Source organism: uncultured Methanobrevibacter sp. (assembly GCF_902769175.1).
Lineage (GTDB): Archaea > Methanobacteriota > Methanobacteria > Methanobacteriales > Methanobacteriaceae > Methanobrevibacter.
Genome location: NZ_CACXNW010000018.1, coordinates 1 through 57671, shown reverse-complemented (window position 1 = coordinate 57671; position 57671 = coordinate 1). Strand labels below are relative to the sequence as shown.

55 protein-coding genes and 2 pseudogenes (1 of these 57 running past the window's edge) are annotated in these 57671 nt (G+C 31.0%); 18 read left to right on the top strand and 39 right to left on the bottom strand.

Annotation, left to right across the window (positions count from 1 at the left end):
- From QZV12_RS07680 to QZV12_RS07635, 10 genes are all read right to left on the bottom strand, one after another.
- Positions 1-1915: the 5' portion of a hypothetical protein gene (locus QZV12_RS07680; protein WP_295619735.1), read on the bottom strand. The gene continues 329 nt to the left of window position 1, outside the view; 1915 of the gene's 2244 nt are visible here — the first part of the coding sequence; it begins with the start codon at positions 1913-1915; the stop codon falls past the left edge of the window.
- Positions 1916-4408 (bottom strand): hypothetical protein, encoded by a 2493-nt coding sequence (locus QZV12_RS07675; protein ID WP_295619733.1) that lies wholly within the window; start codon positions 4406-4408, stop codon positions 1916-1918.
- 471 nt (positions 4409-4879) lie between these two features.
- Positions 4880-6286, bottom strand: coding sequence for an Ig-like domain-containing protein (locus tag QZV12_RS07670; RefSeq protein WP_295619731.1), 1407 nt, complete (start codon positions 6284-6286; stop codon positions 4880-4882).
- A 132-nt stretch (positions 6287-6418) separates the two neighbouring features.
- Positions 6419-6793: a hypothetical protein gene (locus QZV12_RS07665; protein ID WP_295619729.1), complete on the bottom strand. Its 375-nt coding sequence runs from the start codon at positions 6791-6793 to the stop codon at positions 6419-6421.
- Positions 6794-6871: 78 nt separating this feature from the next.
- On the bottom strand, positions 6872-7783 hold the full coding sequence (locus QZV12_RS07660) for an Ig-like domain-containing protein (RefSeq protein ID WP_295619727.1): 912 nt from the start codon (positions 7781-7783) through the stop codon (positions 6872-6874).
- 2 nt (positions 7784-7785) lie between these two features.
- Positions 7786-10272 (bottom strand): right-handed parallel beta-helix repeat-containing protein, encoded by a 2487-nt coding sequence (locus QZV12_RS07655; protein ID WP_295619726.1) that lies wholly within the window; start codon positions 10270-10272, stop codon positions 7786-7788.
- Between the two features lie 419 nt (positions 10273-10691).
- Positions 10692-11756, bottom strand: coding sequence for an NAD(P)-dependent alcohol dehydrogenase (locus QZV12_RS07650; protein ID WP_295619722.1), 1065 nt, complete (start codon positions 11754-11756; stop codon positions 10692-10694).
- 411 nt (positions 11757-12167) lie between these two features.
- The gene (locus QZV12_RS07645; RefSeq protein WP_295619719.1) at positions 12168-12398 is read right to left on the bottom strand and encodes an elongation factor 1-beta; all 231 of its coding nucleotides are present in this window, start codon (positions 12396-12398) and stop codon (positions 12168-12170) included.
- A gap of 85 nt (positions 12399-12483) precedes the next feature.
- The gene (locus QZV12_RS07640) at positions 12484-12645 is read right to left on the bottom strand and encodes a zinc finger domain-containing protein (RefSeq protein WP_295619716.1); all 162 of its coding nucleotides are present in this window, start codon (positions 12643-12645) and stop codon (positions 12484-12486) included.
- A gap of 279 nt (positions 12646-12924) precedes the next feature.
- Positions 12925-13587, bottom strand: coding sequence for a delta 1-pyrroline-5-carboxylate synthetase (locus QZV12_RS07635; protein ID WP_366925551.1), 663 nt, complete (start codon positions 13585-13587; stop codon positions 12925-12927).
- Positions 13588-13924: 337 nt separating this feature from the next.
- Here QZV12_RS07635 and QZV12_RS07630 point away from each other — a divergent pair, with 337 nt between their 5' ends.
- Complete coding sequence (locus QZV12_RS07630) at positions 13925-15961, top strand: SpoIIE family protein phosphatase (RefSeq protein ID WP_295619713.1); 2037 nt, start codon at positions 13925-13927, stop codon at positions 15959-15961.
- A 37-nt stretch (positions 15962-15998) separates the two neighbouring features.
- Here QZV12_RS07630 and QZV12_RS07625 read toward each other — a convergent pair whose 3' ends face one another.
- On the bottom strand, positions 15999-16259 hold the full coding sequence (locus QZV12_RS07625) for a hypothetical protein (protein ID WP_295619710.1): 261 nt from the start codon (positions 16257-16259) through the stop codon (positions 15999-16001).
- Between the two features lie 25 nt (positions 16260-16284).
- On the opposite strand from QZV12_RS07625, the gene QZV12_RS07620 reads away from it, so the two are divergent.
- The 4 genes from QZV12_RS07620 to QZV12_RS07605 all read left to right on the top strand — a co-directional run bounded on the left by QZV12_RS07620 (position 16285) and on the right by QZV12_RS07605 (position 21360).
- On the top strand, positions 16285-18324 hold the full coding sequence (locus QZV12_RS07620; RefSeq protein ID WP_295619707.1) for a SpoIIE family protein phosphatase: 2040 nt from the start codon (positions 16285-16287) through the stop codon (positions 18322-18324).
- A 79-nt stretch (positions 18325-18403) separates the two neighbouring features.
- Positions 18404-18703 carry an STAS domain-containing protein gene (locus QZV12_RS07615; protein ID WP_295619704.1) on the top strand — a complete coding sequence of 100 codons (300 nt, stop codon included), beginning with the start codon at positions 18404-18406 and terminating at the stop codon, positions 18701-18703.
- A gap of 99 nt (positions 18704-18802) precedes the next feature.
- Positions 18803-19435, top strand: coding sequence for a 4'-phosphopantetheinyl transferase superfamily protein (locus tag QZV12_RS07610; protein WP_295619701.1), 633 nt, complete (start codon positions 18803-18805; stop codon positions 19433-19435).
- An 86-nt stretch (positions 19436-19521) separates the two neighbouring features.
- On the top strand, positions 19522-21360 hold the full coding sequence (locus QZV12_RS07605) for a PP2C family protein-serine/threonine phosphatase (protein ID WP_295619697.1): 1839 nt from the start codon (positions 19522-19524) through the stop codon (positions 21358-21360).
- Positions 21361-21632: 272 nt separating this feature from the next.
- Here the strand turns inward: QZV12_RS07605 and QZV12_RS07600 are convergent, their stop codons facing one another.
- The 5 genes from QZV12_RS07600 to QZV12_RS07580 all read right to left on the bottom strand — a co-directional run bounded on the left by QZV12_RS07600 (position 21633) and on the right by QZV12_RS07580 (position 25640).
- Positions 21633-22139 carry a hypothetical protein gene (locus QZV12_RS07600; protein ID WP_295619694.1) on the bottom strand — a complete coding sequence of 169 codons (507 nt, stop codon included), beginning with the start codon at positions 22137-22139 and terminating at the stop codon, positions 21633-21635.
- A 20-nt stretch (positions 22140-22159) separates the two neighbouring features.
- Positions 22160-22855: a hypothetical protein gene (locus QZV12_RS07595; protein WP_295619691.1), complete on the bottom strand. Its 696-nt coding sequence runs from the start codon at positions 22853-22855 to the stop codon at positions 22160-22162.
- A gap of 192 nt (positions 22856-23047) precedes the next feature.
- Positions 23048-24931: a C1 family peptidase gene (locus tag QZV12_RS07590; protein ID WP_295619688.1), complete on the bottom strand. Its 1884-nt coding sequence runs from the start codon at positions 24929-24931 to the stop codon at positions 23048-23050.
- A 174-nt stretch (positions 24932-25105) separates the two neighbouring features.
- On the bottom strand, positions 25106-25312 hold the full coding sequence (locus tag QZV12_RS07585; RefSeq protein WP_295619685.1) for a hypothetical protein: 207 nt from the start codon (positions 25310-25312) through the stop codon (positions 25106-25108).
- Positions 25313-25334: 22 nt separating this feature from the next.
- Positions 25335-25640, bottom strand: coding sequence for a hypothetical protein (locus QZV12_RS07580; RefSeq protein WP_295619682.1), 306 nt, complete (start codon positions 25638-25640; stop codon positions 25335-25337).
- A 486-nt stretch (positions 25641-26126) separates the two neighbouring features.
- On the opposite strand from QZV12_RS07580, the pseudogene QZV12_RS07575 reads away from it, so the two are divergent.
- Positions 26127-27170: pseudogene (locus tag QZV12_RS07575) on the top strand (acyltransferase).
- A gap of 166 nt (positions 27171-27336) precedes the next feature.
- Here QZV12_RS07575 and QZV12_RS07565 read toward each other — a convergent pair.
- The gene (locus QZV12_RS07565) at positions 27337-28194 is read right to left on the bottom strand and encodes an alpha/beta hydrolase (RefSeq protein WP_295619673.1); all 858 of its coding nucleotides are present in this window, start codon (positions 28192-28194) and stop codon (positions 27337-27339) included.
- A gap of 476 nt (positions 28195-28670) precedes the next feature.
- On the opposite strand from QZV12_RS07565, the gene QZV12_RS07560 reads away from it, so the two are divergent.
- The 4 genes from QZV12_RS07560 (at position 28671) to QZV12_RS07545 (ending at position 30473) form a co-directional block, all read left to right on the top strand.
- Positions 28671-28850, top strand: a complete 180-nt coding sequence (locus QZV12_RS07560; protein WP_295619670.1) for a hypothetical protein — start codon at positions 28671-28673, stop codon at positions 28848-28850.
- The gene (locus QZV12_RS07555) at positions 28834-29469 is read left to right on the top strand and encodes a DUF4013 domain-containing protein (RefSeq protein ID WP_295619666.1); all 636 of its coding nucleotides are present in this window, start codon (positions 28834-28836) and stop codon (positions 29467-29469) included. The genes QZV12_RS07560 and QZV12_RS07555 overlap by 17 nt, the downstream gene beginning before the upstream one ends.
- Positions 29470-29694: 225 nt before the next feature.
- Positions 29695-30066: a hypothetical protein gene (locus QZV12_RS07550; protein ID WP_295619663.1), complete on the top strand. Its 372-nt coding sequence runs from the start codon at positions 29695-29697 to the stop codon at positions 30064-30066.
- Positions 30067-30083: 17 nt separating this feature from the next.
- Positions 30084-30473: a hypothetical protein gene (locus tag QZV12_RS07545; protein WP_295619660.1), complete on the top strand. Its 390-nt coding sequence runs from the start codon at positions 30084-30086 to the stop codon at positions 30471-30473.
- Between the two features lie 235 nt (positions 30474-30708).
- On the opposite strand, the gene pth2 is transcribed toward QZV12_RS07545, so the two are convergent.
- On the bottom strand, positions 30709-31047 hold the full coding sequence (gene pth2, locus QZV12_RS07540) for an aminoacyl-tRNA hydrolase (protein ID WP_295619657.1): 339 nt from the start codon (positions 31045-31047) through the stop codon (positions 30709-30711).
- Positions 31048-31414: 367 nt separating this feature from the next.
- Between pth2 and QZV12_RS07535 the strand changes: the two genes are divergently transcribed.
- Positions 31415-33190, top strand: coding sequence for a ribosome biogenesis/translation initiation ATPase RLI (locus QZV12_RS07535; RefSeq protein ID WP_295619654.1), 1776 nt, complete (start codon positions 31415-31417; stop codon positions 33188-33190).
- Between the two features lie 312 nt (positions 33191-33502).
- Here QZV12_RS07535 and QZV12_RS07530 read toward each other — a convergent pair whose 3' ends face one another.
- The 3 genes from QZV12_RS07530 to QZV12_RS07520 all read right to left on the bottom strand — a co-directional run bounded on the left by QZV12_RS07530 (position 33503) and on the right by QZV12_RS07520 (position 36563).
- Positions 33503-34663: a pyridoxal phosphate-dependent aminotransferase gene (locus QZV12_RS07530; RefSeq protein WP_295619651.1), complete on the bottom strand. Its 1161-nt coding sequence runs from the start codon at positions 34661-34663 to the stop codon at positions 33503-33505.
- A 239-nt stretch (positions 34664-34902) separates the two neighbouring features.
- Entirely contained in the window at positions 34903-35601 is a 699-nt protein-coding gene (gene radB, locus QZV12_RS07525) for a DNA repair and recombination protein RadB (RefSeq protein ID WP_295619648.1), read from the bottom strand.
- Between the two features lie 326 nt (positions 35602-35927).
- Complete coding sequence (locus tag QZV12_RS07520; protein ID WP_295619645.1) at positions 35928-36563, bottom strand: L-threonylcarbamoyladenylate synthase; 636 nt, start codon at positions 36561-36563, stop codon at positions 35928-35930.
- Between the two features lie 175 nt (positions 36564-36738).
- Between QZV12_RS07520 and pgsA the strand changes: the two genes are divergently transcribed.
- The 4 genes from pgsA (at position 36739) to QZV12_RS07500 (ending at position 39142) form a co-directional block, all read left to right on the top strand.
- On the top strand, positions 36739-37341 hold the full coding sequence (gene pgsA / locus QZV12_RS07515) for an archaetidylinositol phosphate synthase (RefSeq protein ID WP_295619642.1): 603 nt from the start codon (positions 36739-36741) through the stop codon (positions 37339-37341).
- Between the two features lie 190 nt (positions 37342-37531).
- Positions 37532-37774 (top strand): DUF357 domain-containing protein, encoded by a 243-nt coding sequence (locus tag QZV12_RS07510; RefSeq protein ID WP_295619639.1) that lies wholly within the window; start codon positions 37532-37534, stop codon positions 37772-37774.
- A gap of 370 nt (positions 37775-38144) precedes the next feature.
- Positions 38145-38333: a hypothetical protein gene (locus QZV12_RS07505; protein ID WP_295619636.1), complete on the top strand. Its 189-nt coding sequence runs from the start codon at positions 38145-38147 to the stop codon at positions 38331-38333.
- Between the two features lie 272 nt (positions 38334-38605).
- Positions 38606-39142: a GNAT family N-acetyltransferase gene (locus QZV12_RS07500; protein WP_295619633.1), complete on the top strand. Its 537-nt coding sequence runs from the start codon at positions 38606-38608 to the stop codon at positions 39140-39142.
- 108 nt (positions 39143-39250) lie between these two features.
- Here QZV12_RS07500 and QZV12_RS07495 read toward each other — a convergent pair whose 3' ends face one another.
- From QZV12_RS07495 to QZV12_RS07425, 15 genes are all read right to left on the bottom strand, one after another.
- Complete coding sequence (locus QZV12_RS07495) at positions 39251-39592, bottom strand: zinc ribbon domain-containing protein (RefSeq protein WP_295619630.1); 342 nt, start codon at positions 39590-39592, stop codon at positions 39251-39253.
- A gap of 80 nt (positions 39593-39672) precedes the next feature.
- On the bottom strand, positions 39673-40773 hold the full coding sequence (fbp, locus tag QZV12_RS07490) for a fructose-1,6-bisphosphate aldolase/phosphatase (protein ID WP_295619627.1): 1101 nt from the start codon (positions 40771-40773) through the stop codon (positions 39673-39675).
- 696 nt (positions 40774-41469) lie between these two features.
- On the bottom strand, positions 41470-42603 hold the full coding sequence (locus QZV12_RS07485; protein ID WP_295619624.1) for a TMEM175 family protein: 1134 nt from the start codon (positions 42601-42603) through the stop codon (positions 41470-41472).
- 246 nt (positions 42604-42849) lie between these two features.
- Complete coding sequence (locus tag QZV12_RS07480; RefSeq protein WP_295619621.1) at positions 42850-43443, bottom strand: DUF998 domain-containing protein; 594 nt, start codon at positions 43441-43443, stop codon at positions 42850-42852.
- 187 nt (positions 43444-43630) lie between these two features.
- Complete coding sequence (thiI, locus tag QZV12_RS07475; protein WP_295619618.1) at positions 43631-44779, bottom strand: tRNA uracil 4-sulfurtransferase ThiI; 1149 nt, start codon at positions 44777-44779, stop codon at positions 43631-43633.
- A gap of 304 nt (positions 44780-45083) precedes the next feature.
- Positions 45084-45737, bottom strand: coding sequence for a hypothetical protein (locus QZV12_RS07470; RefSeq protein WP_295619615.1), 654 nt, complete (start codon positions 45735-45737; stop codon positions 45084-45086).
- Positions 45709-46035 (bottom strand): hypothetical protein, encoded by a 327-nt coding sequence (locus tag QZV12_RS07465; protein WP_295619612.1) that lies wholly within the window; start codon positions 46033-46035, stop codon positions 45709-45711. Before QZV12_RS07465 ends, QZV12_RS07470 begins: the two co-directional genes overlap by 29 nt.
- 106 nt (positions 46036-46141) lie before the next feature.
- A complete protein-coding gene (locus QZV12_RS07460) occupies positions 46142-46642 on the bottom strand; it encodes a hypothetical protein (RefSeq protein ID WP_295619609.1) in 501 nt (166 codons plus the stop codon).
- 72 nt (positions 46643-46714) lie between these two features.
- Complete coding sequence (locus QZV12_RS07455) at positions 46715-47035, bottom strand: hypothetical protein (RefSeq protein WP_295619606.1); 321 nt, start codon at positions 47033-47035, stop codon at positions 46715-46717.
- 36 nt (positions 47036-47071) lie between these two features.
- Positions 47072-47218 carry a hypothetical protein gene (locus tag QZV12_RS07450; RefSeq protein WP_295619603.1) on the bottom strand — a complete coding sequence of 49 codons (147 nt, stop codon included), beginning with the start codon at positions 47216-47218 and terminating at the stop codon, positions 47072-47074.
- Between the two features lie 599 nt (positions 47219-47817).
- Entirely contained in the window at positions 47818-50541 is a 2724-nt protein-coding gene (gene alaS / locus QZV12_RS07445; RefSeq protein ID WP_295619599.1) for an alanine--tRNA ligase, read from the bottom strand.
- Between the two features lie 309 nt (positions 50542-50850).
- Positions 50851-51573 (bottom strand): alpha/beta hydrolase, encoded by a 723-nt coding sequence (locus QZV12_RS07440; RefSeq protein WP_295619596.1) that lies wholly within the window; start codon positions 51571-51573, stop codon positions 50851-50853.
- Between the two features lie 9 nt (positions 51574-51582).
- Complete coding sequence (locus tag QZV12_RS07435; RefSeq protein WP_295619593.1) at positions 51583-51948, bottom strand: zinc ribbon domain-containing protein; 366 nt, start codon at positions 51946-51948, stop codon at positions 51583-51585.
- Between the two features lie 182 nt (positions 51949-52130).
- Positions 52131-52820, bottom strand: a complete 690-nt coding sequence (locus tag QZV12_RS07430) for a zinc-ribbon domain-containing protein (RefSeq protein ID WP_295619589.1) — start codon at positions 52818-52820, stop codon at positions 52131-52133.
- Between the two features lie 18 nt (positions 52821-52838).
- Positions 52839-53546 carry a zinc ribbon domain-containing protein gene (locus QZV12_RS07425; protein ID WP_295619587.1) on the bottom strand — a complete coding sequence of 236 codons (708 nt, stop codon included), beginning with the start codon at positions 53544-53546 and terminating at the stop codon, positions 52839-52841.
- Between the two features lie 550 nt (positions 53547-54096).
- Between QZV12_RS07425 and QZV12_RS07420 the strand changes: the two genes are divergently transcribed.
- Positions 54097-55110, top strand: coding sequence for a hypothetical protein (locus tag QZV12_RS07420; RefSeq protein WP_295619584.1), 1014 nt, complete (start codon positions 54097-54099; stop codon positions 55108-55110).
- A 105-nt stretch (positions 55111-55215) separates the two neighbouring features.
- Positions 55216-55398 (top strand): annotated as a pseudogene (locus QZV12_RS13690) (hypothetical protein); the annotation flags it as partial.
- Here the strand turns inward: QZV12_RS13690 and QZV12_RS07415 are convergent.
- Positions 55372-55506: a hypothetical protein gene (locus QZV12_RS07415; RefSeq protein ID WP_295619579.1), complete on the bottom strand. Its 135-nt coding sequence runs from the start codon at positions 55504-55506 to the stop codon at positions 55372-55374. The pseudogene QZV12_RS13690 and the gene QZV12_RS07415 sit on opposite strands and share 27 nt — an antisense overlap.
- Before the next feature lie 39 nt (positions 55507-55545).
- Here QZV12_RS07415 and QZV12_RS07410 point away from each other — a divergent pair, with 39 nt between their 5' ends.
- Positions 55546-55752 carry a hypothetical protein gene (locus tag QZV12_RS07410; RefSeq protein WP_295619576.1) on the top strand — a complete coding sequence of 69 codons (207 nt, stop codon included), beginning with the start codon at positions 55546-55548 and terminating at the stop codon, positions 55750-55752.
- A gap of 587 nt (positions 55753-56339) precedes the next feature.
- On the opposite strand, the gene rpl12p is transcribed toward QZV12_RS07410, so the two are convergent.
- Together rpl12p and QZV12_RS07400 are read right to left on the bottom strand one after the other, a co-directional pair.
- Positions 56340-56645 carry a 50S ribosomal protein P1 gene (rpl12p, locus tag QZV12_RS07405; RefSeq protein ID WP_295619573.1) on the bottom strand — a complete coding sequence of 102 codons (306 nt, stop codon included), beginning with the start codon at positions 56643-56645 and terminating at the stop codon, positions 56340-56342.
- A 142-nt stretch (positions 56646-56787) separates the two neighbouring features.
- A partial coding sequence (locus tag QZV12_RS07400; protein WP_295619570.1) for a 50S ribosomal protein L10 occupies positions 56788-57671 on the bottom strand: 884 nt, incomplete at its 5' end.

Sequence of the window (57671 nt, the reverse complement as noted above, 5' to 3'; positions counted from 1 at the left end):
CTTTAGCCTTAATGGCTATGGAGACATGATCAGGGAAGTCTTCTGATACATCTGCAATGATAAATACCTCATTTAATGCAGGATTGACAGTAAATGTAACAATGTTGGCAACAGTATCATAATTAGGATTATCGAAGCTTGCAGTTGCATAATAAGTGCCTGCAGCACCTAATTCCAATTCAATGGACCCAGTATTATTTATCACTTCAACATCATATACTGTTCCATTTACATCAAGGGAATAGATTCCATCGATATCTGCAGTAATACCAATTAATGCTAAATTGCCGAAAGTCACATCATCTACTTGGACAATCACATTGTTTGGACTTTGGAGAACTTTGAAAGTATTGTAAGTGACTCCCATAAGTTCATAATTGGTATCGTCATATGATAAGGTCGCTTCATAGTCTCCTGCAGGCAGTGACATTGAAAGATTAGCCTTACCATTTTCAGGGATTAAAAAGTGATTGATCCTTCCACTAACGTTAAGAGTGTAGTATCCACCTTTAGCAACTAAAATTTCGAAAACGGTTCGGTTGCCATAATAAACGTCATGAACAAGGAAAGATGCCAAAATAACACCTGGCTTAATGTTTAATATAGCAGAGTCTTCGCTTTCAAAGTGATTTTCATTACCATTGTTTATCACTGTTAAGTTGTATTGGCCAACAGGCAATACAGGAATGTCAAACCATTGTTGAGGATAATTTAACTCTTCAAATACGACATTTCCATCCATATCATAAACAGTTATATTTAAGCTTGTAAAGTTTTGAGCTTCAACCCCCAATTCAAATGGATGAGGGTAATTCACTTCCCCAATTTCAGGAAGGCTTACAGTGGTATTTGCCTTTAATACTTTGAATAGCTTAGATTCCTTGCTTGGCTCAATTTCCATATTACCAACATTGAAAACGGTTATATTATAATAGCCACGGCTTAAAGGCAAATCACTAATCACTACATAATCATCATCAGTTAACTGATTTAAATAGACATTTCCATCCATATCAGTAATGTTAACTATGACCTCTTCTGTACGATTAACAATAGTGAAATAAATCCTATCTGGAATATTAGGATAATTGAATTCAGCCTTATCCTCCATATCAATACTTACAGAACTTGAATTTTGATATACTATAAAGTCTCCAGTTGTATTTATATAAGTGTAATATGCATCATCTGGATGGCATACATTAAATTTATACAATGGATGTTCTAAATCAGTCGGATTAAAGTATACCTTACCATCTTTATCAGTTACTAAAGTGACATTTTTAACAAGTTCCATACCAATATAGTCAATGACCTCTATATTGATACTTACACCAGGATTACTTATTTCAGGAATTTCATCATCAGTATTGACTATTGCACCATTCCAATATGTGACATTTTCAAAATGCACAACATTTGCTGTAACTGCATTGATATAGAGATTGTAACTACTAAATGTAATCTCAGCCCTATGATTCTCATAAGCCATTTCTAAATTGTATGAATCCCCCTTATTTTCAAGGAAAAGGCTGTCTTTAATCATTAGAATATTATAAGAGTATATTGCTGAACCAATAAATGCATAATTTCCAGTGAAATTGGAATCTCTTACAAGCAGGTACGCATTAGCACATATTGCACCACCATAAACTACTGCAGTATTATTGAAGAAATTGGAACCTTCAAGGACAGCATCATTTATCAAGTAGATTGCACCTCCATCATCAGCAGAGTTTCCAGTGAAATTACATGTTTCAATAGCACCGCCATTAAAGTAGACAGCACCACCTACAGTTGCATAATTGAAAGAGAAAATGCAGTCCTTCATTAAACCATCATTAATATAGACAGCACCGCCATCATCAGCAGAGTTTCCAGTGAAATTACATCCTTTCACAGAACCGCCATTCAATTAAATGGCACCGCCATCTTTAGCATTATTATCTGCAAAACTACAATTTTCAATCAAACCATAATTAAAGTAAACAGCACCGCCATTAACTGCAGCATTGTTATCGGAAAAATTGGAATTTATTAGAGTTCCTTCAGCAGCAAAATAGACTGCACCAGCTTCATTTGCAGAATTTCCAGTGAAGGTACAATTATCCACAATACCCTTTTTATTGAAAAATATGGCTCCACCTGCAGTTGAAGACTTACCATTAATGATATTTAGATTTCTTATTGTGACATTTTCAGCTGGAATCATAAATATCCTAGCAAGTTGAATTGCATCAATGCTATGTCCGTTTCCATCAAAGACAAAATTGTCACAGGATATTATAACCCCATCTACATAATCCCCATCATTTTCTGGAGAGAATAGATAGTCATGGTCCAAGACCAATTCGTTATCGGTTGCATGGATTATCTTGTTTTGAAGTGTTGTAAACTCATATACATTTTCAGGAGTGGATTTCTCCTTAACTTCAAAGGATATGAGAGCAGTGACCTTAGCGAAGAAATCAGTACCAGGATAATTTACAAGAGCATCATACTTTCTACAATCCCAAGCAGAAATATTTAAAGGTGCACATCCATAACCATTGGTGATATTTACAATAAAGGAACTTGGAATCAAACCATTGACAGTCACTTCACCGTTAATTCTTTCATCCAAAAATACTTCAAGCAACTCAATGTCCTCATCACCTTGGATTATATTATAACAGTGGATAGAGAGTTGAGGATCAATCCTATTAAAATCGAAAGATGAAGTAAATGGAACTCCATAGACTTTAAGAGTGACATTTATCCTGCCAAAGTCTGTAGTGACTACAGTTGCATTGATGTCATTATTCCTTATGAGCACATCCAATACATCCACTTTCTTATCAAAAGTATATGCAAGATCAGAAGGTGTTACGAAAAATTCATTTTGAGGAATTTCACCATTTTTTGTCCTGAATCCTGCAATAATATTAAAGTAATCGCCCATTGATTCTACATCAAAAAGATTGAAAACACAATAGTTATTATCTACATCTGAACGACGACGTGCCTCATTATAATTCACAAAAGCATTATTGAAATTAGGATTGTTGGTCCCATACCAGTTTTGATAAGCCCTTGTTGATAAAGCATTAGAATATGCTATATTTCCATAATCTCCTGCAGAGTTACCTATAAAAATATTATTGATTAACTCCAATTCAATATGATTACCTATATTTTGGTATATTGCACCTCCTTCATCATCAGCTTTATTTCCTATAAAGACACAGGAACTAATAGAGCGTGATGATTCGGTTATATAAAAAGAAATTGCTCCACCTTGATAAGTTAAAACTTCATTACCTATAAAAACCAAATTTTTAAGAGGATTAAGGAAATGGATTATGCACATTGCTCCCCCATGTTCATCAGCCATATTATCAAAGAAGTAACTGGGAGTGTCCTTATTATCTACATCAATGGCATAAACTGCACCTCCATCAGCATCTGCATAATTATTTCTAAAAGTACATCCATCAAGAGTTAATGGAGGAGCATCAACGTTAGAATAAACAGCACCTCCAAAAAAGTCTGCTTTATTAGATTGGAAAGTGGAATTAATGAGTGTTACCTTACCTGAAGAGCAAATAGCACCACCACTCTTATCATCAGCCTCATTTCCAATGAAAGTGGAATTTATTACAGTTAAAGTGCTGCCGGAACCCGCATATATGGCCCCACCATAATCATCCGCCCAACAGTTCTTAAAAGTAGAATTGATTATTGTGCAAGTTCCAGAACTTAAAAATGAAATTGCTCCACCATCACCTGTATCATCATTATATCCATTAATGAAATTAATATTCTTAAAGGTGACACTACCTGAAGAGACTTTAATGTAATTATCGTGGTCGTCGTTTCCTCCAAGATTAACAGTGTTGCCTTGTCCATCTATGGTAATATCCTTTCCATGTGTAAGACATATTACTATCTTTTGGTCAAGAGCCCTAACATCATAATGTAAAATGAGAGTGTTGCTGTGTTCCTTTGGAATTGCTTCCTGGTAAACATTTGACAGATATTCACGAATTACTTCTCCTTCTGGAGTGCCACTTAAATCCATCATGGCGATATATAAATTAAGATCTCCTAAATCAACAGCCATACACTTTACATCAGGAAGAGAATCGCCAAGTTTTCCATCTGAATTATCTTCAACACTAATTGCATTATCAACAGATTCATCCGCTGGAGAGGAAAGTGCAGATTTTCCACTGTCTTCATTTCCATCAGCAGGTTCATCTAAAATAAGTTTTTCATCATTTACACTACTAATATCATCAGTAGCTTCATTTTCCATCAAGTTTTCATTAAAATTAGTTTCGCCTTGATTTATTTCAAGATTCTCATTTTCTAGCATTAGTGGGTCTGAATCATCAATTTCAGCTGCACTTGCGCAACTGACCCCCACTAAAAGTAAAACTAGTAAAATAGAAAAAATAATAGTATATTTTTTCATCATTTTCCTCCTTTATTACACTAGTTAATATAGTTAATATTAAACGTTAATGTATTATATATTTTAATATTTATTTTTGATATAATTTTTTAATATTTTATTTTAAACAATCATATTAATTTTTATAAAAAAGTAGTTCATAAAAGATGAAAAATTCAAAAAAAATGAAAGTTAACAAAAAATAAAAAGAAAAAAAATGAAAAACTACTAAAAATAAAAAAATGGCTTTGTTGAAATCCTATAAATTTATATAAAAATTTTTAAAAATTAATGTTAAAAATATTTAAAATAAAATTTTAAAAAAGGTTTTCAACAGCACCCTAAAAAAATAAAAGAAAAGCAAATCAATAAAAAAAGGAAAAAAATTTAAAAAAACAATGAAAAAGAAAAAGTTGCAGATGTTTTAAACATCCACGATTTAACTTATTTTATTACCAAATTTGCAGTCTTGTTCACTGCTGCATAGGTACTGTCTCCAGCATACTTAGCTGTGACCTTGTAAGTTCCTGCCTTGCTAATGCTTAGATTGAGACTTGCAACACCCTTATCATTTGTTTTGGCATTATATGTTTTGCCGTTTACAGTAAATGAAATCCATTTTCCTGCAATGACTTTTCCAACAGCGGATTTAAAGCTTGCAGTCAAGGTCTTGGTTTTGGCGCTTGCTTTGTAAGACTTGTTAGGAACAGTCAAGCTAGGTTTTTGAACATCTACATGAATCTTTGCAACTGCAAATGATGCATTGTAGTTTTCATTTCCTAAGAAGCATATTGCAAATGTGTAGTCTCCTTTGTATCCAAGGTTTATTTGGAGTTTTGCAGTACCATTTTCATCTGTACAGATTCCATCCTTTTCATAGGTGTATACTACACCGTTGAATCCGATTTGCATAGGAGCGTTAGCAATTGCTTTTCCGTTTGCATCTTTCAATGTGAAGTAGAACCATTCGCCAGTTTTGCCTTCAACAGGTGCAACAGCTATTGTGTTCATATTCTCAAATTCAATCAATGTAGCGTTCTTGGCTACAACAAAGTAATTTGTGCCAATTGAAGAGGAATGAGTTGCGTTTCCTTGGAAGCTTGCTACAATAGGATAAGTGTCTGCACTTAAATTTTCAATCTCAAGTGAACCTACACCATCAGTTATATCTACCTCTTGGGCCTTATCTTCAACAGTCACATTAAGCTTTCCATTTAATTTGATACCCTCAGAATCAATGAATGTGAAGTTAATCACTGCCTTTTCTCCATAAGAGATATTATTTACAGTTACTGTAATGCTAGTATTCAAAACAGGACTCAAAGTGGATAAATAGAGGTAATCAGAACTTGTAAGATAGTTATTGTTTCCTTTAAATACTGCATAAGCAGCATGAGATCCTGTTGCCAAATTGCTGAGGTCACACTCATAAACTCCATTAGATGTGGTTATTTCCTGTTGATTATCATCAATGGTCAAGTAAACTGTTTCGTTGAGTTTTTCACCATTTATTCCATCGAGAGTGACAGTTAACTTGTCATCTGCATAAGCAAGAGCAAGATTTGAGTTTGCTTTTTCTACAAGCACTTTCACACCTTTTGTCTCGGAAATGTAATGAGTTTCAACGAAATCATCCAAGAAATGAGCATTAAAATCCCATACTCCTGCAACTGTAGCTTGAAGGTCCCTTGTACCTTTACCTCCTTGAACAGATACAATAAAAATCATAGGCTGCATACCATCGTTTATATCACAGACAAGGCTTCCAGTTAAATTGTTTCCTGCAGAGTCAGTTACATTTTCAACAGTTACAGTAAGAAAATCACCATATGTACCATTGGAAACAATCATATCAAAGTATGCTGAATTGAAGATAAAGGCAATTTTTTCTGTGTCATTTACAACAGCATTGTACTTATCATTGCCATCGAACCTTACAGTAATCGGATAAGTTCACGGTAATTCATTCATAATATCTCTCCTTCAATAATTTCCATCGAACCTTACAGTAATCGGATAAGTTCCGCCAGGCAAGTCAGGGATATCCATGTAATCTTCCCCATCAATTAATGTTTCATAGTAATATCTGCCATTTACCTCAACAAGGACATTAGCATCTATAGCTTCACCAGTAAAAGGATCAGTGAGCCTAATGCTAATGTAAGCAGTATCTCCAGGCATTAAATCATTTTTTCCAACCATAACCTCCAGTTTAGGACTTATTTTAGCATCAACCTCACATATATTTATATTAGCAGTTTTAGTCACGGATATGTGGTTTTCATCAGTGATTGTTGTTAATTCCAATGTGTGATTTCCAATAGCCAATATTGGGATTTCAATTGAAAAATCATCCACTTCTAATTCATTGCCATCAATCTTTGCAATAAGACCTACAGCACCTTCAGCCTTAGGAGTTATCTTGATTGAAGTTCCTTAAACTAAAGTTAAATCCCAAACACTTAAAGTTGAAATTGCCTTCTCTACAGTCAGCCTAGCAGTAGTGGAATTGGCAGAATAATTGCTGTCAGCAGAATATTCTGCAGTGATGCAATACTCGCCAGCAGCCAAACCTGTGAAAAGGGCTTTTGCTATGCCGTTCTCAACAGTGACATTCTTTGAACTTTCGTTAACAGAAATTGTTATCTTCTGGCCATTGATGGCTTCAGGTACCTCCACAACAACTTCAGCGGTTTCACCATAAGAAATAGTCATATCTTTGACTTTAATTGGAACATCCTTTGTGATGACGATAATTCCATTATTGATTGTTACATCATCCAGCCCCCAGTATGATGCAGAGACATTATATTCACCAGGATTGTCAAATAAATAGGTTGACCACCATTTGCCTTCACCACTATAGTTTGCAATAACACTAGTGCCATTAGGAAGTATAAACACTAATATACCACCTACAACATCGTTTCTTGTATTTGATTCGGCAGTGATGTTTACCGCCCCTGATTTACTTGTCATGGAGGTCACGTTTACATAAAATTGCATGTTTGTTATCATGCATTCAGTATAGGTATAATATGAATCCTCCTTATGTCGAGCAAGAACAAAATAATCTCCTTCAACATTCTCTAAAACAATTCGGCCATTATTATCTGTAACCCTATTACTGTCTATAACAACGACACCATTAACTAACAAGAATACAGAGACGTTTTGACCGGCTTCATACTCAGATCTGGCCATTGGAAAAGGACCAGTGTGTTCAATGCCTCTTGAACCCCAATAAGTCAAATTGGAATATCTTATATCACAATTAGAATAAATTGCATTGAAAAGATTATCACGACCAGTGAAAGAAATTACAATATCGCTTCCATTCTTGACCATTTCTAAAGGGTATGCATCTGCCGGTTATTTAAGAAAAGTGAATTTGAAACTGATATAGTGGCGGAAGAACGTATGAAGTAAAGTGCAGAACCTGCAAAAGCATTATTGAATGTGAAATCACAATTTGCCATAGTACTGGATGAACTATCCTCACCAAAGTAAATTGCACCACCTGAACTTAATGCAGAGTTATTAACAAAAGTAGAACCTGTTGCAGTACCTACCTTTTCAAAGGCAATAGCACCACCAAAGTAAGCAGAATTATCAGCAAAAGTACAATCTGTTACTATAGCCTCATCAAAAAAGAAAATTGCACCGCCTCTGTAAGAAGCAGAGTTACCCTCAAAATTACAATTTGTTACTGTGCCCCCAGCAGCCCTATCAAAGTTAAGAGCACCACCATCGCTTATTGCAGAGTTATTAACAAAAGTACAACCTGTTGCAGCACCTAGATTTTCAAAGTTAACAGCACCAGCATCGTTTATTGCAGAGTTATTAACAAAAGCACAATCTGTTATTATACCCTCATTAATAAAGAAAATTGCACCACCATCAGTTGCATGGTTAGCAGTGAAATTACAATTTGTTACAGTACCTCCAGCAGCCCCATCAAAGCTAAGAGCACCACCATCGCTTTTTGCAGAGTTATTAACAAAAGTACAAGCAGTTAGATTCCCAAAACCTTTAAATAAAATAGCTCCACCACCAAACACATTAGAAACAGCAGAGTTATCAATAAAATTACAACTGTTTACAACACAATCGCCATTAGAATAAACCGCTCCCCCATAAAAGGCAGAATTATAAGTGAAATTAGAATTTGATACATTAGCAAAACCATTAATCAAAACAGCCCCACCACCAATCTCATTAGAAAGGGCAGAGTTATTAATGAAATTACAACTGTTTACAACACAACCTCCATTAAATAAAATAGCCCCTGCACAATTTGCAGAATTATAAGTGAAATTACAATTTTCAATAGTGCCTGTATCATTTCCAAAGTAAATAGCACCACATTCATTTTTTGCAGAGTTATTAACAAAAATACAGCCTTTCACAGTAGATTTACCAAAGAAGAAAACAGCACCGCCACCATATGCACTTGTCTCTACAGAGTTATTGGTAAAATTACAATTTTCAATATTAGCTGTAATCGCATAAATAGCGCCACCACCATAATGGCTTGAAATTGCGGTGTTATTGATAAAATTACAGTTTATTGCAGTATGAGAAAAGGAATGATGGAAGAAAATTGCACCGCCTGAACCAGAACAATTGTTATTGGTAAAATTAGAATTTTCAACGATACCAACCCTAGAAAAGTAAGCTGCACCACCATCATAAGCGGTGTTGCGGGAAAAACTACAATTTAATACTTCACCATCACTGTAAAAGTAAACTGCACCACCATCATTTGATACATCGTTATTAATAAAATTACAGTTTATTGCTTTACCATTGCCATTAAAGTAAACTGCTCCACCATCATAAGCATAGTTACCAGTAAAATAACAATTTTCAACGGTACCTGTATTAATCCAAACTCCACCACCTTCAGTTTTTGCAGAGTTATTAACAAAAGTACAATCTTTTACAGAACCAGAATTACCAATGTAAACAACACCATTACCACTCCAGCCGGTTAGTTTGTTATTATCAAAATTACAATTTGTTACATTACCATTAGGTAGATAGACAATACCAACAGTACTTGCTTCGTTATTAGTAAAATTACAATTTTCTACTGTACCATAGACATTAAAATATAATGCAGAACCAGAACCAACATCGTAGCGAGCATTTTTAATGGTCAGATTTTTAAAGGTTACATTCGCATTTGCAATGAATGTACGAATATTTGATCCATCCATATCAATAATCGCACCTTTACCATCAATAACACCAGCATTCTGGATAACAATGGAATTTCCGTAATCATAAGTATAATATGCATGCTGCAATTCTACATCTCCACCATAACCAATCTCTCTAGATAGTTCTGAATATGTGCTTGTATCCACAGCTAGTACATCCAAATCATTTGATTGTCCTGTTACTGTAATGACATCTGCCATATCCATTTCAGGAATAGCGTCAATTTCATTTAAAAAAAGTTCATCAGCAGTACTGCCCAATTCATTGGCAGATTCATCATGGGAATTTCCAATATCTGTTTCACCAAGATTCTCTTGATTATCATTCCCTAAAATTTCATAGTCATAACTTATATCTGTTTCACCAAGATTCTCTTGATTATCATTCCCTAAAATTTCATTGTCATACCTTAAGTCAATATCATATCCTTGACTTGATCTTAAATTTTCATTTTCATTGCTGAAGTCAATATCATATCCTTGACTTAAACCTAAATCCTCATTTTCTAGCAAGAGGGAATCTTGATTGCCCATATCTGCTGCACTGACAAAATTAGCCCCCAATAATATTAAAACTAGTAAAAATGAAAAAATGATAGCAGAATTTTTCATTGTTTTCCTCCTTACAACTAGTTCCAAAAAACATCTAAACTTATGTATATTTTAATATTTATAATATTTAAATTTTAGAAAAAAAATTTTAAATGATTTAAGTCATAAAAAATAAGAAAAGACAAATGAAATAAAAAAAAAAAAAAAGAAAAATAGAAAATTCTAAAAGATTTAAGTCATAAAAAATAAGAAAAGACAAATGAAATAATAAAAAGAGAAAAATAGAAAATTCTAAATGATTTAAGTCATAAAAAATAAGAAAAGACAAATGAAATAATAAAAAGAGAAAAATAGGAATTCAATGAAACAAAGATAAAAAGAAAAAAAACAAAGAAAAAAACTAGTCAGGATAAAAACTCCTAACCAGTGAAAAAAGTTTTAATCAAACTTTTGCAAGCCAAAGGCAAGTAAAAGTTTAGTTAGTCATCTAAAATAACTGCTGGCTTAATTAAGTCACGTGGTTTGTCTCTCATTAAGATCATAGCTTCTTCGATGTCATCAAACTTATCGAATTTGTGAGTGATTAATTTAGATGAGTCGAAACGGCCATATTCAATAAGATTAGCTAATTTTTCCATTCTTGCACGTCCACCAGGACATACTCCTCCACAGATAGTCTTAACAGCAAGTCCTTGACCCCATGCAAGACCGTCAATAGGGATGGTTTCAATACCGTCATAGTGTAATACATTACCAATAATACCACCGACTTTAAGAACAGATAAAGCTTCAGAGAGGGTGTCTTTACCTCCTCCACCAATTACAACTTTGTCTACTCCTTTTCCATCAGTTAAGTCCATGATTTGGTCTACAGTACTACCATTGTGGTAATCTACAATATCATGTGCACCATATTCTTTAGCTACTTTAATAGCTGCTGTACGACTTCCTACAGCAATAAGATGGGAAGCACCCATAATTTGTGCACCAGCTAATGACATAAGACCTACAGGACCGATACCGAAACAAGCTACAGTATCACCAGGTTTAATATCTGCAAGTTCTGCAGCATAGAAACCTGTAGTCATCATGTCTGAAATCATTACAGCTTGTTCTAAACTTACATGTTCAGGCAAGTGTGCTAAGTTTGCATCAGCTTGGTTTACGTGGAATTGTTCTGCAAATACACCGTGCTTGAAGGTTACAAAACTCATACCTGTACCCATACCATAACAGTGTTGGGAAAATCCTTGTTCTGCTGGTACAGTTAACCAGTCAGGAGTAATAGCAGGTACTATTACACGGTCTCCAGGTTTGAAGTCTTTGACTTTGTCTCCTACTTTAACAACTTCAGCGGTTGCTTCGTGTCCTACTACACGGTTAGGTGCATCGCTCATGTATGCATGACCCCATACGATGTGTACATCTGAAGTACATGGTGCCATAGCGAGTGGTTTACAGATTGCGTCATAAGGTCCACATTCATCGAGTTCAATGTCAACCCAGCCAAGTACGTCTTGTTCGATTCTTGCCAATCCTCTCATTTTATATTCTCCTAAATAATTATTTAAGAGTTGATCAAATTCTGGAATAATCTGGAAAATAATCATCTCTAATAATTAATTTAGTTAATAGATTATTTAAATCTTTATACTTGAATTGAATACTTTTCAGTCAAATTATATTAAACCTGGTTAAATATATAAATAATAATATTTATATTTAAAGAATATTTAGATAAAGATAAAAAATATTATCATTTGTTTAAATATAACTTTGAAAATATTACAAAGAATATAAATAAAATTTTTTATTGAACAAGTAAACAAAACCATTAATAAAAAAATATTAAAAAAAGAATAGTAAAAAAAGAATAGTAAAAATCAGATAAAAAAATTTAAAAATAAGATAAATAAAAAAAATAGAAAAATAAGTTAAATTCAAAAGAATTAAACTTACATTAATCTTCTAGAATCAGTAATTTCTGCACTAGCCACATTAGCTAAAGCAGTGACAGCGTCTTCAGTAGGTCCAGTTCCACCTTCACCGTCTTCTACGATGAATACAACATTTAAAGCTACTAAACCGAATGCAATAGGTTCATCAGTGATTGCTGCTTTTAATGCTTCTAAATCTACTTCTGGGCTTTCAGGCATTACTTTTAAAGTGTTTACAACTTCTCCCATAATCATTCCTCCAAGGGTTAATACTATTCTAAAATATGTTTAAAATTATTTCAATAATAATTATTCTCTAAAACAACCATTAATCTTATGGTCCTTCAAATCCGCATTCGCATTTGTAAGAGTGACCGAAAGTACGGCAACTTTCACATCTTGCGATAGGTTTACCACATTCTGGACAGTTGAATTGAACATAAGGTTCAATTAATGGTATTTCTTGTTTACAAGATTGACAGTATACTTTTTCCATATATATCACCATATATTATTAACATTTCAATTTATTAATTTATAAACTTAATGATTAACCTAATCTAATCTATTAATCTAATCCAATCGATTAACCTAAATACGATTTAACTAATCTATTAATCTAATCCAATCGATTAACCTAAATACGATTTAACTAATCTATTAATCTAATCTAATCGATTAACCTAATCGAATCATGACCTTATCTAATCTAAGCCATGAAAAACTTAAATCCGCTTAAGTTCACCTATGCATTAATAAAAAAGACAGTTAATTTTCATTCATTATGTATAAATGTGTATTCAAAATAATTATCCTTAATTTCACCATCACTTTGGATTATGGATAAAACTCTTTCTGGAAACTCTCCATTTACAACATAACAATCCAATCCATACTCAATCAACAAAGTAGGCAACATCAAATCAATTGATGATTCGTCAAAAGTCAGTAGTTTATTTACATCAATTTCATTAATCAGTTCTGCTCCACTTAAAGATGGATCTTTAGTATATATACCATTTACATTTGTTGCTATTAAAAGCTTTGCATCCAAAAGGCTTGCAATATATGCTGCAATTGAATCGCTTGTCACATCCCATGAATGTGCAAAAGGTTCATTTTCCTTTAGAATGTCTGAACAAATCATGATGGGTATCTTATTCAAATTAGATATGCTGATTGCTTCTTCAGCAGTATAGCTAATTTCTGTAAATGCTAATTTATCATTCAGCAATTTTGCTAAAATATCCATAGAATCAATAGCTGTTTCATGAGTTACATCTTCTGAAAATCCTATTAAAGAATCATATTTTCTAATAAGATTAGCAAATTCTCCTCCACCAATAACAAACAAACAGTTTTGGCCTTTTAATGCATTTGCCAATTCAATAGCTTTTTGTGGGAATAAACTTCCGCCAATCTTAATAACCCATTCAATAATAATATCACAACTGAATGATGAATAATTAAAAAATTTAAATTTTTATAAAATATAGAATATTCAAAATATAAAATACTTATAAAAATAGCATTTATTAACTATTTATTTTTTACCTTATATATAAGTTAGTATTTTTCAATGAAAAATTAATGAAATCCATAGCAAATCTCTAATAATCTACCCAATTTCAACCAACCCAATTTAAAAAACAAAAAAGAATATTTATTATATAAAAAAAATATATAAAAAAATAATTGAACAAAATTAAACCAGGCACATAATTACAGTAATTAAAAAACCCAATTTAGCCAAAGAAAAACCACTGAGAGATAATATGCTTGATAAACTATTTAATGATAAGAAGTTCCTTTTCCTATTCTCATTTCTTCTGGAATTTGGATCTTATTATTTGCTACAGGTAACAATTCCCAATGCTCCATCCTTTTCACCGGAGCTAGGATTGTACCCAATATTAGGTTTGATGTTCGGACCTATAGGGCCATTAGGTGCAAGCGTAGGGATTTTGACTATGAATCTTTATTTAGGCTATAATATAATAGCATCATTGATTGATTCAGGAATATGCTTTTTTATTGGCATAATGACATACAAATTATGGTATTCAAAAATTGGAAAGTTAAAACCAAATATCCCAAGGTTTAATTCGGCATTAAGCATTTTAAAATTATTAATAATAATGATTATCATCACAAATGTCTTTTTCATCCTGATATTCTATAGCGCCAGTTATATTGATGGATTCGATTTAGCATATACATTTACTGATCTAATCGATTTAAGAGATTATTCCCTAAGCATGCTTTATTTTTCATTGCTATTCGGTTTAATGTTTATAAGCATTTTCAATATATTAAAAATCCCATTGCAATTTCCTAAAAAATGGAGAAGCTTACTGAATATTGATAACAAGTACATTTTATATGGATTTTTAATAGCTTTAATTTATTCAATTCTTTCAGCAGTTTTATTCATTTACGGAATTAATATTGGGCGTTCATATGCCGCTTTGTTCATAATAGTTTCAATATTATGCACTATAAATAAAATGGACATGGATTTTGAAATAAAAAACGAAAATTATTTTATAATCGAATATATCATCATCACTTTTATATTGATATTAGTCATTGCATTTTTTGCCACTATTAATGACTTTAGAGCCATAACAGATCTCCTTTTCAATGATTCACCCCTTGAATTTAGAACACAGACCACATTAGCATATACCAGTGTTTTAATATTAATTCTCTCATTGGTACATATTCATTATATTGAAAAAACAATAACAAACCCAATGTATGACCTGATTGATGCATTAAACAAATCAAAAGTCGAAGATATGATAAACACCGAAAAGGTATTGGATTCTCGAATACAAGGTTATTTAGATAGAAACGATGATTTTTCAAGATTAGTGAACTCAATGCAAATGCTAAAAAACAATATTAGGTCTTATTTATCCCAAATTAAAGAGACAAAGGAAGAAAAAGAAAGAATGGAAACAGAATTTAATGTTTCAAGCAAAATCCAATCCAATATGATAAAAACCGATTTTGATGAATTCTCAAAGAATAGGGAATTTGAAATCTTTGGATTAATGAATCCTGCAAAGGAAGTAAGTGGAGACTTTTATGACTATTTTAATATAGATGAAGAGAATATAGGATTTGTAATTGGAGATGTGTGTGGAAAAGGAATTTCTGCAACATTGCTTATGGTTAAAACCATGTATCTGATTAGAAACCATAGCCAAATCAATGAAAATCCTGAAATAGCAATGTCAGAGGTAAATGATTTATCCTGCGAAAGAAATGATGAGAACCTATTTGTTACAGCATTTTACGGAAAATTAAATTTTAAAACTGGAAAACTAACATTTGTTAATGCAGGGCACAATCCCCCATTAATTAAAAGAAATAATCCCAATGATAAAGTTATGGATAATAAATCTCTTAAAACCAATGAAAAGGATAATGAAACTCTTAAAACTGATGAAAACAGTTTTGAAAAAAATGATGATGAAAATAATTTTGAATATTTAAAAATCAGACCAAATTTCGTTATTGGAGGAATGGAAGAAATTGAATATGAAAAGCAGGGAATAAACCTAAAACCTGGAGATATAATATTCATGTACTCAGATGGGATTACCGATACGAATAATGATCATAAAGGATTTTATGGAGATGAACGCTTAAGAAAAACCTTAAATCATCTTAAAGATAAAAGTTTAGAAGAGATAGTTGAAGGAATTAAAGAAGATGTGCATCTCTTCTGTGACGGCAAAGATCAGTTTGATGATGTGACTATGCTAATAATAAAATATATAGGTTGTGAAAACAATGAATAGAATTAGAAAGCTCTTCAAATCAAACCTATTTATATTATTATAAATTATGTACCCCCGTATTAAAATAAGAGGAAGTAAACTTCAAATCAAACCTATTTATATTATTATTCTTAATTATCATAAATGGCATAGCCATAGCAGCAGGAAGCCTGATGAATACACAATTTAATCTTATGATTTTATTTGTAATTCCGTTAAGCTTATTATGGGGCCCTATTGCATGCATAAGCATTTTGTTAGTGGCATTTGCATATTCGATTATAACCGGTACAATCAATCCATATACATTAATACTCATTATTCTCACTTTTCCCCTCAATTTAATGGTATGGAAACTATGGTACACAATATTGAATCGAAATGGCTATGAGATTCCCAATATGGGAAGTCTATACAACATAATTAAAATATTGGCAATCGTTTTAATCAATGGAATATTTATTTTAGCGATATTTGGAGGATATGTCAACAGCGTATTAAACCTCAATGTTTTTCTATTGCTACATTTAAACTTAATCGCCACAATATTCATGATATACTTTGTTACTCGATTTAAAATACCTGTATACACCCCTAAAATGCAGTTCAGAAACATTATGCCAAAAAAGGCATTTACAATTGTATTGCTAATGGGAACTGGCCTTTGCCTCATAAAACTCCTTTCGAAAGAAATGATTTTTCCAATGTTGAATACCGTTTTAATAATATTATCCATATTAATTTACTATCTTAAGCCATATGATGAAGAAGTATTTAAAATCAAAGAGAACTATGATTTAAATCTATTTACTAAAGGAACTATTTCCATATTTTTAGTATTGTTTGTTATTATAGTAATAATACAAGCCATAAATTATGTTCTTATTAGTGCAACAATGGAAATAACCCCTTTTGAAGCAATCATCAGCACTCTCAAATCTGCAAATATAACATTTATCTTTTTCATGGTACCGACACTGATTTATCTATACATATTGGAAAAAAATGTCACAAGCCCTATCAATAAAATATCCGAAACAATATCTAAAAAAATTGATGTCCGTGAAGACTATTATGAAATTGAAAAGAATTTGAAATCCTTAAAGATTAATAATGAAATTAAAATATTGGTTGACTCAATGCTTATACTAGAAGATAAATATTTAGAATATGAAGACAATCTAATGAAAGTGAATTCTGAAAAGGAAAAACTTGAAGTAGAGCTTAAATTAGCCCATGATATTCAAGAATCCATGATTCCAAAAGACTTTGAATCATTTAACAAAAAATTAGAAAATAAATTCGAACTTGATGCATATCTAAATGCAGCATATGAAATGGCAGGAAACTTTTATGACTATTTCCAAATTGATGATGAAAACATAGGATTTGTGATTGGAAATGTGGATGAAATAGGAATGCCTGCATCTTTAATAATGGTTAAAGCGATTACATTAATCCAAGATTATTTAAGATACTATAAAAATCCATCTAAAGTATTGTACAAAGTAAACAACATCCTTTATGAAGACAATGTAGATAATAATGGAATTAGTTGTTGGCTTGCAAAACTTAATATAAAGACTGGAAAATTATCTTTTGTTAATGCAGGACACGAGCAAGCATTTATTCGCAGGAATAATGGCAATTTTGAATCCATGACTAATGAAAGAGATGATAAATTGGCAATTATGAAAAACATCTCATTTAAAATTCATGAAATGAAGCTGAAAAAGGATGATGTTATATTCCTATGCACAAATGGCGTGACAGAAGCAGAAAACAAGGCCCATGAACAATATGGTGAAGAAAGGTTAATGGAAAACTTAAATAAACATGGGAACAATGATTTAAGCCTCATTATAGACAATATAAAAGATGACCTTGACAATCTCTGCAATGACAATCAGCAAAATGAGGATAAAACAATGTTCCTCATTAGAATAAACAAGGACACTTATGATAAGCCAAATGAAATGGAAAAACAATACGAAAGAAATGTGAATGATAAAGTCAAATCAATCAGATTAATCCCTGAATTGTCTAACTTGGATACACTTAACGAATTTATCCATGATACTCTAGAAAGCTTTGAGGTGGATTTGATTGTTGAAGAGACATTCGTAAATATTGTAAACTATTCTATCTGCGAATATATCGTTGTCAATGTGGAATATGAAAATGACCTAATGGCAATAGAGTTTATTGACAACGGCAAAATGTTCAATCCTCTTTCAAAAGAGGATCAGGAAAAGCCAAAAACAATTGAAGACGCGGAAATTGGAGGGCTTGGAATAATGCGGATAAAAGAAATGTCTGATGATTTGGAATATTATTATACAAATGGTGAAAATCACTTGAAAATATTTAAAAAAATTGAATAAACTTATAATAGATAAATTATTAATAGAAATTATTATAATATAAAAATATCGATAGGTGAAAGAATTCAAAGGTGATAATATGAATATAACAAAGAATTATGATGGAAAAGAATTGACAGTAACTGTTGAAGGTCGTGTTGAAACTACTTCTGCAAAAGAATTAGAAAATGCAATCAAAGAGGAAATAGGTAATTTTGACTCATTAATTCTTGATTTTGCTAATTTAGAATACATATCAAGTGCAGGCCTTAGAGTAATGCTCATCACTCAAAAGAAATTAAAAGGAACCAAAGCAGAATTAACTATAAAAAATGCCAATGAAAAAATTAAAAAAGTATTCAATGTTACTGGATTTGACAAAATCATAAATATCGAATAATAAAAAAACAATTAAAATAAAAAAAAAAAATAGCCAATAAAAAGAATCTGAAAAAAAAACAATTAAAATAAAAAATAGCCAATAAAGGAATCTGAAAAGATGATAAAAATAGCTTATTGCAATGTAGAAGACCTTGATTTGAAGAAAGCTTACCCCCTCGTTTCCAAAGAAAGGCAGGAAAAGATTGATTTTTATCGATTTGAAAAGGATAAGAAACTTTCTGCAGGAGCATATCTTCTTTTGAAAAAATTATTGGCTGAAGAAAATATTATCAATTTTGAATTTAAATTAGGCAAATATGAAAAGCCATACATACATGACAATGAAAATATTTATTTTAATTTAAGTCATTCGGGGAAAATGGTTTTATGTGCAATATCTGATAGGGAAGTTGGTGCAGACATTGAAATAAATGACCCTGAAATTGATTTAAAGATAGCTAAAAATTACTTCTACAATGAGGAGTATAAATCCATAATGAAATCAGACAATCCAAGTGATGAATTCTTCAAATATTGGGTATTGAAGGAAAGCTATATGAAATATACTGGACTTGGATTTAATTTAGACTTGGATAGTTTTGAAATTGTCATTGAAGATAAGATACATCTTAGGGAAGACAACGACAATCTTAAATTTAATCTATTTAATATTGAAGGATATAAAGTCGGAGTAGCAAGTGAATATGAAACGACTGAATTAATAGAAATTGATATTGAAGAATTATTTTAAAAAAGATCAATTAAAGATAAAAAAAAGATTAAAAAAAGTGGGATAATGAAAAAAAATTTAAAAAGGTCATAACATCATTCATATTAATGGCATTATTTTATTTAGCTAATGCAAATTTAAGCGTGCGTTGGGTTTATGGAATATTTGCCCCTCATGTTGGAGCATTATACTTTATCGGACTTCTCTTCGGACCCTACGGTGCCATAGGTGCAGTGATATGCAATGTATTATTTGATTATGCAGGAGGGTATACTCCCCTTGAAATAATATCCTCAGAGATTATAAGTTTTGGAGTTTTAATGCTGGCATATAAACTATGGTATTCACATTTAAGGGAGCAAAAAATTACTCAGCCAAAACTGGATAACATCTACCATTTAATATTATTCATCATAAGCATTTTAATATGTGGATTAATCTATTCTCAATCCCACAGTCTTTTAATAAACAGTTCCCAGGGAAGTGATAAAGGATTTGTCCTTGGAATAGATTACTTTATTAATTTCATTAATATAGCATTTGTTTTTGGAATGGTAAGCATTTGGCTGTCAAGAAAAATTGATTTTGTGGATCTCCCAAAAAAATCCAAGAGAAAAGCAAATAAAAAACTATACAGGACAATATTTATTTGTTTGATGCTTGCTACAATAATATCTATAATCAACCCTATTCATTCTCAAATGGTTTATATCATTGAAGTAATAATAATTGGAGTTCTATTGATTGGGTATATAACTAAGCCTAATGAATGTGATGTAGAATACGACAATAGAGTAACAATACTTGAAAAAATCATAACCGTTACCCTTTTAATAACCTTATTCATAGCCATTGTTGGCATAGTCATGTCCTTTGTAGGCTATCCAAATCAATTCTTAAATTTGAAAACCATTAGAAAGATTTTCCCTACAATGCCAGTGCTGATAATAACTGATATGATTATCGGCATATTCCTTATTCCATGCTTTACAATATTAAGATATGTGGAATATAAAGTAACCAATCCCCTAACATCATTTTCTGAAATCGAGGAATTCATCAGCGAAGATGAAAGAATCGAAGCTGAAGGTCTGCTGGAAATTTATTCTGAATATACTGGAGAAAATGATGAAATTGGAAAACTTGCACGGAGTTATACAAACCTAATAAAACATAATAATCATTATATTGATAATATTCGAGAAATTGAAGGTGAAAAAGAGCGTATTCAAACAGAACTGGAAATTGCTAAGAGAATTCAAGCATCAGACTTGCCAACTGCACCTATAGAAAATGAAGATTTTATTATCAATGGATATTCCCATCCTGCAAGGGAAGTAGGAGGAGACTTCTTTGATTACTACATGATCGATGAAGAAAATTTAGCATTGATTATTGGTGATGCATCTGGAAAAGGAATCCCTGCAGCAATTTTGGCAATGAAAACACAGGTTCTGATAAAGCAATTATTAAATCATGAAGAGGGCCCTTCAAAAGTGCTATGCTCACTTAACAATCAATTATGCGAACATAATTCCGAATCCATGTTCATTACATTATGGTTAGGAATATACAATAAAAACACAGCAAAATTAACTTTTTCAAATGCAGGGCACAATTACCCATTGATTAAAGAAAATAATGAATTCAAATACTTGAAGATTGATAATGGACTTATCCTTGGAGTCTTTGAAGATTACGAATTTTTGGATGAGGAAATTCAATTGACAGAAGAGATATTCATTTATACTGATGGAATAACTGATGCCCATAATAAAGATTACGAGATGTATGGCACAGAACGGCTTTTAAACTTCCTTAATGAATTTGAAGATGGAAAAGAGCCAATCACACCATTATTAAATAGCATCCATAATTTTACTGAAGGTCAAGAACAATTTGATGACATGACTATGATATATTTAAAAAATTTAAAAAATCAATAGGAATTGAGAAATCAATTAAATAAAAAAACACAAGAACCAGAATTTTAAAAAATCAATAGAAATTAAGAAATCATTAAAATAAAAACACAACCCCCACAGAAAATGAAAAATCCTTTTAATAAAAATACAAAATTAGAATAAAAAGGCTTTGTTGAAATCCTATAAATTTGTATAAAAATTTTTAAAAAATAACTGTAAAAATTTAAAAAAACTTTTAAAAAAGGTTTTCAACAGACCTCATAAAAAAAATAGAAAAGTTATAGAATACATCTCTAACGTTTAACTTTAACTTTTGTTTTTATAATGTCTTTAAGGTAAATAATGCTTACAGTATATTGTTTGCCTTGTTTTAGCTTTCTGGTAACTTTTCTCTTAAGAGTGACCTTTGCAAGCCCTTTTAAATTGGTTTTCGCCTTGTAAGTTTTTCCCTTAAACTTAAAGCGTATAAGCTTATTTTTAAGAGCCTTTTTGCCATTCCTTAGACTTGCCTTCAAAACTAATTTTTTAGCATATTTTCTAACCCTTACAGTCTTTTTAGAGCTTAATACCTGTTTGACAATTACCTTATTCTTTACAGACAATCCAGCATATTTTGCCCATATGCTGTAGGTTCCTGGCTTAACTGTATAAGGTATCTTTAGGCTTGCGATTCCCTTAGAGTTTGACTTGACCTTATAATTTTTCTTGTTGATTCTGAATATGACAAGCTGTTTAGCCAATGCCCTGCCGTTTTTGCTTAAAACCTTTACCTTATATCTTGATCCATCATAATAATACATGTTAAGGTTTTTGTTTCCAACTATTCTTGATAGGACATTAATGGTGTTTTAACTCTTTGGCCTTTGTAGCTTGCAGTGATTGCATAAGTTCCAGGCTTTAGGGTTTTTGGTATTCTTAAGCTGGCAATGCCCTTATTATTGGTTTTTACCTTATAGGTCTTCTTATTGAGTTTAATCACTACAATCTGATTTGAGCCAACCGGTTTGGCATTGTCACCATAAACCTTTAGAGAGTATTTTGTGCCATTGTTGTAGTACATCCTAATGTTCTTGTTTCCTGAAAATCTTGAAACAACATTAATGACACTTTTGGACTGCTCCTTAGTTATTGGGTTTGTAACTGTAACAATCTGTTTAGCAGTTAGCTTAGCAAATGGGATTGTAATGTATCCATTGCTGTCACTAGAGTAGGTTTTTGCCTTTCCATTTACTGTAACAGCAACATTAGCATTCTTGATTGGACCACCACTGGAATTTAACAATCTAACCTTATAGTCATAATTGCTGTTGTATCCCCTTGATGCATCTGGTGCAACAATTGTGCTTTTAATCTCAATAGGATATACTGCCTTAGTTCCATTATAATCCACATCGATTGTATAGTTTCCAGGCTTTAAGTTGACTCCAATCTCAACAATTCCATTTTCATCTGCCTTTAATGTGGCTTTAACTCCATTTATTTCAAAGGTAATATCTGCATTTGGCTCAACTTTCAATGTAAATGGGGTTTGGTCAGTGTAATATTTTACTGAATGGTTTGCAATTACAGAGTTTGGAATGAAATAAGCCTTGATTGAAACAACATTGCCATCTATGCCAATGTCTTCAAAACCTTCGCCATAATCTACAAGACAAACGCCTTTTTGAAGAGGGAAATAGGAAAGACTGCTTACAGGAGCAAATTTCCCTTAAATTTCTATACGGAACTTGTCACCTTTATTTACTGCAATGGCCTTATTCAATTTAATTGTTTCATATCCTCTGACTGTTGATTTTCCGCTTTGAGAATAAACTTGAGCGCCATTTACAGAAATGACAATCTTATAGCTTGCATTTGCCTTATCGAAATATGTTCCTATAGCAGAAATCAAATCATTTCCAGTTGCAGTATAAACATTTGCATAAGCTTTAGCCTCTTCGGCAAAATCATAAACAAATTCATTAATTGCAAAATCGTATTGGTAGTTTTTAGTGTAAGGGCTGTTTCCGTCGATTACAAATCCTACAGGAGAGTTTAATGTGAAGATTGCATTATCATAATAGGACACATAGTAATATCCATTGTCTCCCCATTCCTTACCCCAACTGTTTTGCAGAATCCAAGCCCCGTCACCTGGAGGAGTCTTTATAAAGTTATTTTTAGAGAAATTGTCATCCCAACCGACTAAAACTACAAAATGATTAGATTCAGCCTCTTCAAAATCAGGCTCAGGATAGTAATATGCAGCATAAGTCTTTTCATTGTAATCATCTTTTATTACAGAATTAGGAGCATTCACTGTAACTGATAAGGCACCATACTTTACTAACGCTTCCTTATATATCTTTAAATTACGTGAAGAATCAATTATTGGAAATGCAACAATTCCTTGAAGATGGAATTTTTCCTGACTCTTAGGAACAATAGCTATTCTGCCTAATTCATCAAAGGCAACATCTTCATTTAAATTGCCTCCAAGCCAACTTAGGAAGTATGAATTCGCAGCAAAAGCATCTCCACCATCAGCACTTTCAGCATCTCCATAAATTGAAAAGCATTTTGGATAAAATACAATATTGTTAACAGAGAAATTTGCTTTAAGAGCACCTCCAGTTGCTTTTAATAATGCCATTTCAAGAGCGGTTGATGTGCCGAATGCCCAACAGTTTTCAGTATGCTTTTGATCTTTAACAGCGCTTTCAATGCCAAAATCCTTTAAATTAAAGTAGGAAGCGGAAGCGTAACTCTCATCTATGATTATTGGATTAAAATCAATATCTATGTTATTGCCTTCAATAACCCACTCATAGTCTTGCTGATGGTACTTTTGAGTTCCATCTGCAAAAGTGTTGTTTTTTGAAATAGATGAAGGCTTATCAAAAGTGGTGTAAATGTCTTGACCATTTCCTTTAAAGTAGGAATCCAAGATACTGTAAAAAGAGATTTCTGCAAAAACAGCGCTGGCATAGTCTGCCATGTTATCTGTAAAATTGCAATACCTGATTCTGAATCCATCACTGATACTAAAGCCATATACAGCAGTTCCCTTTAATTCACTGCTTAAATTCATTAAGGTGTTGTTTACAAAGTTTGAATAAAAGATGTTAGTGATGAAAGTTATATTGGAATAAATAGCTCCTCCTTGATATTTTGCAAGATTGTTTGTGAAATTTGAATGTTGAATCTTTAGTTCACCACCTAAATTAAGAATTGCACCACCAAAACCGGATGAACAGTTAGTGAACTGGGAATTGCTGACAAACAAGCCAGCTCCAGAATATGATGACAACATTTCAAAGTATATGGCTCCCCCATTTCTTGTTGAGGAAACATTTATGAAAGAACAGTTTTCAACAACATTTACATATTCCATTAAACTTGTTACTGCAATAGCTCCTCCAGTCATATTTGCAAATAGATTAATGAATTTGCAGTTTTTAAAAGTGTAATTAACATCATTACCAAAAAATGCTGGAGAATAGATTGAAGTGAGGTTTACAAAATTAGTGTTTAAAACACCCAAGTTAGATTCTTTCAAATAGAGCAACCCATAATAGAGCTCCTTATCACTTGAAAATGTTCCGTTATTCAAATTTAAAGCGGAATTCTCCTGAAGATAAATAGCTGCACCTTTTTCTGCATAGTTGTTAATGAATTTATCATTATTGCTGCTATAATCAGTATTGTATCCACAGACCGCAGCTCCTTCACTAGCAAAATTATCCTTAAAAACAAGATTGGATGTGATGATATCAGAGTAATTGGATCAAATTGCAGAGCCATTGGAATTGATAAATGTAAGGTTATTGATTGTAATTCCAACATCAAAAAGCTTAAGGATTTTCCCTTGGTGTGATCCATCAATTATGTGATTATTTCCATTAATCACCAAGTCCTTTTTGCTTATTGTAATTCCATTAATGAAATCCATATCAGTTTCAGCATTAAAAGCATAATCAGAACTAATTTCCAAAACATCTTTGGCAGAATTGATCTCAACATCTTAAATTTTTAAATGATAAAGGATTGCCTTCCCCTAAAGGGTTTTCATCAAGGGATTCTCTTATAACATCCTCTCCATCATCAAATGAATCCCTTAATAAGCTTTTTTCCTCTAAATTATTTTCCCCATTATCTGCAATTGATATGTCTTCAGCAATGATTGAATCTGAGCCAATAGAATAGCTATCCATTGCAGAACCCATACTTAAATCAGCCATGTCATCTGCACAAACAATGCCGATTGACAATAATACTGTAAAGATAGCAAATAATGCGAATACTATCTTTTTAATTTCCAAATTATCATCCTCATTTACATTATAAAAGATATTTGTTATATTTATAGATTATAATATATAAATGACTTATAAAAAATCTAACAGGAAATATGAAAAAATTAAAAAAAATAAAAAATGTTTAATTAATGATGAATTTATTTTAGATAATGATAGAAATGTTTAAAAAATTAAAAATTGTTCACTTTAAAATGTATTTAATCCTTCCATACCCTAATCAAAAACAGGGAAAATGAAATCATCAAAAAGCCAAAAAAATCCAAACACCACAAAAACAGGGAAAACGAAATCATCAAAATTTTCAAAAGGATTATAAAAATTAAATGAATTAAGTTAATAATCAAAAGAAACAAAATAATTATAAGAAAGAATTATTAATAAAAATTTATAAAATATTAAATGTAATTATAAATTATTATTAACTGCAAAACTATTAATTAGCAGAATAAAAAATTAATTTAAACAGAGTGATTTTTTTAGAGGAAGAATATGAGTAAAAATAGGATAGAATGGATTGACTATGTAAGGACATTAGCTATCTTAACAGTTTTATACATTCATGCAACTGACGGAATCTATATCATATCTTCCGATATGATAATGAATTATACATTATTTTCAAGAGTTTTCCAGTTTGCATCATTGTTTATAGGACGTATTGGTGTTCCATTCTTTTTAATGATTACAGGTTATCTCTTATTGGATAGAGTTTATGATGACGAAAAAGTACGTAAATTCTGGAACACAGGATGTAAAGGATTGATAATAGTTACGGTTATTTGGGTGGCAATATACTTTGTCACATTGCAATATGTAGCTGTTTTCGCCCCAGAAATTAATATGGCGGAAGCAGGAACTCTTTTCTTTAGCCATATGTGGTATATGCCAATGATTATTGGAATGTATCTCTCAATGCCATTTGTTTCCAGCGCTATAAATAATTTTAGGCCACAAACAATTTGGCAAGCCACAATAGTATTTACCCTATTGGCATTCATACTCCCGTTCATCACATTGGTATTGGATATAATGGGTGTTCAGAACATAAATATACAATATTGTCTTGGTTTCAGTGGAGGAGTGTATGGAATCTACATTATTTTAGGATGGCTAGTTAAAAAAGATTTCTTTAAAAAGTATTCTTCAAAACTATTTGGAGCAATTGCAATAGTTTCATTCCTAATTTGTTTAGGATTCCAGTATTTTGCATTTCAACAAGGATATGATTTCTACCTATGATATGAGTTCCCATTCATATTAACTGGATCATTTGCATTGTTTGAATTATGTTCCAGAAGACAACATATCAGAGGAATAAAAGGAATCGAATTCCTTTCCAAATACTCATTTGCAGTATTCTTAATACACAACATATTTAGAATTCCTTTATTGCCAATAGTGTGCATCTTGCCATTTACAGAGCCAGTGAAAGCTATAATACTTTGGATTTTATTAATAATCTTCAGTTATGCAGCTGCTGCACTGATATATAGAATTCCTAAATATGGTAAATTCATTTTATACATGAGATAATTCATTATCTCATATTTTTTTTATTTTTATTTAATTTTTATTTTCATTTTATTTTTTTAAGGATCAATGAAAAAATGCTTTTTTTAGTATATGGGCTGTTTTATTCAAAAATAGTGTTTTTTTAAGCAGTCGCATTATAAATAATAGAAATCATTTAAAGTATTAATTATTCAAACTCTTTTTTAAGTTCCTTAAAGGTATCCCTTGCTTCAGGAATAGGGAATAATGGATAAATATGAAACATTCCACTGCCAACAACCAAACGAGCATCGACATTATCTCTTTTAAGATTTTCATAATACTTTAAAATGTCTTTATAAAATATTTCATTATCTCCAACAAAAATAAGTGTCTTAGGCAAATTGGAATTGTCTCCAAATAATGGGCTGACTTTATAACCTTTTGTCTCTAATTCTCCTGCCCAGACTTTTCCTATTTCCCTTAGCCCCACTTCACCAAGAATTGGATCTGAATCATTGTCATAAGGAGTATTGCTAAGTGAAATGTCAACCCATGGAGAGTAAGTGATTATATTATCTGGCTGAGGCAGATTGATTTCATTTAGATATTGGCAAAAGGACAAGACAAATCCACCACCTGCAGAATATCCCATCAATGAAATATTGTCATGCTCTTGAATTAGGCTTTCATAAAAGCCTCTAATCAAGTCAAATGTTTCCATTGCACTATGAGCTGGAGCAAGTGGATAAACCGGCGCCAAGACATAAGCATCCAGTTTTCTTGAGAGCAATAAGCAGAACAGGTAATGTTGCCAGCTGATTTCACCTATAAAAACGCCTCCATGGACATATACAATCAAATTCTTAGCGCTTTTATCTCCAAATTCAAAGACTTGCAATCCATTGAAATCCCTGCTTTTAAAAATGCTTTTTACAGGCTTATCTTCAGATTGCTCTTGTGATAAAAGCTCTTTGACCTTTTCTTGAGAGCCCATATAATCAGGTTTTGTAAAAATTAGAATCTTCTCTTCTACCTTTGCAATAAATGATTTGTCTTTAGCCATAAAAATATACCATAATAAGCAAATATAAAATTAATTTTGTTCTTAAAACATATAATACTATTTGAAAAATATTAAAATAATAAATTGAAAAATTTAAAATTACGTTGATTTCCATAAGAAATATGAAAAAAATTAAAAAAATGAAAATTAAGTTAAATTCCATAAAAAAATTAAAAAAAAATTATTTAAATTATAAAAAAATATTAAAAAAATGAAAATTAAGTTAAATTCCATGAAAAAATTAAAAAAAATTATTTAAATTATAAAAAAATATTAAAAAAATGAAAAAATTAAAAAAAAATTATTTAAATTATAAAAAAATATTAAAAAAATGAAAAAATTAATAACTTCTCTGCTTTACAATCAAGAATAAATAACTAAAAGCATTAAAAAATATAGCAAAATAACTATTAATAATGACTGATAAATAATATAATATTAACCCAACTATTGAATCAAATTCAAAGGTGAAAAAAATGCCTTTAAAAAGACTAGATTATACATATAATTTTATCAAACCACATATCCTCAGTTTTATTCTGCTTTTATTCATTGTCTTAGTTTTAGATTTTATCAATGCAAATGAAGGAGCATTTCAAGGAAAAAAAAGAACTGTTAAGAGTTATACTGGGAATCCTATTGACAATCCTTGTTAATGGTTATGGCTTATGCATAACAAAAGAAGTAATGAACAATAGAAACAGTTTGCCAAAAATAGAATTTTTTAAATCCTTTGTATTTGGAATAAAAGCTTCAATTGTAATAATAATCTATACAGCAGTCCAATTTTTAGTATTGACATTTGTTTCTTTAGTATTTGACTTCCCATTTATTTCAATAAAAGAAGGAGAAATACTGCTTCTAAACGTTGGAAGCCTATTCACTGCTCATGGATCCTTGGAAACAATTTTATTTATAGTTTTCGTTATCATAACCTTCTATATAAGCACATTCTTTTTGGAAATAGCCCTTGCAAGACTTGCAGATAAAGGAAAAATAACTTCTGCATTAAATCTATATGCGATTAAAAGATGCCTCGGCACAATCGGTTGGGGATCTTATACCCTCGATTATACCAAGCTTATTCTTGCAATTGCAATTTTGGCATATATAAAATACGGAATTGATTTCGTTTTCATTGGAAATGAAGTGTTGGATATGCTTATAGGGGTTTTAATATTTATAACTGAATTCATTGGAATAGGAATGATTTATAAGGTTTATAAAGTTAAAACATCCCATTTGAGTAGACCTAGAAGAAGGAGAAACTTTTAAAAAAAAAAAAAATACAAAATTAAATACAGAAATAATACAAAAATAATCAAAAATAATCAAAAATAAATACAAAAAATATTAACTGGTGTTAAAGAGTATACAGAGATCTTATATTCAATAGTAGATATCCTATTAGCTATCATAATTTTCTATATTCTATGCCTCCTAGCAAGATTTAGTGCAAATAAACTTAAAAAACATATAAAAAAGATTTCAAAGAATAGGTTGTTTAATCCTGAAGAATATTTCCCTAAAGAGGAAATTGATACATTAAAGCAAGTTTATTACTTAATAATCCTGTTTTTATTATTCATATTCATATTATTCTCATTCTTAGGGAATGAAAACTCAAGATTCTTTGCACTTATAGAAGTCTTGTTTATGGTAAACATTGCCCTTGGATTAGAGTATAACACATGGAAAAATAAATTATTATTCTTCCTTATAATTCCTTATGAAGCATTATCCTTTTTAATAGTTGGAGATGTAGGATACACAATATTAAGCCTGATAAACTATATTCATGTTCCAATTCTGATTTATCTAATGTACTTAATTATAAGCACTTTAGGGAATACACTGAAACCAATAGTTTAGGAATAACCATTGTTTTATTGTTTTCAATAATTTTCATTAGCTTTGTATTTACAATGATTGTAGAAGGAGTAAGTCCTATAGACTCTATAGATATGGTATCCAATGCATTTACAAGTAACGGTTATGCGATTTTAGGAAGCACTACCCTTGGAAAAGTAAATAGCCTGCTTTTAGTTTGGAGCGGGTATATTTTATCTGGTGTAGGTACTGCCACATTGACAGTAGCTATCCTAACAAAACAATTCAATAAAAGGATTGAAAAAATAGAAGAGAAATATGAAAAATCAAATATTGAACTAAAAGAAATGCTAGAGGAAAGCAATAAGGAAATTAAAGAGATGATTAAACAAAATAAGGAAAATGATAAAAATAGTGAAAATATTGAGAATATAATAAATGTAAATTAGAATAAAAATAGATAAACAAATCTAAAAAATACAAATCAATAAAAAAAAGACAATTATCTAAATAGATAATTGATACAAATATAAAATAATCTAAAACTAAAATTAGATTATTTTATAATAACTTTAAATCACCAGTTATTTCACCAATTACATCATCTAAAACTTTAAATTAACTTATAATAACTTTAAATCACCAGTTATTTCACCAATTACATCATCTAAAACTTTAAATTAACTATAATAACTTTAAATCACCAGTTATTTCATCTATAACATCATCCTCATCAGGACCTAATCCTAAAACAGTGATTGTTGATTGAGGCAATTGGGTTCTGCCTGCATCAGTCACTAAGTAATAAGCAACTCCTTTTGCTCTTGCCCGTTCCCTTAACATGAAAAGATCATGAACTGAAGGAACTTTTAAAACTACTTTTGCATAAGCCTCATTTTCCCATTTTCTAATCTTTTCCTTGTCAGCTTGCTTATATGCACCTATTGCAGCGTGACAACATTGAGCAGCTATCTTACCTTTTCCCATCTTAATGTCTGTTCTTACAATCATTACCTGTTTCATTTAAATCACATAAAATTAATTAAAAAAAAGTTTAAATCAAATCTGATTTTTTCTGTTAATTATCATATATATTAAACTCAAAATTATTTAAATTTAACTTTAAAAAGAGAAACAATGAAATAAATTCTTATTTTGAAAAAAACAATGGAAAAGTAAGAATACACAAAATTATTATAAACCATTAAAAACAAAATGTATTTATTATAAACTATTTCATAAAACTTCAAACCATTGAAATTAGGATTTGAAGTTTTTAAAAAAATAAAACTTTCAAACATTAAAGTTTTAAACCAAAATAACTTAGCAAAACATCTAAGTTTTAAAAAATTAAACTTATTAGATTATTATTAAAGGATATGGAGATAAAATGAGCAGAATTTCTATTTTAGACAGGGACAAATGCCAACCTAAAAAATGTAACTTTGTATGTATGCACTATTGTCCTGGAGTACGTATGGAAGAAGATACAATTGTAATTGATGAAAAGACTAAAAAGCCACTTATTTCAGAAGAATTATGTTCTGGATGTGGTATTTGTACCAACAGATGCCCATTTGGTGCAGTCAGCGTTATTAACTTACCTGAAGCTCTTGATGATCCAATTCACAGATATGGACAAAACAGCTTTGAATTATTTGGACTTCCTACCTTAAAAGAGGGAAGCGTTCTTGGTTTGCTTGGTCAAAACGGTATCGGTAAATCCACAATCATGAGAATCCTATCAGGAGAATTGATACCAAACTTAGGAAATTATGAAGAGGAAGCGACCTGGGAAAATGTAATTGAATATTATAAGGGTTCAGCATTGCAAAACTACTTTAAATTATTGCAGGCTGGAGAAATCAAAACCATTCACAAGCCACAAATGGTGGACCAGCTTTCAAAGGTAGTTCAAGGAAATGTGAAAAGCTTGCTTTCCAATGTTGATGAAAGAAACAAGCTTGATGAAATAGTAGATGACTTAGATCTTAAAAATGTCCTTGAACGTGACATGCAAAACTTAAGTGGTGGGGAACTTCAAAGAGTAGCTATCGCTGCAACTGTTCTTCGTGAAGGTGATTTCTACTACTTCGACGAACCTACATCATGGTTGGATGTCCGCCAAAGATTAAATGCAGTAAAGGTAATTCGTTCCCTTGCTGAAGCAGACAAATCCGTACTTGTAATTGAGCACGACTTAGCTACTTTAGATGCTATGAGTGACAACGTTCACTTGTTATATGGTGAACCTGGTGGATACGGTGTAGTCTCAGGTAATAAAGGTGTAAGGGTTGGAATCAATGCATACATCAACGGATTCCTTCAAGAGGAAAATGTAAGAATCAGAAAACAGCCAATTGAATTCAGCATTCGTCCGCCAACACCAGAGGATGATGGAGAAGTCTTAAGTGAATACAGCGACCTTAGAAAAGAATACGATGGATTCACATTAGAAGCGGAAGCAGGTAAAATCTACCATGACGAGATTGTCACTGCATTCGGTTCAAACGGTATCGGTAAAACCACCTTTGCAAAAATATTGGCAGGAGTGGAAAAACCTACTGAAGGAGAAATTTTAGAAGAGGTGGAAATTGCATACAAACCTCAATACATTGAATCTGACTTTGATGGAACTGCACAGGAATACCTTTTCGCAAATGCACCTACATACGGTTCCAACATCTTCAACAGTGAAGTGGGAAGACCTCTTGCACTTGACAACCTCCTTGACAAAAAGGTCAAGAAATTAAGTGGTGGGGAACTTCAAAGACTTGCACTTGCAGTTACATTATCACAAGATGCAGACATTTATCTTTTCGACGAACCTACTGCATTCCTGGATGTAGAGCAAAGACTGATAGCTGCAAGAGTAATTAGAAAAATAATTGAAAGCAGAAATGCAGCTTCACTTATTGTAGATCACGATATCGTATTTATCGACTACATTTCAGACAGAGCAATGGTCTTTAGTGGAGAACTTGGACTCAATGGTATAGCTTCCAAGCCATCAGACCTTAGAACAAGCATGAACCAGTTCTTAGGAGACTTGGACATTACCTTTAGAAGAGATAAGGAAACCAAACGTCCTAGAGTAAATAAATTAGATTCTTACCTTGACAGAGAACAGAAAGAGCAAGGTGAATACTACTACTTAAAAGATTAGTGAAAAAATATTTTAATTTTTCACTATTAAAAAATACATTATAGTTTTTAGATTTTTTCTAAAAACTAATTTTACTTTTTTTAATATTTTTTAACAAATTTTCATTTCATAAAGATTGGAATTTTAATCATTCAAATAGTTTGACAATATACGAATTATATTTCATGAAATATACATATAACTAAAAAAAAAGCAAATTTAGAGATAAAAATTGAAAAATAAGCAAAATAAAGATGCCATTTTAAAAAATAATGAAAATTTAAAAAAAGAATAAATTAATAAAAAAAAGAAAAAATAAACTAAATAATAAAATTATTTAGTTCTTAAAGCTTCTACAGCAAGTACAAATTCACGAGCAAATACCTTGACCTTTTCTGGGTCGATTGAGTAACTTACCCTTAAGTAATTGTGACCGAATGTATTACTTGTATAGGAACCTTGTCTTGTAAATACCTTTTTGCCAATCAAATATTGTGACATGTCTTCAGGGTCGATTCCTGCACCTGATAAGTCAATTCCCATCATGTTTGCACTTGATGGATAAACAGGCAAGAAGACTCCTTCACATTGGTCCACTGCTTCCTTGATTATCTTTTGATTTTCAAAGGTGGTGTTTTTGACTCTGTCAATCCATTGAGGTTTGGTTTTCAAAGCAGCAATTGCACCTACTTGTGCAACCATATTTGTACCTACATCGTTAATGATAATGCTTTTTACAACATCAATGACTTCTTGGCTTGAAATGATAGCTCCTAACCTTAATCCCGCCATACCAAATATCTTAGAGAAACTGTAACAGGTGATTGTATTGTTTGGAGCATATTTTGCAGCAAGAGTATGCTTTTGAGCAAAGTCTCTGTAGGTTACATCATGCAAAAGGAACAAGTCATTTTCTATAGCAATCTCTGCAAATTCCTTAATCTCTTCTTCAGTGTAGGAGCTTCCAAGTGGGTTTAATGGATCAATTAAAAGAATGACTTTAGTGTTTTCATCCATATTTTCCCTAACTAATTTTGGAGTAAGCTTATAATTGTTCTCTTCACTGTAAATCTTCACTTGTCTTACTTCATTTGCAAACCTGCTTGCAAAATTGTCAATAATAAGATATCCTGGATCTGGAGTAATTACATTATCTTCAGGAGACAATACAGCATTCATGGCCAAGTATAATGATTCAGTTGCACCTGCATTGACATATATGCTTAAGCCTTCCAATTCTAAATCTTTTAAAATCAAAGATTGCAATTCTGTAAAACCTTCTGGAGGTGGGTACTTGCAGTATTCGTCACTTCCAATGCAATCAACCATTGCTTGCTTGACTTCTTCATTGTGACCAATATGCAATTCATTTGTATTTTGACCCATCCAAATCATTTCCTTATCCCTAAAAACAGCTTCAAAAAAGTGGTTTGCAGACTCATAACCGCCTGGAATAATCTTAGCTGCCTTTGCATATTTCTTCTTTTGGATCATCTTATCACAAATCCTATATTTAAATAAAAATAAATAATAAATTTAGTTAAGTAGTTAGATTTAAATTAGTTAAATTATGTTTAAATAAACATACAACATTATATTATATATCTAAAGTGCCTTATAAAATTATTTATAAAAAAATAGGAAAATGGATTAAATTATTTAAAATGATTAAAAATTAGTAAATTTTAGATGAAAAAGGAATAAAAAGTAAAAAAATAGTAAAAGGAATTGAATTATTCAATTCCATTATTGGTTATCAAGAAGTGAACAGCCAAACCTTCCCTTTTTGTCTTATGCCTTTTCAAGACAGCTATTCTTTGATTGGTTCCTTCTTCACGTTTAAGTTCAATAATAATCTTACTTCTATATTGAATGATGGTTCCGCCAACAGGAGAGAAATCCTCTTCGCTTTCCTCATCAAATGAAGCATAAATCTGATTTGTAACAATAACAGCAAGATCATGATTGATGGCAAGTGCAGAAAGCATTTGCATCTGTTTTCCTAAAAGGTGAGACTTTATGTTATCATCTTCCACCCTAAACAATGCAACAGCAGAATCCAATATAATAAGTTCAACTTCTGCACTATTAGATGATATCCATGATTCTATAAGGCCTAAATCCTCTTCCTGTTCCTTAAATGAAGTTGGCTCAAATACAATAATGTTCTTTGCAACTGCATCAAAGTCTTCACCGGAGATTTGCCTTATCCTATCTACAGATATGCCACCTTCAGTGTCAATGTAAACCACTTTCTTTCCACCTTTAGCAACATTAATAGCTATATTTAGACAAACATTTGTTTTACCTACACCTGGAGGACCATAAACTTGAGTTATAGTTCTTTTATCAATTCCTCCATCTAACAATTCATCTAAAGGAGAGTTAGTGGATATTTTCTCTTGATTTGCCATGTTTGATAATATTTTCATGTCTTTCCCTTCAATAATAAATAATAAAAATCTATAATTAATAATAAATCAATTAAATAATCATTCAATAATGAATAATAAAAATCTATAATTAATAATAAATCATAAATAATTACCAATTAACTAATAAAACAATATAAATAATCAAAATACTGTTTTTAATATTTCACAAAAAAATGGTTCTTGCCAAATTTTCTTTTTCTAAACATAGTATTTACTCGGATATATTTAAAGTTACTTTTTTTATCACATTCAATTTACGAATTCAGATAAATATTATAACAGAATTAAAGCAAATAACTGTTGAATTTGAATATTCCAATTTATTAGAAATTTAGCTTTTCCAAATCTCCCTTAATGGAATTCAAATCTTCACCATCAAATCCATTCCTAACTAAAGTAGGCTTAGATGAACTTAAATCAATGACTGTAGAGGGCTTTGCATTATTTAAATCACCTACATCAATTATCAAGTCTATATCAGTTCCAATCTGCTTTAAAATATCTTGAGGATTTGATAAAGCTTCCTCATCAGTAATGTTAGCACTTGTAGTGGTAATTGGAAATAGGCTTGCAAGAGCCCTTGCTATTTTATAATCAGGAATTCTCACTCCCACTTTAGTGCTTGCACTGACATAAGGAGAAACAGCATTTGTCTTTTTTAAAATAAAGGTAAATGGACCAGGAAGCCATTTATTGATGATTTCTCTTGAGCTTTTATTTAGATCTGCAATCAGCTCCAAACTTTCCATATTCTCAACCAAAACAGACAATGGCTTTGATTGGTCTCTTTTTTTGATTTCATAAATCTTTTCTACAGCATCAATATTGAAAATATTGGCCCCTAATCCATAAACAGTATCTGTAGGATAAAGGATGATTCCTCCATCAGCCATTATGTCAATAGCTTCACTTATCAAATCCATATCAGGATTTTCAGAACTCATTTTAAATATTTTCATAAATCATACACCAAATGATTGAATTTTAAAGATAATGCTGCTTAAATATCCAAACTTTACTTGGATTACTTAATTAAATATATATTAGTTAATTAATTAAATCTTTATTATTCACTCCACTGAAACTGACATAACTTAATTAAATATATATTAGTTAATTAATATAATTAAAATTATGCTTAATAGTTTACGACCATATCTTACAAAATTTTTAGAACCTTTAGCTAGTCGATTGAATGTAAATCCAAATATTGTAACTGTAATTTCTCCATTTTTGGCAATCCTATCTGCATACTTCTTTGCAAACGGAAATCTCCTTGGAGGAGCATTATTCATCTTGCTTAGCGGATTTTTAGATGTTGTAGATGGAGCTGTTGCAAGATACCATGATAGAGCAAGCCCATTTGGAGCATTCCTCGATTCCACTATGGATCGTTTTGCAGATGCAATCATATTCATTGGAACAATATTTGGAGGATATTGTAACTGGTTTGTTGGAGTTTTGGCAATTCACTCAGCAATTACAGTCAGTTATGTAAGGGCAAGAGCAGAATCCCAAGGAGTTGAATGCAATATAGGAATAGCTGAACGTGCAGTTAGAATGATAATTTTAATGTTAGGTGCAGTACTCGCAGCAATATTCCATTCAAATGTCATATTTACCTACTTCATTTACTTACTTGTAATTCTTTCCTACATTACAATTGGACAAAGAATACTCTATGTATGGAAAGTATTAAATGGGCCAAAATCCCAAAGGCAAAAAAGATTAAGATAAACTTAATTTTTAGCCCATCAGCAAACATTAAAAAATTACTAAAATATTAAAAGTTTAGAATATTGAAAATTTATAATATTAAAAATTTAAAATATTAAAAAAATATAAAAAATGAAATCAAAAATCAAGAAGAATAAAAAGATCATAACAATTTAAGATAAGAAACTAAAAATTGTTCGAGGACAATAAAATGAAAGATTTAGAAAGTGAAGAGAAAATTGCAATTGACATTGCAAAACTTGAAAGAAATTTGAAACAAGTTGAAGACATAAAATTCGAAGGTGAAGAAAAGGAAGTTTTTGATAGGGCAATCGATTATTGGAATGATTCAAAATATTACCTTGAGAAAAAAGACACAAGAACAGCTTTTGGTTGCATTGAATATAGCCACGGTTTACTCGATGCATTAAGAATGATTCATGGATTAATTTAATTGAATATTCGATTGATTAAATAATAGTTTTATATTGTAAACTATAGAATAATTAAACCCAATATTAAAAATAATCACACTTTTGTGATTATGAAAAATTTATCATATTTCTTATTAATTTTTGAAAAATTTTTAAAATTTCAAGTTAAAAAAAAAGTTAGAAATGAAAGATAAAAAATATTCTTATATATACAAACTATTTGATAGAATAAAAACTAAAAATTTAAATACTTTCATTAATAAATATTTATTCAACATAATAAGAACAATTTTAAATTTTAAAAAATTGTCTACTTAAAATAAAATTTTCAAAACGAAAAAAATATTAAAATCAAAAATATATTTGGATTAAAAATGGGAGATGACTATTATGGCAGATATAGATGTAACTGAATTAAGAATTGTTTTAGAAGATCTCAATGAAGAACAATTAATTAATATCTTGGAAAAAAATGGTTACACTAATAAAGGTAAAAAAAATGTATTGATTAGAGAAATCATGACTAAAATTTCTCATGACATTGTAATTGAAGAATTAGATGAACTTGGCGTTCTCTAATTACTTTTTAATTTACTTATTTTTATTAACTTTTTTTCTTAATTAAACTATTTTTAAATTTTTTCACTTCAAATAGCTTATTCTAACCACTTATGGCTTATTTTAACGTAAAAAACATATTTTTCAAAATCAAAATCTAAATAAATTACATAAATTTCAAGATTCAACAACCATTAATCAAAATCAAATTCCAAATAACTTACATAAATTTCAAATTCATCAACTATTTTTCAAAATTAAATTTAAATAATTAAATAAATAAAACTTTTAACATGATTTTAAAAACAGAAAGACTAATCCTAAGACCATGGAAAGAAAGTGATGCAGAATGCCTATACCATTTTGCAAAAAACCCAAATATTGGACTTATTGCAGGTTGGCCACCACATAAAAGCGTTGAAGAAAGCTTAAAAATTATAAAAACTGTTTTTTCCAAAAAGGAAACTTATGCCATTACAATCAAGGATAATGCAATAGGATGCATCGCATTATTGTTCTATCCAGAGACCAATCACTACTGGGGCGATGATGGAGTTGAATTAGGATATTGGATTGGAGAGGAATATTGGGGTCAAGGATTAGTTGCTGAAGCATCTGAAGAACTTATAAAACATGCTTTTGAAGATTTGAATATTAAAAAAATCCATGCATGCTGCAGATATGAAAACCACCAATCAAAAAGAGTTTTAGAAAAATTAGGATTCAAATATTACTGTGATATGAAAAATACAGATCTTTCTGGTAATGAAACACGAGAAATAGCAATGTTTTTAAAAAAAAAAAATAGAATACGAAAATGCAAAGAATAAAATATAAAATTTAAAAAAATAGAATAATAAAAATTTAAAGAATAAAATATAAAATTTAAAAAAATAGAATACTAAAATTTAAAGAATAGAAAAAAAACTAAACAAATTTTACCTGCTCAAAACTAAGAAAGAAATAGCCCATATAACTAAAGCAAGTCCAATCATTAACTTTCCATGTTTTTTAGCATCATCTTCAGGACGAGTGTATAAATAGACACCAAATATAATCCCAAATAAAGGTATTAAAATTGCACATAGATAACCTAAAACCTTAGCAATAGTATAAGTCTTTTCAGGTTGAACATTAGGAATAGGGTTTTGGTTTACTTGTGGATTAGAATTGAACTCTGTATTTCCTCCAGCACCAGCAGCTTCAAAATCATAACCGCAGTTATGACAGAATTTGCTTCCTTCTTTTTTCTCAGCTCCACAGCTTGGACAAAAAGTCATGATTATCCCTCACAAATAATTGTTCTAAAATAATAAAACTAAAAAATAATAAATAAAAAAAAGAAAAAGAGATAGATGATTTAGTCATCATCCATGTCTTCGAATCTAGGTTCTAATTTTTCCATTACACCAGGTAATGAAGTGTATTCCATTTCTTCAGATGGTAATCTGTGTGGTTCGAAAGGACCGTGTCTTCTGATGTAGGAAGCAATGTTTGCAGATTGTCTTCTGGTTTCATCAAATGCAGGGTCATCGAATAAGTCTACAGGTTCGATTAATTTAGCATCAGTTACTTGGAATCCTAAACCGATTACTCTAGGTGGTCCGTCGAATCTGATTGGGTTAGCTTCGTCTTCACTGGTTGGCATCATAGGACCATTGTGGGATCCTCTCATCCATCCACTTACCATGTGTGGGAATGCAAATGGTTCTACACATTCACCGTTTGCAGGGAAACCAGATTGTGCTCTTACAATAGCTACAGGGTCGTCTTTACCTACATATTCACCAGCTAACATGTTTAATTTATCAGTACTTACTGCAGCTGCAATTTCACCGTTTTTCTTGAATACTCTTTTAATTACGTATCTACCAGTGGAACCGATTAATGCAAGTAAGTCGTACATTTCTTCAGGACAGTCTAAAATAACTTTTTTGTGTTCCATTACATCAAATACTTCAAAACTGAAACCTTCGTGTAAGCTTGGGTCAATTACAAGACCAGCAGTGTTGAATGGGTCTGCAAAGATTCTGAAGATAGGTAAGTTGAATGCACCTGGTTCGGTTTTATCCATACAGTAAACGATTACAGGGTCACTGCCTCTTTCTTCAAATTCCATTTCTGCACAACCAGGACCCATACCTTTAACATTTCCAGAGAAAGTGTCAGTTAATAAGTCTTGACCTGCACCGTATAATTTTAAGTCTCTTGCAATTTCAGTTGCTTGCAAGAAAGCATCATATGCAGTTTTGTGAACTTCTTCGTTTAATTCACCATTTCTGTGAGTCATGATTAAGTCAATATCATCCCCACAACGGGTTATGTAGTAATCTTCAAGAATGCCAGTTTCTAATGCATCTTCTAATACTTCGTCACATTTTTCCATTAATGCTGGATGAGATACACAGTGTCCTGAAACACTTCCGATATCAGCTTTAATTACACTAACAGTAGTTTTCATCTTAAAACACCTCAGTTATTAATTACTATTGGGATATCACACAAGCCAATAGCAGTACATATTTAGTTTTAATTCATAAAATAAGAATAATAATTAACTATTATAGCAATTAACCATTAAAAAATAATTATATCATTAATAACCAATTGTTATAATAATTAATTACTTGAATTAATAGCTAATATAAAATAATTAAATTATTCATCAAACTAAATATTCTAAATAACCAGAACAAATAATTCTTAAGTTATTTAATATACATTATTATCTTTGATTAATAAAGTATATATAATTATGTTTTAATCCAGTTAAATTTTCCATCTAAATCATCACATGCCACTTTATTAAGCATATACCAAAGAGCAATTGAAAGTATTGGTGGAAAAGATTATTTGTTGATCTATATAAAATGAACGTAAATTTTAAAATTCCATTAGACATTTGAAAATGTACATTAATTTAAAAAATTATCCTTAAACATTTGAAAACGTACATAAAATTTAAAAAATTACACTTAGACATTTGAGAATGCAATAAAAGTTTTAAAAAAAGAAAAAAGAAAAATGATTCAGTTTTATGAATAAAAAAGACAATTAATGTCTAAAAAAAGAAAAATAATGAATTATTATGAATAAAAAAGACAATTAATGTCTAAAAAAAAGAAAAATAATGAATTATTATGAATAAAAAAGACAATTAATGTCTAAAAAAAGTAAATGCCCATGTGAAAAACAATGAAACTAGACATGCAACTACAATAATCAATGGATAGGTGAAATAAGCAATAATCATTCCAATAATAACACATATTATAGTTACAACAAATGGCTTATTGTCTGACAAAGCTACCTGCAATGCAATATTTGCTGGATCAGAGTTCTTTAATTCCCTTGCATTTCCAATAGCCAAAATAGCCATAATCATAAAATTCAAACCATATAAAAAGGATGGGAAGAATGAATCTGGATTCAATCCGACAAAGGTAGTCAAATATGGAATTAAAGATAAGAAGAACAATGCAACACCAATTGTCCAAATTACTCTATGGCTTATCTTATTTACAATATTAAATATGTTGTTGTTGAAATTCCAGAAGTTAAAGCATACCAGAAAACTTATAGCATAAACTATAAACTCAAATTTTATATCAAAAAAGGCATCCCAAGTTCCATTTGCAACCATTGGAATGTCAAGGACAATGATTGTTATTATGATTGCAATGATTGCATCAATGAAAGCTTCAAATCTATCAGTGTTACCATTATCTGGCCTTTTAAGCCTTGAGAATATAAGCCAAATGACTACTGAAATCAAAACGCAAACATAAATTCCTTGAGGAAATCCAGTATATGTGATTATGAATCCTAAAAGCATGATGGCTATTGGAATGTACTTGTAAAAGCTTTTAAAGTTATCATTGGACAAACCGCAATTGTAGGGATTAGCTCGATAGACAGAGTAAATGGACAGTATATATAAAATGTCTATTGCGAGAAAATCTATTCCAAACATTGTTTCAGCAGGAATGGAATCTACATTGAAAGCCAACCATGATGCAAAATATGGAAGAAGGCTGATTGCAAATATCTGAAGAGCATAAACTGCCAATACTCTGTTGTCAATCTCCTCTACAACCTGAAAGAGATTATGGTTGTCATACCAAATGATAAAGATCACCAAATAGCAGATTGCATAAGTTATGAATCTGGCATTCAAAGATAAGAATGCATCTAATGTTGGAGCGGCAGGCTGAGTTAACTTCAATGCCAAGACAGTAATGATAATCGCCAATATTGCATCAAAAAATGTTTCAAACCTATTTGTATTCATAATGTATTCTTTGTATTTTTTAATATATAATTTAATTTATAATAAAAAATTCAATTTAAAAAATAAAAATGAAAAGAATATCTAAAAGAAATAAAATAAAAAGAATATCTAAAAAAAATAAAATAAAAAGAATATCTAAAAAAAATAAAATAAAAAGAAAATTTAAGAAATATTAAGAAAATAATTAATAAAATAAATAAAAGGGATTTATAGTAATTAAACCCCAAATAAATAAAGAAAAAACAATTAAAACCTATCCGTGAACAAATAAACTCCAGTCATGAAATTCCAGATTATCAAAGTATAAACTGACAATCTTTCGAATACAGGCATGTAAATACCGCTCATATTTAAAAACATTACACCAAATGCAAACAGTCCAATGATTCCTAAAACTAAAGTGATTTTGTGATAAGCCTCAAATCTATCCATAGACAATGAAACGATTACAAGCAATATATTTCCTCCAAGAATTGCCATAATGGCACCTGCAGCATGATAAGTCAATGCCAATGGATTTCCTGCATGAACCAAACCGACAATTATAACTCCAAGAGTGCAAATCACTGTAAAGATATAATAGATGATCTTATATTTAATGATATAATCCTTGAATTTATAGAAGCTGGCAAAGAGCAAAGCCAAACCGATTAGAATAAATGCAGAATTCATCAAGAAGAAATATGGAGAGTTTAAATTCGGAATTCCCAATTCTGAAATGGTATGAATGAGATAAGTGTTGGCTAATGTGTCATTAAATGAAAATGCACAAATGGTCTCAGCTATCATATACCAAAGGCTTCCTATAATCAAAGCAATACCTGCTATTCTAGATTTCATGTTTTCACTCATTAATTATTTTAAAAAAACTTAAAAGATTTTGAGTTTCACTTTTTAAAATACAAATCTCAAAATAATGATTCTAGTTTCACATATTAAAATACAAAACTCAAAATATTATAATAATATAAAAAATTCATTTCATGAAATTACATAAAATGAAATGATTTATTAAAAATATTCCAAATTAAAATTCAATTGTTTTAAATGCCTTTTCAAGCTGTTCATCCTGATTTATATCTTCTTTAACCTGTTTGACAAATTCCAAGTCGACATTTGTTTCAGGATATTTTGGAACTGCCTTACATCCACCATCATCCCTTTTGGAAATTTCAAAGGTTCCGATCTTTTCAGCGATTCTGGTGATTTCCAATTTATCAAGACCTATAAGAGGAGACAATACAGGAACATCCAAGTCTTCACGGGTGGCAAGAATGTTTGGAAGTGTTTGGGAAGCCACTTGACCTAAACTGCTTCCATCAATTACCGCTTCAGCATGAAGTTTTTTAGCAAGCTTTCCAGCTAACTTATACATTCCAGACTTGCATAAGACACAAGTCATCTTGTCTGGAGCATCTGCCTTGCATGTGCTTAAATACTCACCATATTTAACAACTATTTTCTTGATTGGAGCACCGCTTGCATAAAGATTCAACTGATCTATCAAGTCTTCAAAGTTCTTAAGGGCTTCTGGACTGGTGTATGGATCATTATCACAGTATAATGCTATAACTTGACAGCCTCTTTTCATCATAAGGTAAGTGGCTACAGGAGAATCTATACCACTTGATACAAGAGCTACAACCTTTCCTTGAGTTCCAAGAGGCAATCCACCAGGACCTTGAATCTTTTCATGGAAAATATAAGCATCATTATCCCTTACTTCAAGATATATTGTAAGTTCAGGATTTGTCAAGTCAACAGGAGAGGAGTACTTTCTAACTACAACTGCACCTGCAAAAGCAGCCATCTCTTGAGATGAAAACTCATGGCCTCCCACTCTTCTGCAGCTTATTGCAAATTTAGTGTTTTCATCCAATAATCCTTCATCATGAAGCTTTTCAGCATATGCAGACACATCCCTTTCTATATCTTCAAAGGTGGCTTTAGATGAAACAGCAGGAGAATATGACACTATTCCAAATATTCTCTCTAACTTTTCTAATGCATCATCATAATCCTTTGGAAAAATATAGATTCTTGCTTGACTTATTTTAACTTCTGCATCAATTGTTGCTTTTATATTGTTTTTTAAACGATTTTCAAATCTTTTTCTAACTCTATTGCTCTTTAATCCTACTTCACCATAACGAGCTATAATCAAATCAGGTTTCATAAAATACCTCAATAAATATAATGTTTTTAAAGAATAATCAGAATAATTATCATAAAATGAGTGTTTTAGTAAATAAATTTTTTCTAATTATATCTTTATCTTTTTATATATTTAATTTATAGTTTATAAATATAACTATTGTTATAATTAAAAATGAAAATTCAAAAACCAATAGAAATAGTGAAAAAACGTTGCTATAATTAAAAAAGAGAATTCAAAAACCAATAGAAATAGTGAAAAGAAAAAAAATAAAATAAAATAAAAAAAGAAAATAGAAAAATAAAATAAAATGGAAGAAGAAGGATTAAGCATCCACTTTATCAGCAATCAAATTATTTGTAGGCAATAGCTTAGGACCGCCCATATCACCATTCAACAATGCTTGACAAGCGTCCTCTACAGTACCAACTTGAATATAACTGATATTATGTTCTTCCATATATGCTGCAGCATCATCTAAAGGCCAACCATAATCTGCATCGTGTGCCCTTGGAATATATCCGCGAATATCAGAAGAAGCACCAAATGGCTTAGTATACCATAATCCTAAGAAATGAGCTCCTTTATAGTTATAAACAACATCTCTACCAAGCTCACCAGCCATAGCTTCAATAACTCCTACATCAACTCCACTGAAACAGCAAAGCAATGAAGAATCATTTCCTTGACAGCCATAAGTATAAGCAACATTATGGATATTTGGTCCCATACCTACAATATATGCATCATAACCCATAGAATTTAATGTATCCCTTAAACTTTTTAGCATTTCAAAGCAAGGAACTTTATTCTCTTCAGTATTAGGGTACAAATAATCACTGGTTAAATAGAAAGTCAATTGATTGGAAGGAGCACGGTTTATGAAATCTATAGTACTCATTAGTGAATAAGTAGGCAATGCTTCCTTCCCATAATAATAATTCACTATCTTAGCAAATATTGAATGTGTATATATCAAATAGCACCTTATAAACTGAATAATTTATATAATCCTTATTTTTAAAGTTATAGCTTGAATCCAAAATAGTTTCAGCTATTTGAAGGAAATCCTTTTTGTATACAGTGTCAAAAATCTCTCCAGATGATGAATAATACTCAGGAACTGAAATTAAAACAACATCATCAGTATTGTTATTGCATATGTTCTTTAAGGCTCTAGCTGCCAAATATGAAAATTGAGTAATTGTAAAAACATGGTTGTTATACTCAACAGTGAAAGGCAATTCACGAGTTTTATTTACATACTCTGCTACCAATTTTGAAGCTCCAGCAATATTCTCAAACTTAACTTTAACAGCATTATATTTAATTCAGATTTTACTGAAGAAGGATTGTAGTTTATTCCACCAGCATATTTAAGCACTAACTTGTAGGACGGTTCTCCATTGAACTTAAAGCTAGCAACTCCTTTGGAATCGTTTTTACTTTAAAAACCTTATTTAAATCAGTGACATTAACAGTTATTGATTTATTTTTAACAGCATTGCCAAACTTATCCTTTAAGCTGATTTTCAAATTAGCATAATCAGTTGACTTGAAGTTAACTGAAGGTGCTGTAATTGAAGTAGGGATCTTTTTGAAAATCACTTTTGTGTCTAAAGAAGATCCATGGAACTTTTTATTTGCTTTAAAGTTAACTCTGCAATTGTAAGTTCCTACAGCTTTTTTAAACTTTAAGTTGGCTATTCCAAATCTATTGGTTGTTACTCTATAAGTCTTTCCAGATACTTTAACGTATACTCTCTTTTTAGCAAGTGCCTTACCATAAGCATTAGTCAATTTAACTTTTAATAAAGCTTTGCGAGTAGCATAAACGCTAACTTTAGGAGCCTTTAAGAGAGTGATCATCCTATTGATATTCAATTTAGCATTAGCAGATGATGCAGAATAAGTTTTATCACCGCTAAATCTGAATTTTAAATTGAAAATTCCTTTTTAATAAGGAGTTCTTATCTTAGCAACACCTTTGCTATCTGTTTTAGCAGAATAAGACTTTTTACCAACAGTAAAGAGAACTTTTTTGTTTTTTACAGCTTTTCCTTTAGAATCCAATAAAGTAGCCTTAATAAAGTTAGAGGTTGTCATATATCCTTTCTTATTTTTAGCAACATTGATTTTTGTTTTGGATTTTTTTACAGGTACAGTGACTTGACTTTCAGCTTTATTATTACGATTTGATGCTGAATCAATAGTTGAAGAAGCACTATTGGAAGCAATGGAATCTCCACTACTAACAACAGTATTCGAATCATCCAAACTACCTAAATCAGAACTAGAAAAATCTTTTGAAAGCTAAATATCAACATAATCATTGAAATAAAATTTCATATCAACAGTATCCAATTCATCTTCATCTATATCCACATCACTTGCACTAGCAGTGGAAATTGTGAATAAGAGAACAAAAATAACCGATATAATCATAATCTTTTTAAACATCATTTTTCCTCATTTTAAGTTTAAAAATTTTCTTCAAATCCATCATTAAAAACGATGAAAAAAAAAGTTTAAGTTGTTATAATATTCTAAATAACAAATAGTCATTAAAACTAAATAACAAATAGTCATTTAAACTAAATAGTCAATAAAACTAAAATACAAATAGTCATTAAAAAAATGAAATCAATTATCTTCCCTATCGTTTTTTGCTTGATGTGAAAAACACACCAATTAAAGTCTATTGGACTCAATATATAAATGTTTTCGCATGTAAATACTCACTTGCACCTTTAAATTATAAAATACCATATAAAAATAGTTATTTTAATAAAATAAACATAATCCATAGTTTATATCTTAATTAAATTGATTAAATCATTTTATAAAAAGAGAAAAATTAATGTTTTTTTTTAATCAAAAATATCAAAACAAATTCAAAAAAGAAAAATAAATATTTTTTTCAAATAATCAAAATAAACTCTAAAAAAAGAAAAAATAATATTATTATAACCAAAAAATCAAAACAAACTCAAAAAAAGAAAAATAAGAAAAATGAAATTAATGAGAATAATTTACTCCCAATAATCCCAAATTCATAATTAATTATTTAAAAGTTCAACAGCTAAATCTAAAGCATCTTGCATTTTATCTGCATTTGGACCTGCTCCTTGAGCTAAGTTAGGACGGCCACCACCGCCACCCCCAAGTACAGATGCTGCTTCCTTAATAATGCCATTGACTTGAATTCCAGACTCTTTAGTAGCTGCACCAACTATTTTACCTTCATTGTTACCAATGAATACAACATCAGCCTTGTTATTGTCTGTAAAGTCAGTAGCAATCTTTTGAAGTTCCTTAATGTCACCAGCAATGATCTCTTTTAAGACCTTAAATCCATTGATTTCAATAGCATTATCAGCTAAAGAGGAAACCTTTAAATTAGCAATTTCCTTTTGAAGCTTTGCAATTTCATTCTTTTGGGCTTTCCATTCACTGAAGAATCTGTCACAGGTTTTAGGCAATTGCTCATTGGTTACACTGAATATGCCTGCACTTTCCCTTAGGATTTCCTTATCGTTTTGAATAGAGTCAATAGCAGCAAGTCCTGCTGAGAAATCAATTCTTTCTACACCATCCTGAACCCTTTCAGTCTTGTTGATCTTGATAGGTCCGACTTCACCGGTTCTGTCAAGGTGAGTACCTGCACATGCCTGTAAATCAATTCCAGGAATCTTAACCACTCTGATTCTTAAACCTGGAACTACACCTCCTTGGTATAAAGTGAATCCATATTCTTTTTCAGCATCATCACGGCTTAGCCAATTGATATCCAAATCAATGTTCATCATCACATACCCATTAGCAAGCTTTTCAATTTCATTAAGTTCTTCCTGTGTGATACGTTTGTAATGGGATAAGTCTATACGGGAACGGGCAATACCTTTCTGTGCACCTGCTTGCCAAATATGCTGTCCTAAGATTTTTCTTGCAGCTGCAATCACCAAGTGAGTACCTGTGTGGTGTCTTGCCAAGGTAATTCTTCTGTTCCAATTGATAGCCATATGAACTTCAGTTCCAATAAACCCTTTTAGAGTCTTGAATAATGTTTCCTTATCGCTATCTTTAGGAATTGCTATATGATGCAATACAATATTATTCAATTTTTCAGCATAAGTGACTTCATATATTTTGCCTTCAATGGATATGATACCTACATCTGATGGCTGACCTCCCCCTTCAGGGTAGAAAATGGTTCTATCGAGAATAACATTAACTGTTTCTCCTCTTTCAATGACTTCAATGATTTTTCCATCAGATTCCTTCTGATAAATGTCATCATAGAAGTCAAGGATTGTTTCAGGAACATCAAGGTCTAAGATTTCCTTTTTAGCAACCTTATCCTCTTCGTGCATATCTGCTACAATGGTAAAGAAGTTATCTGGAACAAAGACTTCAAAGTCCTTGTCTCCGCTTGCCATTTCCTCAACAGTTTCAGGAGGCATACCTTGAGCATCGTATAAGTCAATTAAGGTTTCTAAAGGCATTGAAGTTTTTCCTTCTTTTTTAAGACGTTTGATAGTTCTTTTAACTGTCTTTTTACCTTTTTCAATGGTTTTAGCATATCTTTCCTCTTCAAGGTTGATGATATTCATGATATGTGCTTGAGACTCATCGATTTCAGGATAGAACTTTCTCAAGAAATCCAATTGAATTTCCATAATGTCAGACAATGACTCTTCCATCTTCAATTCTTTCATGAATCTGATTGTTCTTCTCAATACAAGCCTTGCAAGGTAACCTTCCTTTACATTTGATGGTATGATTCCATCAGCTAACATGAATGCCAAACATCTGGTATGGTCTGCAATGATATAGATAGCTTCCATAGGCTCTGCATTTTTCAAGTACTCTTCCAAGCTGATGTTTAAGCTGTCTGCCACTTGCTGACGGAGATCTCTAATATCTCCAATGTCTTCAATATCCATCATACCTGCAATTTCTGCATTACGAGCCAATATCTCTTCATTAACTTCAACATTGGTGATTTCCTTAAGCTTATCTACAACAGGAGCAAAACAAGCATCATATGCAGTTGGAGTACCTTGTGAAATCCATGCGATTCTTTCTAAACCGTAACCGGTATCAACAACCTTAATTGGAATCTCTTCCCTTTCACCATTTTCCAAGGTTCTGTATTGCATGAAAACAAGTGTAGCGAGCTCTACACCACGACAACATACCTCATAACATGGACCTTCATTTCCTCCACCTTTCCACCAGGATTTGATGAAGGTAATCTCTTCAGTATTGATTCCAATGGATTTAAAGAACTCATGGCAAAGGAGGATTGTCTCATCTTCCCAATAAATAAAGTTTTCAGGCTTGTTTATTACGGTATGTGAACCCATAGTGAAACAGGTCATGTGTCTGCCGGTTCTTCCTACATTGTCTACATCGTTAAGACGAATGGATGGCTGTTCAACTTCAAGAGGATTAGCTGGAGGTTCAACTAAACCTGATGTTATCCATGGTTGGAAGCAAAATATTGAAGCCCCAACTAAGAATACGTCATCTCTCCATCTTTTAGCCAAAGTTGGATAACGGGATATATGTTCGTGACCTTCTTTTTCCAGAAAAGTCCTGAAAGTCTCTTGGATTTCATATAAATCATAAGGCTTGTCAGTAGCGGGATTTCCAATAAATCCATATTCGTCACATGGAGCATCTCCACAAGTATCCCTATCAACTTGGGAGTAAAACTCATTTCCACAAGTTTTACAAATTTGTTTTTTATATCCTAAGTCTTCAAATATTTTAAGCATAATAATCAGTTTTAATCGTTGTTTTAAAAATAAATATTTTAGTTAATAATTGAATTAGTTTAATTATAGTTGAAATAAATATTTTATAATATATTTATATATATTTTTTAATCTATTAAATAGTTTGTATGAAAATAGAAAAATATTAAAATATAGGAGAAATAATTAAAAAATTATAAAAATAAAAACATTTAAAAAATCAAAAAAAAATAGAATTAGGAAAATAAGAAAAATAAAGAGTGTAAAAAAATCATTTACAAATTTTAAAATCATTTAAAAATAAAAAAATAGAAAAGAAAAGAGTGGAAATTAATTGTTAATGAATTTTAAAATCTGTTCTTCAGTTTCCTTTCTTTGTTGTTCTGGGGAAATACTTGCCTTTCCATTTTTTGGATCTACACCATATGATGCAAATTGAGCATGATTTCCACCTTTAATTATATATTCAGTTAGATTATTATCAATAAATGGCTTAGATTCATTATATGTAACCCTATTTAAATTTCCATCCTTGGTTCCATAGATTGATAAAACAGGAGTGTCACCTAAATCACTGTCAGAATATGCTGCAAGAAGCACTAAACCATCGGTTTTATTTGGATTGTTGCTTATATATTCTGAAGCAGCCCATCCACCTAAGGAATGACCTCCAACATACCATTTGTCATAGGTGTAATTGCCATTATCAATTATGGAATTTGCTGCACCAGTATTGAAAACCGCTACATTAAGTAGCATTTCCAATAAGAAACAATCTACACCATCATTGGATAAGTTCATAAGCAAAGGAAGATAAGATGTGTATTCTATTTGTGCTCCAGGATAAAAAATCAATGCGCTTTCATTTCCAGGACCATCTAAAAACAATCCCCCATCTATTTTAGTAACAGACACATTTTCAGTGCCATTTAAAAGAGCATCTACACTGCTGTCAGCATGGGCATAATTAGTTCCATACCAAAATAAATATCCTGCTAAAACTATTACTAAAGCAAGAATGACTATTAATGCTATTTTTAATTTCTTATTCATATTATCACATTATCTAAATAAAATCAATAAAGTTGCTATAATTCCAATTACCATAATGGCTAATTGAATATAAGCATGCCTTCGTATACTCGGATCCTTGCTGTTTAACATAAAACCGGGAAAGAAAAGTCCAATGAATCCGATAAATCCATAGGATCCAAATAAGAAGCTAAGCAAAAAGCTGCCCCAACCAAATAGGATAGCTATAATATAACCTATTATAATTAGCTTTTTGCTATTGAAGGCTGGAAAATCATCTGAATTGCTTAAATCGTCAAAACTCCTATTTAAATCATTTACAATCAAAGGATTTCCACAATCATGGCAAAACTTATAATCATCAGGATTTTCACATCCGCAAATTGGACATTTCATAATTTTTCCTCATAGCTTATATTAAAAATAAAAATTCTAAAAAACTTTCTTCAAAACATATAATTAAAAATAAAATTGATACAAGTTTAAATAAAAAATAAAACCCAATAAAGAGTTTAAATAAAACCAATTCAATGAATAAAATTTAAATAAAAAATAAAAACTCAAAAAAGAGCTTTTATTTAATGATCAAATTTTTGTTGACCGCTGGTTTCCTCCAAATGATAGGTTTTTTCAGTAAGGAAATTTCCATTGGCATCATAAATGTCCACTATAGCCTTATCTGGATAAACATCAAATGCATTAGAAGTATAAATATGTAAAAATCCTTCTTCATCCACTGTTTTAGTAGCGGTTACACCATCATTTAAATTTCTTCCATTATCACTGTATAAAACACTTATCTTGTATTTTTCACCTGTGTGCTCAGTACCAATATTTGCAGAGCAATATGACTTATCAGATGATGAGCTTCCTGTATAGAAATCACAAAACTTAATGTATATATCAGATGATGGAGAAGTGTTTTTATAACTGGTCTGTTGTGAAGCAGAACTTGAACTTGCTCCATTTGAAGAGCTATCTGAGACAGCACTATTTGAACCGGAATCAGCATTATTATATGAATCAGAATTCCCACCATTGAAAGCCAATACAAAAGCTGCTGCAACTATTGCGATGCAAATGATAAGGGTTACGCAAATAAGAAGCAATTTCTTATTGCTGTTATCCCCACTTCCTGCATTATTGGAATATGAAGGATTTGATTGAACATTATTCACTGGAGCAGGTTTAGGAGTTAATGGATTTCCACAGTTTTTACAAAACTTAGCAGAATCCTTGTTTTCCATACCACATTGAGAACAAATCATTTTACAACCTCTAAATCATTAAAATGTTTGAGTTCCGCTCTTTTCGCTTAAATAAACTTCTTGAGTGTCTAAAACATTGCTGCTGCTATCATAAATAGTGATATATGCATCATCAGGATAATATTTAAATGCACTAGCGCTTGGAACACTAACATATCCAGAACTGTCTACGGTTTTTGGAACAATATTACCATTATTCAATGCATTTCCATCTCTGCTGTATAAAACACTGATCTTAACATTTTGACCAGCATATTTTTCACCAACATAAACACTGCAGTAAGTCTTGTCATTCTTTCCACTACCCGTACTAATGCTTCCTCTTAGAATATCCATTTTAGACTCAGCAGTCTTAGCAGGTTCGCTAGAAGCAGCTGTGGAAGTATCCTCTGCAGATTTATCTACAGAACCAGAGCTATTTAATGATGCAGAATCAGATAAAGCATCAGAATTATTGTCAGAACCATTGTTTGAGAATAAAACTAAAGCTCCTGCAATTAGAATAGCGCATATAACGATTGTCAAACATATAATTATTAAATTTTTATTGTCAGATTTTAAATTATTATTAGATGTATTTATATTTGAATTTCTTGCTGTTGGATCATTTCCAGTAGCAACATAATCCTCTTTAATTGGGCTGCTTCCTTTTAATGGAGTTCCGCAATTTTTACAAAACTTTGCAGAGTCATTATTTTCCAAGCCACAATTAGGACAAAATACCACAATTACACCTCCCGATTACTAATAATATTATATTCATAAAAACATATATAGATCTTGAAATGTTTATCATGACTTGAAAATTCAAATAATTAATAAAAAGAAATTTGTTTGATTAAATTCATTAAACCATAATTTACAAAAACAATTCAAACTAATGAACATCTTAAGAAAACATCAATAGAGCCTTTCATTAAAAAAAAGCATCATCATACCTATAAAACCTAATTTAAACCATAATTTACAAAAACAATTCAAACTAATGAACATCTTAAGAAAACATCAATAGAGCCTTTCATTAAAAAAAAGCATCACCATACTTATAAAACTTAATAAATTAATAATTCGAGTTTTATCGGTGAAATCAAGCACTTACATTCGCAAAATTATATATACTCATAGCATATACCATAATATACTATATTAAACTATTGTCCAGTAAGTCTTTACTCATAAATTGGATTTCAATTTTTTAATATTAAAAATGTAAGGGAGATATTTAATGAATTTAAATTTGAAAATTATTGCGATATTTTTTATACTTATTTTTTGTATGACACCATTGTCGTCAGCTGACTTAAATCAAACGGATATTAAGACCAGCGATTCCACCAATGAAATTATAGAAATTGATGATAAGATCAGTACAGAAAATGCCACTGCAAACATTAGCCCCAATGAGGCTAAAAGCCTAAAGGCAACAGAAAACATTAGAGGGGATGACGCAAAAAGCCCAGAGCGGAGCGAGAATGTTAAAGAAGTGGAAACCAATGCAACAAGAGAAAATCAAACTAGAGAATCTAGTGGATCATTTAATGTGCAAATTAATGATTTTTATGAAGGAGATCATCCAATAATTACAGTTTCCACCCCAAATACGGAGGATTTTTTAAATCTTTATGGAAGCGTGGATTGCCATATATACAATGAAAAATATTCTTCTCCAATCTATAAGGAATATTTAAGTAACGAGATGCCTGCAGCATTCAGGATATCTGACACTTTAGAACCGGGGACATACAAAGTTTCTGTTTCAGGATTTAATGGTACAAGTAACTATCAGGGATACACTACTTTTACTGTTAAAGAAAATCCAAACCGCATTAAACCTAATTTAAACTTGAAAATATCCAGTGTTTATGAAGGCAATGAGGTCATTGCTAAAGTTAAAAGTAGAGGAAACTTCACAGATTATGTTGATTTTTATCTGAATGGCACCTACTTTACTGATATATTGGTCAAAAATGGATATGGAGAAACAAGCTTTCATGATTTGAGGCCGAGTAAATTTTATGGTGCAGTTAAGTTTAAGGGAAATGTCAACTTCCTCCCTGACGAAGCGGATGCCTATTTCACAGTATATCCTAAAGCGGAGATTCAGTTGAAAGCGCATGTTGATGATATGAGCACTACTGAATCAGCAAAACTGAAAATCACAAGCAACTGCACACAAAAGATTAAAATTAAATATATAGTAAGTGACCCTCGATATTGGCTTTTCACACAAGGAGAAGCTGAAATTGGTTCAAATGATGTTATAGAACTTCCGAAAACTTCATATGAATGAAAATATACTGTTAGAGTTAGTTTTGAAGGAAATGCAGATTATAATCCTTGTGAAACATCTACAAGCTTTAATGTTACAGAATATCGTGTTGATCCTGAATTAAGCATAAATGTCAATAACATCACCTATGGAGAAGAAGCAAAAATTGAAATCAATGCAAACGAAACATTAACAGGCACAGTACAAGCCAAATTAGACACTTTAAACAAACTCTACAATGTAGACATTGTTGATGGACATGGACCCCTTAAAATCAAAAACCTAACCAAAGGAGACTATTCCATCACAGCAAGTTTCACAGGAAATGACGACTTCAAACCAAGCCAAACAACAGCAAAATTCAATGTAAAAGGACTTGAATCCAAAATAAATGTACATGCTAATGACATTAACCAAGGTCAAACTCCAACACTCACTATCAAAACAGACTCATCAATGCCAAGAAAGGTTACAGTCCAAATATATAAGAATTCCACCATTATCACAGGACATGAAGAGGAAGTGAGCGGATATAAGACTATAAAAATGCATGAACATTTAGAACCTGGAGAATATGTCGTTAAGGTGATCTATAAAGGAGATGAGATATCTGAACCTTCTGAAAATAGCACAAGCTTCAAAGTTAATGGTGAAATTGAATAATAAAAAAATTAAATAAATCAAAGACCAAAAAATTATTTGCGGGGTTTGTTTTTTCTTGCATATTTATAAATAAACTCCGCTATTTATTTAACTCTTTTTTCTATTGATTTGCAGTTGGCTACTTATTTAACTCTTTTTCTATTGATTTACAGTTGAAATTAGGATTTTTTATCCCCTCTTTTTGTTAAGAAATATGACTATATTTAATTTATATTATATTAATATTTAATTTTGTTTTTCAATCTTTTTTTTTAGGAACTTTCATTTAAATTAAGGGACTATGCATTATTTTTGATTTATTCAGTCCATGTTTCAATTTAATTTAATGTAAAATCAATTAAATTAATTTTAACTATGGATTATCATATTATTTTTAAAATTAGTGGCAATCAATAAGTTAAATTAAAGAAATAGTCAAATAAAAATAGATTAAGGAAATTAAAAAAAAAAATAGTTAAAGAAAAAATAGATCAAGGAAATTAAAAAAAATAGTTAAAGAAAAAATAGATCAAGGAAATTGAAAAAATAGTTAAAGAATAAACAAATTAATCATGAAAAAAAAGAAAAAATAAAGGATAGAAAAGAATCTATCCGAATAAAGCACCTAAACCAGCGGTTGCTGCTGCAGCTGCTTGTTCTTCGTCTTCTTCTTCCTCTTCTTCTTCCTCTTCTTCTGCTGCTGCAGCTACAGGTGCTGCTGCTGCAGGAGCTGCTGCCATAGCGGTAGTTTCCATAGCTTCTTCAATATCAACATCTTCTAATGCTGCGATTAAAGCTTTTACTCTGGATTCGTCTACATCAGCGCCAGCTGCTTCTAAGATTTTAGTTACATTTTCTTCATTAATATCTTGTTCTGTGGTGTGCAAAATCATTGCCGCATATATGTATTCCATGTTATCACCGTTTATTTTATTATAATAAATTTTTTGTAAATGATTCAATATCAATTTCCGTTTTTTTTTTAATATTGAACTTTTGTGTTAATTAAAACACGGTTTTTTAAAACAATTAAAAAGTATAAAGTTTAAATTTTATCTAACCGAACAAAGCACCTAATCCAAGTGCTGCAGTTTCTTCACTTTTATCTTCTTCCTCTTCTTCAACTTCTTCTTCAGCTTCTTCTGCTTCTTCTGCGACTGGAGCTGCAGCAACTGCAACATTTGCTAATTTATTAGCAAGTTCGTCGTCGATAGCGTTAGAACCTAATTCACCAGCTAATGCTAACATCTTAGCATTTGCAAGTGCAATTAACATGTCAGAAGTCTTATCAGTAGGAACAGCTGCTTCAATAGCAACATTGTATGCTTTAGTATGAGCAGAACTGATAATAGTGGAAATAGTTTCGCTAGTTGGGTAAGCAGTAAATACAGATAAGTTAAATGCTTGAGTAAATGCAGTTTGAATATCTGCAAGAGTTTCTTCTTCATCAATAGATAATACATCTGCTTTAAAGATAGATCCATCTTCGTATACAGCTTTAAGATCCATACCTACTTCCATAGGTTTGATATCCATTCTGGTTAAAGCAGAAGCTACTTGTTTAGAAACTTCTTCGCCAGCTTCTATAACTACAGTTTCTTTAGAAACTACAATTTTTCCTTTGTCGATTTTAGCAGGTACACCTATTTGTTGTAAGTCACCGAGGAACGGACCTGGTGGGAAACCAGTGTCTCCAGCAGGTATAACAATATCAGCAGGAGCAGTTGCGCCAGCTTTTGCTGGAGCAGAAGTTTTACTGTCTTCTAATATTTTATACAATCTGAAAGGATTCATGTCGGTACAAACAAGTGCAGGTTGACCTTCCATATAATCTGAAAGCCCAGTAATGTTAGCTTTCTCATTATCACAATCTTCTAAAGCTAATTTCATAAGGTTAATTTTAGATAATCTGATAGTTGCTTTTCCTGCGAGAGTTTTTC

What these genes read in the sequence shown, in the direction of transcription:
- QZV12_RS07645 (WP_295619719.1), bottom strand. Translation starts at nt 12,398, where the DNA reads ATGGGAGAAGTTGTAAACACTTTAAAAGTAATGCCTGAAAGCCCAGAA.
- pth2 (WP_295619657.1), bottom strand. Translation starts at nt 31,047, where the DNA reads ATGAAACAGGTAATGATTGTAAGAACAGACATTAAGATGGGAAAAGGT.
- QZV12_RS07500 (WP_295619633.1), top strand. Translation starts at nt 38,606, where the DNA reads ATGATTTTAAAAACAGAAAGACTAATCCTAAGACCATGGAAAGAAAGT.
- QZV12_RS07495 (WP_295619630.1), bottom strand. Translation starts at nt 39,592, where the DNA reads ATGACTTTTTGTCCAAGCTGTGGAGCTGAGAAAAAAGAAGGAAGCAAA.
- QZV12_RS07560 (WP_295619670.1), top strand. Translation starts at nt 28,671, where the DNA reads ATGCCTTTAAAAAGACTAGATTATACATATAATTTTATCAAACCACAT.
- QZV12_RS07630 (WP_295619713.1), top strand. Translation starts at nt 13,925, where the DNA reads ATGCTTGATAAACTATTTAATGATAAGAAGTTCCTTTTCCTATTCTCA.
- pgsA (WP_295619642.1), top strand. Translation starts at nt 36,739, where the DNA reads ATGCTTAATAGTTTACGACCATATCTTACAAAATTTTTAGAACCTTTA.
- QZV12_RS07615 (WP_295619704.1), top strand. Translation starts at nt 18,404, where the DNA reads ATGAATATAACAAAGAATTATGATGGAAAAGAATTGACAGTAACTGTT.
- QZV12_RS07430 (WP_295619589.1), bottom strand. Translation starts at nt 52,820, where the DNA reads ATGATTTGTTCTCAATGTGGTATGGAAAACAAGGATTCTGCTAAGTTT.
- QZV12_RS07605 (WP_295619697.1), top strand. Translation starts at nt 19,522, where the DNA reads ATGGCATTATTTTATTTAGCTAATGCAAATTTAAGCGTGCGTTGGGTT.
- QZV12_RS07600 (WP_295619694.1), bottom strand. Translation starts at nt 22,139, where the DNA reads ATGTATTATTATGATGGATCAAGATATAAGGTAAAGGTTTTAAGCAAA.
- QZV12_RS07565 (WP_295619673.1), bottom strand. Translation starts at nt 28,194, where the DNA reads ATGGCTAAAGACAAATCATTTATTGCAAAGGTAGAAGAGAAGATTCTA.
- QZV12_RS07625 (WP_295619710.1), bottom strand. Translation starts at nt 16,259, where the DNA reads ATGAGTATTAATGTATATGGATTGATTGTACCGGTTATAATCGAATAT.
- QZV12_RS07610 (WP_295619701.1), top strand. Translation starts at nt 18,803, where the DNA reads ATGATAAAAATAGCTTATTGCAATGTAGAAGACCTTGATTTGAAGAAA.
- QZV12_RS07535 (WP_295619654.1), top strand. Translation starts at nt 31,415, where the DNA reads ATGAGCAGAATTTCTATTTTAGACAGGGACAAATGCCAACCTAAAAAA.
- fbp (WP_295619627.1), bottom strand. Translation starts at nt 40,773, where the DNA reads ATGAAAACTACTGTTAGTGTAATTAAAGCTGATATCGGAAGTGTTTCA.
- QZV12_RS07510 (WP_295619639.1), top strand. Translation starts at nt 37,532, where the DNA reads ATGAAAGATTTAGAAAGTGAAGAGAAAATTGCAATTGACATTGCAAAA.
- rpl12p (WP_295619573.1), bottom strand. Translation starts at nt 56,645, where the DNA reads ATGGAATACATATATGCGGCAATGATTTTGCACACCACAGAACAAGAT.
- QZV12_RS07640 (WP_295619716.1), bottom strand. Translation starts at nt 12,645, where the DNA reads ATGGAAAAAGTATACTGTCAATCTTGTAAACAAGAAATACCATTAATT.
- QZV12_RS07440 (WP_295619596.1), bottom strand. Translation starts at nt 51,573, where the DNA reads ATGAATAAGAAATTAAAAATAGCATTAATAGTCATTCTTGCTTTAGTA.
- QZV12_RS07410 (WP_295619576.1), top strand. Translation starts at nt 55,546, where the DNA reads ATGCCAAGAAAGGTTACAGTCCAAATATATAAGAATTCCACCATTATC.
- QZV12_RS07505 (WP_295619636.1), top strand. Translation starts at nt 38,145, where the DNA reads ATGGCAGATATAGATGTAACTGAATTAAGAATTGTTTTAGAAGATCTC.
- QZV12_RS07480 (WP_295619621.1), bottom strand. Translation starts at nt 43,443, where the DNA reads ATGAAATCTAGAATAGCAGGTATTGCTTTGATTATAGGAAGCCTTTGG.
- QZV12_RS07485 (WP_295619624.1), bottom strand. Translation starts at nt 42,603, where the DNA reads ATGAATACAAATAGGTTTGAAACATTTTTTGATGCAATATTGGCGATT.
- thiI (WP_295619618.1), bottom strand. Translation starts at nt 44,779, where the DNA reads ATGAAACCTGATTTGATTATAGCTCGTTATGGTGAAGTAGGATTAAAG.
- QZV12_RS07435 (WP_295619593.1), bottom strand. Translation starts at nt 51,948, where the DNA reads ATGAAATGTCCAATTTGCGGATGTGAAAATCCTGATGATTATAAGTTT.
- QZV12_RS07530 (WP_295619651.1), bottom strand. Translation starts at nt 34,663, where the DNA reads ATGATCCAAAAGAAGAAATATGCAAAGGCAGCTAAGATTATTCCAGGC.
- QZV12_RS07670 (WP_295619731.1), bottom strand. Translation starts at nt 6,286, where the DNA reads ATGATTGTTTCCAATGGTACATATGGTGATTTTCTTACTGTAACTGTT.
- QZV12_RS07655 (WP_295619726.1), bottom strand. Translation starts at nt 10,272, where the DNA reads ATGAAAAATTCTGCTATCATTTTTTCATTTTTACTAGTTTTAATATTA.
- QZV12_RS07650 (WP_295619722.1), bottom strand. Translation starts at nt 11,756, where the DNA reads ATGAGAGGATTGGCAAGAATCGAACAAGACGTACTTGGCTGGGTTGAC.
- QZV12_RS07420 (WP_295619584.1), top strand. Translation starts at nt 54,097, where the DNA reads ATGACACCATTGTCGTCAGCTGACTTAAATCAAACGGATATTAAGACC.
- radB (WP_295619648.1), bottom strand. Translation starts at nt 35,601, where the DNA reads ATGAAAATATTATCAAACATGGCAAATCAAGAGAAAATATCCACTAAC.
- QZV12_RS07450 (WP_295619603.1), bottom strand. Translation starts at nt 47,218, where the DNA reads ATGTTTAAAAAGATTATGATTATATCGGTTATTTTTGTTCTCTTATTC.
- QZV12_RS07520 (WP_295619645.1), bottom strand. Translation starts at nt 36,563, where the DNA reads ATGAAAATATTTAAAATGAGTTCTGAAAATCCTGATATGGATTTGATA.
- alaS (WP_295619599.1), bottom strand. Translation starts at nt 50,541, where the DNA reads ATGCTTAAAATATTTGAAGACTTAGGATATAAAAAACAAATTTGTAAA.
- QZV12_RS07660 (WP_295619727.1), bottom strand. Translation starts at nt 7,783, where the DNA reads ATGGTCAAGAATGGAAGCGATATTGTAATTTCTTTCACTGGTCGTGAT.
- QZV12_RS07620 (WP_295619707.1), top strand. Translation starts at nt 16,285, where the DNA reads ATGGTATGGAAACTATGGTACACAATATTGAATCGAAATGGCTATGAG.